At 72.9% G+C, this 57,671-nt stretch carries 45 protein-coding genes and 2 tRNA genes (1 of these 47 only partly in view); 31 read left to right on the top strand and 16 right to left on the bottom strand.

The features are described 5' to 3' along the window. A protein-coding gene (locus HUT19_RS13860) for a DEAD/DEAH box helicase (RefSeq protein ID WP_254885563.1) crosses the window boundary here: on the bottom strand, positions 1–1,733 show its 5' portion. It extends 253 nt beyond the left edge of the window; the window shows 1,733 of its 1,986 coding nt (coding positions 1–1,733); its start codon is at positions 1,731–1,733; its stop codon lies beyond the left edge, outside the window. A 453-nt stretch (positions 1,734–2,186) separates the two neighbouring features. Between HUT19_RS13860 and HUT19_RS13855 the strand changes: the two genes are divergently transcribed. Continuing rightward, positions 2,187–3,002, top strand: coding sequence for a ferritin-like fold-containing protein (locus HUT19_RS13855; protein WP_176186852.1), 816 nt, complete (start codon positions 2,187–2,189; stop codon positions 3,000–3,002). 65 nt (positions 3,003–3,067) lie between these two features. Here the strand turns inward: HUT19_RS13855 and HUT19_RS13850 are convergent, their stop codons facing one another. The 4 genes from HUT19_RS13850 to HUT19_RS13835 all read right to left on the bottom strand — a co-directional run bounded on the left by HUT19_RS13850 (position 3,068) and on the right by HUT19_RS13835 (position 5,018). Continuing rightward, the gene (locus tag HUT19_RS13850; protein ID WP_176180775.1) at positions 3,068–3,343 is read right to left on the bottom strand and encodes a hypothetical protein; all 276 of its coding nucleotides are present in this window, start codon (positions 3,341–3,343) and stop codon (positions 3,068–3,070) included. A 279-nt stretch (positions 3,344–3,622) separates the two neighbouring features. Further along, positions 3,623–3,850: a DUF3107 domain-containing protein gene (locus HUT19_RS13845; RefSeq protein ID WP_176180774.1), complete on the bottom strand. Its 228-nt coding sequence runs from the start codon at positions 3,848–3,850 to the stop codon at positions 3,623–3,625. 158 nt (positions 3,851–4,008) lie between these two features. Continuing rightward, positions 4,009–4,653, bottom strand: coding sequence for a TetR/AcrR family transcriptional regulator (locus HUT19_RS13840; protein ID WP_176180773.1), 645 nt, complete (start codon positions 4,651–4,653; stop codon positions 4,009–4,011). Between the two features lie 137 nt (positions 4,654–4,790). After that, positions 4,791–5,018 (bottom strand): hypothetical protein, encoded by a 228-nt coding sequence (locus tag HUT19_RS13835; protein ID WP_176180772.1) that lies wholly within the window; start codon positions 5,016–5,018, stop codon positions 4,791–4,793. A gap of 132 nt (positions 5,019–5,150) precedes the next feature. Between HUT19_RS13835 and HUT19_RS13830 the strand changes: the two genes are divergently transcribed. The 7 genes from HUT19_RS13830 to moeZ all read left to right on the top strand — a co-directional run bounded on the left by HUT19_RS13830 (position 5,151) and on the right by moeZ (position 14,366). Next, on the top strand, positions 5,151–6,191 hold the full coding sequence (locus HUT19_RS13830; protein ID WP_176180771.1) for an alpha/beta fold hydrolase: 1,041 nt from the start codon (positions 5,151–5,153) through the stop codon (positions 6,189–6,191). A 169-nt stretch (positions 6,192–6,360) separates the two neighbouring features. Continuing rightward, positions 6,361–7,620 carry a DUF3152 domain-containing protein gene (locus HUT19_RS13825; RefSeq protein WP_254885562.1) on the top strand — a complete coding sequence of 420 codons (1,260 nt, stop codon included), beginning with the start codon at positions 6,361–6,363 and terminating at the stop codon, positions 7,618–7,620. 261 nt (positions 7,621–7,881) lie between these two features. Then, positions 7,882–9,717: a DUF3492 domain-containing protein gene (locus HUT19_RS13820; RefSeq protein ID WP_176180769.1), complete on the top strand. Its 1,836-nt coding sequence runs from the start codon at positions 7,882–7,884 to the stop codon at positions 9,715–9,717. Continuing rightward, complete coding sequence (locus HUT19_RS13815; RefSeq protein ID WP_254885561.1) at positions 9,714–11,192, top strand: hypothetical protein; 1,479 nt, start codon at positions 9,714–9,716, stop codon at positions 11,190–11,192. The genes HUT19_RS13820 and HUT19_RS13815 overlap by 4 nt, the downstream gene beginning before the upstream one ends. A gap of 106 nt (positions 11,193–11,298) precedes the next feature. Continuing rightward, positions 11,299–12,345: an NAD-dependent epimerase/dehydratase family protein gene (locus tag HUT19_RS13810; protein WP_176180768.1), complete on the top strand. Its 1,047-nt coding sequence runs from the start codon at positions 11,299–11,301 to the stop codon at positions 12,343–12,345. Next, complete coding sequence (locus HUT19_RS13805; protein WP_176180767.1) at positions 12,333–13,100, top strand: spherulation-specific family 4 protein; 768 nt, start codon at positions 12,333–12,335, stop codon at positions 13,098–13,100. The genes HUT19_RS13810 and HUT19_RS13805 overlap by 13 nt, the downstream gene beginning before the upstream one ends. Before the next feature lie 87 nt (positions 13,101–13,187). Further along, complete coding sequence (moeZ, locus tag HUT19_RS13800; protein ID WP_176180766.1) at positions 13,188–14,366, top strand: adenylyltransferase/sulfurtransferase MoeZ; 1,179 nt, start codon at positions 13,188–13,190, stop codon at positions 14,364–14,366. A gap of 97 nt (positions 14,367–14,463) precedes the next feature. Here moeZ and HUT19_RS13795 read toward each other — a convergent pair whose 3' ends face one another. The 3 genes from HUT19_RS13795 to HUT19_RS13785 form a co-directional block, all read right to left on the bottom strand. Beyond that, the gene (locus tag HUT19_RS13795; protein ID WP_176180765.1) at positions 14,464–16,068 is read right to left on the bottom strand and encodes an alpha/beta hydrolase; all 1,605 of its coding nucleotides are present in this window, start codon (positions 16,066–16,068) and stop codon (positions 14,464–14,466) included. Positions 16,069–16,162: 94 nt separating this feature from the next. Continuing rightward, positions 16,163–17,686, bottom strand: coding sequence for an alpha/beta hydrolase (locus HUT19_RS13790; RefSeq protein WP_176180764.1), 1,524 nt, complete (start codon positions 17,684–17,686; stop codon positions 16,163–16,165). A 394-nt stretch (positions 17,687–18,080) separates the two neighbouring features. Then, positions 18,081–20,855 (bottom strand): flippase-like domain-containing protein, encoded by a 2,775-nt coding sequence (locus tag HUT19_RS13785; RefSeq protein ID WP_176180763.1) that lies wholly within the window; start codon positions 20,853–20,855, stop codon positions 18,081–18,083. Between the two features lie 203 nt (positions 20,856–21,058). Here HUT19_RS13785 and HUT19_RS13780 point away from each other — a divergent pair, with 203 nt between their 5' ends. The 5 genes from HUT19_RS13780 to nudC all read left to right on the top strand — a co-directional run bounded on the left by HUT19_RS13780 (position 21,059) and on the right by nudC (position 31,821). Beyond that, positions 21,059–21,448, top strand: coding sequence for an MGMT family protein (locus HUT19_RS13780; RefSeq protein WP_303331875.1), 390 nt, complete (start codon positions 21,059–21,061; stop codon positions 21,446–21,448). 840 nt (positions 21,449–22,288) lie between these two features. Then, on the top strand, positions 22,289–25,576 hold the full coding sequence (locus HUT19_RS13775) for an ATP-dependent DNA helicase (RefSeq protein WP_254886161.1): 3,288 nt from the start codon (positions 22,289–22,291) through the stop codon (positions 25,574–25,576). 167 nt (positions 25,577–25,743) lie between these two features. Next, positions 25,744–29,367 carry an ATP-dependent DNA helicase gene (locus HUT19_RS13770; RefSeq protein WP_176180760.1) on the top strand — a complete coding sequence of 1,208 codons (3,624 nt, stop codon included), beginning with the start codon at positions 25,744–25,746 and terminating at the stop codon, positions 29,365–29,367. Positions 29,368–29,421: 54 nt separating this feature from the next. Next, positions 29,422–30,825, top strand: a complete 1,404-nt coding sequence (locus tag HUT19_RS13765; RefSeq protein WP_176180759.1) for a M20/M25/M40 family metallo-hydrolase — start codon at positions 29,422–29,424, stop codon at positions 30,823–30,825. A 51-nt stretch (positions 30,826–30,876) separates the two neighbouring features. Continuing rightward, positions 30,877–31,821, top strand: coding sequence for an NAD(+) diphosphatase (nudC, locus tag HUT19_RS13760; RefSeq protein WP_176180758.1), 945 nt, complete (start codon positions 30,877–30,879; stop codon positions 31,819–31,821). Positions 31,822–31,890: 69 nt separating this feature from the next. Here the strand turns inward: nudC and HUT19_RS13755 are convergent, their stop codons facing one another. Then, a complete protein-coding gene (locus HUT19_RS13755; protein WP_176180757.1) occupies positions 31,891–32,133 on the bottom strand; it encodes a mycoredoxin in 243 nt (80 codons plus the stop codon). A 219-nt stretch (positions 32,134–32,352) separates the two neighbouring features. Between HUT19_RS13755 and HUT19_RS13750 the strand changes: the two genes are divergently transcribed. The 5 genes from HUT19_RS13750 (at position 32,353) to HUT19_RS13730 (ending at position 36,172) form a co-directional block, all read left to right on the top strand. Continuing rightward, entirely contained in the window at positions 32,353–34,647 is a 2,295-nt protein-coding gene (locus tag HUT19_RS13750) for an ATP-dependent DNA helicase UvrD2 (RefSeq protein ID WP_303331874.1), read from the top strand. A 143-nt stretch (positions 34,648–34,790) separates the two neighbouring features. Then, entirely contained in the window at positions 34,791–35,069 is a 279-nt protein-coding gene (locus tag HUT19_RS13745) for a hypothetical protein (RefSeq protein ID WP_176180756.1), read from the top strand. 115 nt (positions 35,070–35,184) lie between these two features. Further along, positions 35,185–35,547 (top strand): WhiB family transcriptional regulator, encoded by a 363-nt coding sequence (locus tag HUT19_RS13740; RefSeq protein ID WP_176180755.1) that lies wholly within the window; start codon positions 35,185–35,187, stop codon positions 35,545–35,547. After that, entirely contained in the window at positions 35,544–35,855 is a 312-nt protein-coding gene (locus tag HUT19_RS13735; protein WP_176180754.1) for a hypothetical protein, read from the top strand. Before HUT19_RS13740 ends, HUT19_RS13735 begins: the two co-directional genes overlap by 4 nt. A gap of 119 nt (positions 35,856–35,974) precedes the next feature. After that, entirely contained in the window at positions 35,975–36,172 is a 198-nt protein-coding gene (locus HUT19_RS13730; RefSeq protein WP_176180753.1) for a hypothetical protein, read from the top strand. Positions 36,173–36,191: 19 nt separating this feature from the next. On the opposite strand, the gene HUT19_RS13725 is transcribed toward HUT19_RS13730, so the two are convergent. Beyond that, positions 36,192–37,580 carry an AarF/ABC1/UbiB kinase family protein gene (locus tag HUT19_RS13725; RefSeq protein WP_176180752.1) on the bottom strand — a complete coding sequence of 463 codons (1,389 nt, stop codon included), beginning with the start codon at positions 37,578–37,580 and terminating at the stop codon, positions 36,192–36,194. Between the two features lie 74 nt (positions 37,581–37,654). Then, the gene (locus tag HUT19_RS13720; RefSeq protein ID WP_254885559.1) at positions 37,655–38,785 is read right to left on the bottom strand and encodes a ThiF family adenylyltransferase; all 1,131 of its coding nucleotides are present in this window, start codon (positions 38,783–38,785) and stop codon (positions 37,655–37,657) included. A 286-nt stretch (positions 38,786–39,071) separates the two neighbouring features. Here HUT19_RS13720 and HUT19_RS13715 point away from each other — a divergent pair, with 286 nt between their 5' ends. The 4 genes from HUT19_RS13715 (at position 39,072) to HUT19_RS13700 (ending at position 43,104) form a co-directional block, all read left to right on the top strand. After that, positions 39,072–39,701: a M48 family metallopeptidase gene (locus HUT19_RS13715; RefSeq protein ID WP_176180751.1), complete on the top strand. Its 630-nt coding sequence runs from the start codon at positions 39,072–39,074 to the stop codon at positions 39,699–39,701. Between the two features lie 190 nt (positions 39,702–39,891). Continuing rightward, on the top strand, positions 39,892–41,637 hold the full coding sequence (locus HUT19_RS13710) for a TerD family protein (protein ID WP_176180750.1): 1,746 nt from the start codon (positions 39,892–39,894) through the stop codon (positions 41,635–41,637). Between the two features lie 11 nt (positions 41,638–41,648). Continuing rightward, positions 41,649–42,332 carry an AIM24 family protein gene (locus HUT19_RS13705; protein WP_176180749.1) on the top strand — a complete coding sequence of 228 codons (684 nt, stop codon included), beginning with the start codon at positions 41,649–41,651 and terminating at the stop codon, positions 42,330–42,332. A 16-nt stretch (positions 42,333–42,348) separates the two neighbouring features. Further along, positions 42,349–43,104, top strand: coding sequence for an AIM24 family protein (locus HUT19_RS13700; RefSeq protein ID WP_176180748.1), 756 nt, complete (start codon positions 42,349–42,351; stop codon positions 43,102–43,104). A 123-nt stretch (positions 43,105–43,227) separates the two neighbouring features. Here HUT19_RS13700 and HUT19_RS13695 read toward each other — a convergent pair whose 3' ends face one another. Together HUT19_RS13695 and HUT19_RS13690 are read right to left on the bottom strand one after the other, a co-directional pair. After that, entirely contained in the window at positions 43,228–43,755 is a 528-nt protein-coding gene (locus HUT19_RS13695; protein ID WP_176180747.1) for an NUDIX hydrolase, read from the bottom strand. After that, positions 43,752–45,209 carry a zinc-dependent metalloprotease gene (locus HUT19_RS13690; protein WP_176180746.1) on the bottom strand — a complete coding sequence of 486 codons (1,458 nt, stop codon included), beginning with the start codon at positions 45,207–45,209 and terminating at the stop codon, positions 43,752–43,754. Before HUT19_RS13690 ends, HUT19_RS13695 begins: the two co-directional genes overlap by 4 nt. A 191-nt stretch (positions 45,210–45,400) precedes the next feature. On the opposite strand from HUT19_RS13690, the gene HUT19_RS13685 reads away from it, so the two are divergent. From HUT19_RS13685 to HUT19_RS13670, 4 genes are all read left to right on the top strand, one after another. After that, complete coding sequence (locus HUT19_RS13685; protein ID WP_176180745.1) at positions 45,401–46,510, top strand: NAD-dependent epimerase/dehydratase family protein; 1,110 nt, start codon at positions 45,401–45,403, stop codon at positions 46,508–46,510. A 100-nt stretch (positions 46,511–46,610) separates the two neighbouring features. Then, positions 46,611–47,081: a molybdenum cofactor biosynthesis protein MoaE gene (locus tag HUT19_RS13680; protein ID WP_176180744.1), complete on the top strand. Its 471-nt coding sequence runs from the start codon at positions 46,611–46,613 to the stop codon at positions 47,079–47,081. A gap of 218 nt (positions 47,082–47,299) precedes the next feature. After that, complete coding sequence (locus HUT19_RS13675) at positions 47,300–47,479, top strand: hypothetical protein (RefSeq protein WP_176180743.1); 180 nt, start codon at positions 47,300–47,302, stop codon at positions 47,477–47,479. 62 nt (positions 47,480–47,541) lie between these two features. Further along, on the top strand, positions 47,542–48,630 hold the full coding sequence (locus tag HUT19_RS13670) for a PDZ domain-containing protein (RefSeq protein WP_176180742.1): 1,089 nt from the start codon (positions 47,542–47,544) through the stop codon (positions 48,628–48,630). Positions 48,631–48,722: 92 nt separating this feature from the next. Here HUT19_RS13670 and HUT19_RS13665 read toward each other — a convergent pair whose 3' ends face one another. Continuing rightward, entirely contained in the window at positions 48,723–49,289 is a 567-nt protein-coding gene (locus tag HUT19_RS13665) for a PPA1309 family protein (protein ID WP_176180741.1), read from the bottom strand. 137 nt (positions 49,290–49,426) lie between these two features. Between HUT19_RS13665 and HUT19_RS13660 the strand changes: the two genes are divergently transcribed. The 4 genes from HUT19_RS13660 (at position 49,427) to HUT19_RS13645 (ending at position 54,949) form a co-directional block, all read left to right on the top strand. Next, on the top strand, positions 49,427–52,381 hold the full coding sequence (locus tag HUT19_RS13660; protein WP_176186844.1) for a UPF0182 family protein: 2,955 nt from the start codon (positions 49,427–49,429) through the stop codon (positions 52,379–52,381). A 69-nt stretch (positions 52,382–52,450) separates the two neighbouring features. After that, positions 52,451–52,524 (top strand) — tRNA-Met (locus tag HUT19_RS13655). A 182-nt stretch (positions 52,525–52,706) separates the two neighbouring features. After that, positions 52,707–54,551, top strand: a complete 1,845-nt coding sequence (locus tag HUT19_RS13650) for a tetratricopeptide repeat protein (RefSeq protein ID WP_176180740.1) — start codon at positions 52,707–52,709, stop codon at positions 54,549–54,551. Positions 54,552–54,875: 324 nt separating this feature from the next. Further along, positions 54,876–54,949 (top strand) — tRNA-Met (locus HUT19_RS13645). A 111-nt stretch (positions 54,950–55,060) separates the two neighbouring features. Here HUT19_RS13645 and HUT19_RS13640 read toward each other — a convergent pair. Continuing rightward, positions 55,061–55,477 carry a Fur family transcriptional regulator gene (locus HUT19_RS13640; RefSeq protein WP_176180739.1) on the bottom strand — a complete coding sequence of 139 codons (417 nt, stop codon included), beginning with the start codon at positions 55,475–55,477 and terminating at the stop codon, positions 55,061–55,063. A gap of 162 nt (positions 55,478–55,639) precedes the next feature. On the opposite strand from HUT19_RS13640, the gene HUT19_RS13635 reads away from it, so the two are divergent. Then, entirely contained in the window at positions 55,640–57,106 is a 1,467-nt protein-coding gene (locus tag HUT19_RS13635; protein ID WP_176180738.1) for a catalase, read from the top strand. Positions 57,107–57,255: 149 nt separating this feature from the next. Here the strand turns inward: HUT19_RS13635 and HUT19_RS13630 are convergent, their stop codons facing one another. Beyond that, positions 57,256–57,648, bottom strand: coding sequence for a cyclic nucleotide-binding/CBS domain-containing protein (locus HUT19_RS13630; protein ID WP_176186842.1), 393 nt, complete (start codon positions 57,646–57,648; stop codon positions 57,256–57,258). Between the last annotated feature and the right edge of the window lie 23 nt (positions 57,649–57,671).

Here is a 57,671-nt window from a genome sequence, read left to right as displayed (position 1 = left end):
GCCACGGTCTCCTCACCGTCGGCGGTCTGCTCCACGCTCGCGGTGGCCTCCGCGGTCTCAACCGCCTCGGCGGCCTTGGTGCGGGTGCGGCGGCGGACCGGCCTGGCTTCCGCCGTGTCGGTGCCCTCGGCGGTCGCGACGGCCGTCTCGGCGGCGGGCTCGGCCTTGGCGGCGGCCCGGGTGCGGCGGCGGCGCGGCTTGGCCACGGTCTCCTCGGCCGGGGCCTGAGCCGGTGCCGGGACGGTCTCGGCGGTCTCGACCGTCTCGACCGCGGCGCCGGTCGCCTCCACCGCGACGCCGGTCGCCTCGCCTGCGGTCGCCGCACCACCGCGGGTACGGCGGCGGCGACGGGGCTGACGCGGCTCGCCGGCGCCCTCGGCGGTGTCGGCGGCGGCCTCGGCGGCCGACGACCCCTCCGGCGCGTTCGCACCGTCCAGGGTCACACCGCCACGGGTGCGGCGCCGGACCCGCTGGGTCCGGGTGCGCGCCGGGCGCTCCTGCGGGGCAGCGGCGGGCTTGCGGCCACGGCCGCCCCGGCCCCCGGTCTCCCCGAGGTCCTCGATCTCCTCGGCGGCCAGCCCGGCCCGGGTGCGCTCGGCGCGCGGCAGGACACCGGTGGTGCCCTCCGGGATGCTCAGCAGCTCGTAGAGGTGCCCGGAGGTGGAGTACGTCTCCTCCGGGTCGTTGAACGGCAGGTCCAGCGCCTTGTTGATCAGCTGCCAGCGCGGGATGTCGTCCCAGTCGACGAGGGTGACGGCGGTACCCGACGCACCCGCGCGGCCGGTACGGCCGATGCGGTGCAGATAGGTCTTCTCGTCCTCCGGCGACTGGTAATTGATCACATGGGTGACGCCCTCGACATCGATACCGCGGGCGGCGACGTCGGTGCAGACCAGCACATCGACCTTGCCGTTGCGGAAGGCGCGCAGCGCCTGCTCGCGCGCTCCCTGGCCGAGGTCGCCGTGGACCGCGCCGGACGCGAAACCGCGCCGGGAGAGCTGGTCGGCGATGTCGGCCGCGGTCCGCTTGGTGCGGCAGAAGATCATCGCGAGTCCGCGGCCCTCGGCCTGGAGCACGCGCGACACGACCTCCGGCTTGTCCAGCGAGTGGGCGCGGAAGACATGCTGTGTGATGTTGGCCACGGTCGCGCCCTCGTCATCCGGCGCGGTGGCGCGGATGTGGGTGGGCTGCGACATGTAGCGGCGGGCCAGCGAGATGACCTGCCCCGGCATGGTCGCCGAGAACAGCATGGTCTGGCGCTTGGCGGGCAGCAGCTGGATGATCTTCTCGACGTCGGGCAGGAAGCCCAGGTCGAGCATCTCGTCGGCCTCGTCGAGGACGAGCGCCTTGACGGCGGAGAGCCGCAGCTTCTTCTGGCCCGCCAGGTCCAGCAGCCGGCCGGGGGTGCCGACGACCACGTCGACGCCCTTCTTCAACGCCTCGACCTGCGGCTCGTAGGCGCGGCCGCCGTAGATCGACACAACGCGGACGTCGCGGACCTTGCCGGCGGTGAGGAGATCGTTGGTGACCTGCTGGCAGAGCTCACGGGTGGGGACGACCACGAGCGCCTGCGGGGCTTCGGTGAGCTGCTCGGGCTTGGCCCGGCCGGCCTCGACGTCCGCGGGGACGACGACGCGCTCCAGCAGCGGGAGGCCGAAGCCCAGCGTCTTGCCGGTGCCGGTCTTGGCCTGGCCGATGACGTCGGTGCCCGAGAGGGCGACCGGAAGCGTCATCTCCTGGATGGGGAACGGGGACGTGATGCCGACGGCTTCCAGGGCCTCGGCCGTCTCGGGGAGGATCCCGAGTTCTCGGAAGGTGGTCAGGATGTTTGCCTCTTCTGTGAGACGCGGCGGGAGGCGGCGAAGGGGGGTCGCACGGCGCCCGGGTGCACCGGCCTTGGGGTGGCCGATTCGGCGCGGGACCACTGCCCTCGCTCGAGCGCTCACGCCGCGAGCGGGTCCCTCCTGCCGTGCGCATGAGCGATGCGCGCCGCGCGGAGGGCGGTCGGTTTGGAGCCGATCGGGCCACCGACCGGGCATCCGCATTCGTGGAACGACCCGCCGGTATGCGACGGGTGCAAATACCACTGTACCCCGGAAGCGCGCATCTGTGACCGGGAAACCGGATGCGCGGCGCCGCAGGTCATGGCTGACCAGGGCCTTCCCCGCGGCGCTGAGCGGGCTATTGTGCGCTTCATGGAGACGCCTGACACGCCTGAGAACGCCGCGGAGAACGCCGCGGCCACCGCCGAGGACCACCCCGGGAGGAGCACGGCGGACCACTCCGGAGAGCCCGGCGCCGAGGCCACCGGGATCGCCGCCCAGGACTGGGACACGGCCGCCGCGGATCCGCAGTACCGGGCCGCCGTGGTGGATCTGCTCGGCGCCCTCGCCTACGGCGAGCTGGCCGCCTTCGAGCGGCTGGCCGAGGACGCCAAGCTGGCGCCCACGCTGGAGGAGAAGGCCGAGCTGGCGAAGATGGCGTCCGCCGAATTCCACCACTTCGAGCGGCTGCGGGACCGGCTGGCGGCGGTCGGCGAGCAACCGACGGAGGCGATGGAGCCGTTCGCCGCGGCACTGGACGGCTTCCACCGCCAGACCGCGCCCTCGGACTGGCTGGAGGGCCTGGTCAAGGCGTACGTGGGCGATTCGATCGCCAGTGACTTCTACCGAGAGGTCGCCGTCCGGCTCGACGCGGACACCCGCGGTCTGGTGCTCCAGGTGCTCGACGACACCGGCCACGCCAGTTTCGCGGTGGAGAAGGTGCGTGCCGCCATCGAGGCCGATCCGCGGGTCGGCGGGCGGCTGGCGCTGTGGGCGCGGCGGCTGATGGGCGAGGCGCTGTCGCAGGCGCAGCGGGTGGTCGCGGACCGCGACGCGCTCTCCACGATGCTGGTGGGCGGTATGGCCGACGGCTTCGACCTGGCGGAGGTGGGCCGGATGTTCTCCCGGATCACCGAGGCGCACACCAAGCGGATGGCCGCGCTGGGCCTGGCGGCGTAGGTGCGGTGTCCGGGAGCGGCCGGGCCCGCGATCGGCCGCCGCTCCCGGGCCGGTCATCAGCCGCCTCAGGCGGTGACCGAGCGCCTGCGGCGGGTGCGCCCCGCCGGGCGGACGAGCAGGGACAGCAGCGCGGCCGCGAATCCGAGCGCGACGGTCAGCACCGCCGCGGAGTGGCCCGAACCGAGCACCGTATGGGCGAGCAGCGCGCCGAAGAGCGCGGCGCCGGGGCCGGTGGACAGAACCAGGTGACGTGCGGGCAGCCGTCGGGGGCGCCAGCGGCTCGCCCCGTACGCGACGGCGAGACCGATCAGTACCGAGCCGAGCGCTTCCCAGAGGATCATGGCGCGTCCTTCCCGTGAGCGGACCGGGACCGACACGCGATCACGTGTCGGTCGTGCCCGTCCTACCCGTGGCCGGGAGCGGGCAACCCCCCGACACGGGGGAGCCGGAAAGCCGGAAGAGGACAGAAGGAGACGGCGGAGTGCGCGCGGTGAGGGCGCATACGGCGCACGGGGTGAGGACCCACCGGCGCGCACCACCAGCCGTATCAGCGCGCACAACGGCGGCGGGGCCCGGTGGAAGGATCTCCACCGGGCCCCGCCGCCGTTGCGTGCGACCGCTCAGAGCGCGCCGAATCCGACCTTGCGGGCGGTCGGCTCACCGATCTCGACATACGCGAGCCGGTCGGCCGGGACCAGGACCTTGCGGCCATGGTCGTCCACCAGGGTCAGCAGCTGAGACTTGCCACCGAGCGCGTCGGCCACCACGCGCTCGACCTCTTCGGCGGTCTGCCCGCTCTCCAAGGTGATCTCGCGGGGCGCGTGCTGCACGCCGATCTTGACCTCCACGGCTTTGTCCCTCCGACGGTCAGTTGGGGTGCGCGGCCGTCCGCGCCGTACGCAGCACACACTAGCCGGGGACGGAGACCTGCCGGGCGGCCCGGGCGCACGCCGGCAGCGAACACGCCCGCCCACCCGGCCGCGCGCCCCGCGGATCCCGGAGTGGCTCAGTGCTGCCCGGCGTCGGCCCCGTGCAGGGGGAACCCCGCGATGCCCCGCCAGGCGAGCGAGGTGAGCAACTGCACCGCGGTGTCCCGCGGCACCCCGCTTCCGCTGGAGAGCCAGTAGCGTGCGACGACCTGCGAGACGCCCCCGAGGCCGACGGCCAGGAGCATCGACTCGTCCTTGGACAGGCCGGTGTCCTCGGCGATCACCTCACTGATCGCCTCGGCGCACTGGAGCGAGACCCGGTCCACGCGCTCGCGCACGGCCGGTTCGTTGGTCAGGTCGGACTCGAAGACGAGACGGAAGGCGCCGCCCTCCTCCTCGACGTACGCGAAGTACGCGTCCATGGTCGCGGCGACGCGCTGCTTGTTCTCGGTCGTCGAGGCGAGCGCGGTGCGCACCGCCTGGAGCAATGCCTCGCAGTGCTGGTCGAGCAGGGCGAGATAGAGCTCCAGCTTGCCCGGGAAGTGCTGGTAGAGCACGGGCTTGCTGACTCCCGCGCGCTCGGCGATGTCATCCATCGCCGCCGCGTGGTAGCCCTGCGCGACGAAGACCTCCTGGGCGGCCCCCAGGAGCTGATTGCGTCGGGCTCGGCGCGGCAGGCGCGTACCCCGCGGGCGCGCCTCGGTCTGCTCGATGGCTGTCACGCCGCCTCCCATTTGAATGTTCTGTGCACGATGTCCACCCGCGCCCGCCATCGTACTTTTGGGTAACCGGGCCGCGCGCGGTTCGTGCGGAGAATTTCACGGACCGGACTCTATGAAAAGCCCACCATCGGCCCTGGTCATCGGTAGTCCTCCTCGCTCACTTCGACGACCCGGGCCTGCTCCGCCCGGTCGGCCTCGTTCGCTTCGAGGAGTTCTCCGGAGGACGGCTGGTCGTCGTGGTGCGGGACCAGGTCGTGGTGCTGTTCGGCGGCGTCCGCCTCGGGAGCCTCGACGTCGAACTCGACGGAGTTGTTGTTGTTCTCGAGGGTCTCGAAGGTCTCGGGGTCACTCGGGTCGATTGACATGTACTCCCCTTCCCGGAGGCGGCAGAGCGCCTCCGTGCAGTAACGAGCCTAGGAGAGGTCACTTTCGGACGCTACGTCGTCTGTGAGGGCGAACACGCGGTCAGGTGCGTGATCGTCTCGTAACATTGCCGCATGTCTGCGACCGAGCCGCCGGAAGCCCGTGTCATCGCGGTGGTCCCGCCCGCGCGGTCCGTGCGGGTCGGCACCGGGGAGGAACTGCGCACCGCCCGGCTGCCCGGACTCACGCTGACCGTGCGCTCCCGTCCTCCGGCCGCCTCCGGTCTGCCGCCCGCACTCTTCATCCACGGCCTCGGCGGTTCGTCGCTGAACTGGTCCGCACTGATGGAGGGCCTCGCCGACCGGGTGGACGGCGAGGCGATCGACCTCCCGGGCTTCGGGGATTCCCCGCCGCCGGACGACGGCGACTACTCGATCACCGGCCATGCCCGCACCGTGATCCGCCATCTCGACGCCGGTGGCCGCGGCCCGGTCCATCTGGTGGGCAACTCGATGGGCGGCGCGATCACCACCCGCGTCGCGGCGGTGCGGCCGGATCTGGTGCGCACCCTCACCCTCGTCTCGCCCGCGCTGCCCGAGTTGCGGCCGCAGCGCAGCGCGATGCCCACCGGACTGCTCGCGATACCCGGAGTGACCCGGCTCTTCACCCGGATGACCCGGGACTGGGACGCCGAGCGGCGCACCCGCGAAGTGATGATGCTCACCTACGGCGATCCGGGGCGGGTCGGCCCGGAGGACTTCGCGCTGGCGGTGGAGGAGTTCCAGCGCCGCCTCGACCTCCCGTACTTCTGGGACGCGCTCGCGCGTTCGGCGCGCGGTGTTGTCGACTCCTACACCCTGGGCGGCCAGCACTCCCTGTGGCGTCAGGCCGAGCGGGTACTCGCGCCCACGCTCCTCGTCTACGGTATGCGCGACCGACTGGTGTCCATCCGGATGGCACGGCGGGCGAACGCCACCTTCCGTGACTCCCGTCTGTTGACACTGTTGGACGCCGGACACGTCGCGATGATGGAGTATCCGGAAGCAGTGGCCCGCGCCATGCGCGAGCTGCTCGATGACGTTGACGGACGAGAAGGCCGGGAGAGCGGCCGGGTGCCGGTACGGGGCGCCGTGCCGGGACCCGGCGTGGACGGGAGCGGTGCGGCGCGTGGGTAAACACAGCGCACGTGGCAGCCAGGACGACCGGGGTCACCGGCCCTCCGCTGCGGGCTCCGGTTCCGGCCCCGGGACCGCCGGGCCCACGCCCCCCGGCCCGGCCGGACCCGGGGGAGCCCCGGGCACCGGGCGCCGGCGGCGCGTCGCACCGGGCGCGGCCGACCCGGGGGTGACACCCCCTCAGGGCGTACCGCGGGCGGCGTACGGACCTCAGTCCCCGCCGCCGCGCGCCCGGGGCGGCCATCCGGAACACCATGAGCCCGGCGGCGGCTGGGGCGCCCTCGGCGGCCCGCGCGCCTCCGCGGGTACCACGACCATGAACCCGCCGTCGCGCCCCACGGTGTCCGGTGCGGGCGGGCTGATGCCCGGCCCGCGCAAGGAGTACCTCGCCGCGTTCGACGCCCCGGGCGCGACGGACGACGGCGACGACGTCTTCGCCGCCGGGGCGCCGGGAGTGGTCCCGGCGCCGCGCCGCGGGCCGGAGCCGGCCGGTGCCGGCGCGGACGGCGGCCGGGGCGAGGAGCACTACACCGCCGACGACGACGCCGACGCCGACGACGCCGACGGATCCGGGGACGACGATCCGGCGGGCGGCGCCCGGGGCGTCACCAAGGGTGGCAAGAGCCGGACCTTCACCGGTGTCGCCGCGGCCGCCGTGACCACCGTGCTGGCGGTCGTGGTGGCCGGGCAGGTGGCGAGCGGCCCGCCGCAGGACAACAAGGCGCGCGCCAAGGGCGGCACGGAGCGCGGCGGCTCCGACACCGTCTCCCGCGACGACGACCGGGGCCGGGGTGCCCCGGCACGGTCCGCCGGTGCCAAGGCCCCCGAGTCGTACGCCGAGAAGATGGCGGCCGTCTTTCCGCTCGACCCCGAGCTGCGCGGCTCCGGCGCCTTCGCGACCGTCGGCGGGCACGACAGGGCGCCCGGCCGGGGGGAGGTGCTGCGCTACCGCGTGGACGTGGAGAAGGGGCTGCCGCTCGACGGCGAGCTGTTCGCCGAGGCCGTCCACAAGACGCTGAACGACGAGCGGAGCTGGGGCCACGGCGGCACCCGCACCTTCGAGCGGGTCTCCTCCGGGCGGGCCGACTTCGTGATCACCCTCGCGAGCCCCGGGACCACCGCGGCCTGGTGCGCCAAGTCCGGGCTCGACACCGCCGAGGACAACGTCTCCTGCGACTCGGCGTCGACCCAGCGCGTCATGATCAACGCCTATCGGTGGGCGCAGGGCGCCAAGACCTTCGGCGACGACAAGGTGCACAGCTACCGGCAGATGCTCATCAACCACGAGGTCGGCCACCGGCTCGGCCACAACCACGAGGTCTGCGGGCGGCAGGGCGCGCTCGCCCCGGTGATGATGCAGCAGACGAAGTTCCTGTCGACCGACGGCGCCACCTGCCGCCCCAACGCCTGGCCGTTCCCCAGGCGATAGCCCAACCGTTCCTGCGGCCGCGGCAGGCCGCGCCGGTGACCCGGCACGGGCCCGGGAATGCCCGGCAGGGCCCGGGAACGACGCGATTCCGGCCCCATAGCGCCCAACAACGCCTGAGCGCAGGGAAGGTCACGGGCGTTCACCCCTTTTGGTGGCGCCACGGACAACCGTCCGTCGCGCTGCCGTCATGCGCGCATAACGTGCTCACGCCGCACGACGACGGCATCACAGCTTGCCCACAGGAAGATCGGGGGTGCGCTCATGCGCGTGGCTCTGCTTATGGAAGGTGGTTATCCGTATGCGAACGGTGAGGCGCGGGTGTGGTGCGACCGGCTCGTCCGGGGCCTGGACCAGCACGAGTTCGAGGTCTACGCGCTGAGCCGCAGCGCCCGCCAGGACGCCGGGGGCTGGGCCGAACTCCCCGCCCAGGTACGGCGGGTGCGCACCGCCCCGCTGTGGGGCGCCCCGCCCGCGCGGCGCGCGGGCCGCAGACAGCGGCGGCGGTTCGCCGAGCACTTCGGCGAACTGGCCGCCGCCATTGCCGCTCCAGGCGCCCCGGAGCCGGGCACCGGACATCAGGCGGACCGTTTCACCACCGGTCTGCACGGCCTCGCCGAACTCGCCCTCGACCACGGTGGGCTCCCGGCCGCGCTCCGCTCCGAGGACGCCGTCCGCCTGCTGGAGCGCGCCTGCCACCTCCCCGGGGCCGCGCGCGGCGCCCAGCAGGCGCGGGTCGCCGATCTGCTGACGGTCACCGAGGCACTGGAGCGCGCGCTGCGTCCCCTGTCGCTGGACTGGTACGGCCCCGGCGGCCTCGCCGGGGCCGACCTGTGCCACGCCACCTCCGGCGGTGCGGCCGCGCTCCCGGGGCTGCTGGCCAAGCGTCTCTTCGGTACGCCGCTGCTGGTCACCGAGTACGGCGTACGGCTGCGCGAGCACTATCTCGAGGGCTGCCCGGCCGGTCCGGCGGAGTCGCTACGGCCCGCCGCCGTCCGCCCCGCGCCCGTCCGCACCCTGCTCACCGCGTTCCAGGGCCGCCTGGCCGCCGAGGTGTACGCCCGGGCCGCGCTGATCACCCCCGGCAACACCCACGCCCGCCGCTGGCAGGAGCGGTGCGGCGCCGACCCGGAGCGGCTGCGCACCGTCTATCCCGGTATGGACGCCGCCCGCTTCGCGGAGGTCGGCGAGAGCGGCGACGGCGATGGCGGCGCGGTGTCCCGTGACGACGGCCGGACGCTGGTGTGGGTGGGCCGTATCGAGCCGGCCAAGGACGTCGTCGCCCTGCTGCACGCGTTCGCGGAGGTGCGCCGCCGACAGCCGGACGCGCGGCTGCGCCTCATCGAGACCCGGCGCGCGGACGCCTCCGCGGAACCGGCGGGGAGCGGTGCGGCGCATGCGCCGGGGGAGGACTACCCGGCCCGCTGCCGGGCCCTCGCCGCGCATCTCTTCCCCGACGAGGCCGCGGACGCCCACACGGTCGGTGACAACCCGGTCTCCTTCGAACGGCTCGGCGAGCCCGGGGTGCCGTCCCTGCCGGAGGCGTACGCGGCGGGCGCCGTTGTGGTGCTCTCCAGCGTGGTCGAGGGCTTTCCGGTGGGGCTGGTCGAGGCGATGCTCTGCGGCCGGGCCACGGTGTCCACGGACGTGGGCGCGGTGTGCGAGGCCATCGGCGGCACCGGTCTGGTGGTGCCCCCGCGCAACCCCCGGGCGCTCGCCGACGCCTGTCTCGCGCTGCTGCGCGACCCCGCCCGCCGCGCGCGCCTGGGCGCCGCGGCACGCGCCCGTGCGCTGGAGCTGTTCACCATCGAGCAGAACGTGGCGGCCTTCCGCGGTATCTACCTGGAGCTGATGTCGCACTGTCCGGTGCGGCGCGAGGAGGTCGGCGAGGGCGGTGCGCCACTGCCGTTCGCCCTTCCGGCGGAGGCCCACATCCCGGGCCGCTGGACCGCGGGCCGCGACGGCGACCGCTTCGGCCACTGGTGCGCGGCGCCCGTGCCGTCCCGCGCCCCGCAGGACCACACCCCCGCCTGGGCCGCACCGCCGCGCGAACCCCTGGGCGTGGGCCCGCAGGGCGGCACGGCCGAGGAGGGCGCATGACCACACCCCACGACCCCGTCCCGGACGCCCCCACGACCCCCACCTCGCCCGGCGGCTGGAATTCCCCCTCCCGCGCCCTGATCGCCCCTGACACGGACGCCGAGGAGCGGGCGGGCTCCGGCGCGGGCCGGGCGCCGTACGCCGTGGCGGGGGAGTCGGGGGCGGGCGATGAAGCGGAGGGGTGGCCGGAGGCGGCGCGCAACGCGCGCGGCCACCCCGTCCCGGAGTCCGGGGCGGGTGGCACCGCGTCCGGGGACGACGGCGGGGCGCGGCCGGTCGGCGCGGGGGCGGGGCGGCGGGGGCCGGCCGATCCGGTGCGCGAGCTGATGCACCGGCATCACGATCTCTGCGCGCGCGCCGTCGATCCGCTGGAGATCGCCGCCGGGCTGGAGGCCCATGGGGTGACGGACCGTACCGCCGCGCGCTTCCGGCATCGCGATGTCTTCGGCCTCGCCGAGGAGCTGTACGCCCGGGTGCCCCGGGCCCAGGAGCCCGCCGAGCCCCCCGCCCCCCGCCCCCGGCGCGGCCCCTGGGCGCCGTGGCCGCTGCCCGGGGCGCTGGGCGCGGTGACCGCCTGGGCCGTGCTCAGACCGGACCTCGCGCCGCCCGTCACCCGGGCCGCCCTCGGTGCGGTCGGCGCCGTCCTGGTGGCCGCCGCGCTGTGGCTGTGTCTGAGCCGGGGCCCGCTACGGATCGCCGCACGCGGGCGCGGCGGGCGGCTCGCGGACCTCGCGGGGCCGCTCTGCGTCGGCTGGCTGCTCGGCTATGCCGCCTGCGGGGACTGGCTGCTCACCGGGCTGGTGACCGGTGAGCGCGGCGCGTACGACACGGCCCGTGCCGCCGAGACCGCCGTTGTCCTCGCCCTGGCCGTCGCGCCCGCCGCCGGGTGCGCCCGCTGGTTCGCGGTGCGCGCGCGCCGGAGGCTGACCGGCAGCCGCGGACTCGAGGAGTTCGCGGCCGGAGTGCGGCCGCTGTTCGCGCTCACCGCCCTCGGCTTCCTGGCCGCGCTGGCGCCCCTGGTGCTCGCGGCCCGGCTCGTCCTCCCCGTACCTCCCTCCGGGCCCGGCCCCGCCTCCGTCACCACGGCCGAGGCGTCAGCCGCCGCGCTGGCCGCGCTGCTGTTCCTGGCCCGGCTGCTCGCCGTCCACGGCTTCCGCCGGGCGGCGGTCAGCGGGCTGGCCGCGGCCTGTGCGGCCGAGGCGGCGGTGGAGGTCATCGCGTCGGCCGCCCGGCTGCCCGGCGGAGCCCCGCTCGGCGAGCCCGTGACGCGGCTCCTCGCCGCCCACGGCGTCGCCGTCCTGCCCGTGGCCGCCTGCGCCGCCGCGGCGCTCGGACTGCTGGGGTACGCCTGCGCCGTCCTGGCCCGCGCCTCGGCCCACGGCGGCGCCGCGAGCGCCGCCGACGGCCGCTTCACCCGCCGCCGCCCCCATCGCGCCGACGGCAGCCGTCCCGCGCCCTGCGAGGCGCCCCGATGAACCCGTCACCCCCCGCACGACCGCAGCACCCTCCCACCTCTTCGAGGAGCACCCACATGAGCGACGCCCTGTCCCGTCCACGCGCCTGTGCGGGGAGGCGTGACCGATGAGAGTCCTGCTGCTCGGTTCCGGGGGATATCTCGGCCGGTATGTCGCGGAGCATCTGCTCGCCGACCCCGCCGTCCAGCTCACCGCGCTCGGCCGCGGCGACGACGCCGATGTGCGTTTCGACCTCTCCAGCGGCAGCCCCGGCGCGCTCACCCGCTTCCTCAACGCCGTCCACCCCGGTGTGGTGATCAACTGCGCGGGTGCGACACGCGGCGGGGCCCGGGAGCTCACCCGGCACAACACGGTGGCCGTGGCGACGGTCTGCGAGTCGCTGCGGCGCAGCGGCTGCGGCGCCCGGCTGGTGCAGATCGGCTGCTCCTCCGAGTACGGACCCTCGCAGCCCGGTTCGTCGACCGCCGAGGACGCCGTACCGCGCCCCGGTGGCCCGTACGGCGTCAGCAAGCTGGCCGCCACCGAGCTGGTGCTCGGCTCGGGCCTGGACGCGGTGGTGCTGCGGGTGTTCTCCCCCGTCGGGCCCGGCACCCCGGCCGGGTCGCCGCTGGGCAGGCTCGCCGAGGCGATGCGGCGGGCGATGCAGGCGGGGGAGAGCGAGCTGAAGCTGAGCGGGCTCGGCGTCCAGCGGGACTTCGTGGACGTCCGGGACGTGGCGCGGGCGGTGCACGCCGCCTCGCTGTCGGCCGCGCAGGGCGTGGTCAACATCGGCACCGGCCGCGCGGTGCGGCTGCGCGAGGCCGCCTCCGTACTCGCCCGGGTGGCGGGTTTCGGCGGCTCCCTGCATGAGATCGACGCCCCGCCGGGGCGCGGGCTGGTGCACCACGGACCCGGCGCCGGGGCCCATGTCCCGGCCCCCGCCCACGGCCCGGGGCACGGCCACGGCCCGGGGCACGGCCCCGGCCACCACCCCCACCCGGCGCCGGAAGGGCCCCCCGCCGGCGGCGCGGCCACCTTCCCCTACCCGGACGGCTGCGGCAGCTGGCAGCAGGCGGATGTGCGCACCGCCCGGGACCGGCTCGGCTGGCGCTCCAGGATCCCCCTGGAGGAGTCGCTCGCCGACATCTGGATGGAGGCGGCATGTCGCATCTGACCTCCCCGGGTCCGCTGCGCGACATCCCCTCCGCCGACCATGCGCTCGGCCTGGGCGTGCCGGGCTATGCGCATCCGCTGGTGGCGCCCGCCGAGTGGGCGGAGCTCACCCGGCCGGGGACTCCGGTGGACTGGACGGTGCTCTCGGTGGCGCGCGGCCCCGGCTCACGCCGGGATCCGCACTGCCTCACCGCGGTGGCCCGGCTGCGCGCCGCGGGCGTGCGGGTGCTGGGCCTGCTGGACGCGCGCTGGGGCACCCGCCCGTTCGGGGAGCTGGTCTCCGACGCCGACCACTTCCTGGACTGGTACCGGGTCGACGGCTTCCTGCTGGACCGCTGCCCCGCGGACCGCCCCGGTCTGGCGGAGGTCCGCCGTACGGTCGTCACGCTGCGCGCGCTGCTCGGCGGGGGGCATGTGGTGCTGGGCCAGGGCACCCACCCGTACCAGGCGTATATGGAGATCGCCGAGCAGCTGGTGACCTTCCGCGGCGCGTGGGCGGACTACCGTTGGTCCCAGGTCGCGGAGTGGACGGCGGGATATCCCCCCGAACGGTTCTGTCATCTGGTGCACGGCGTCCCCCGGCCGCATCTGGAGGAGGCGCTGCGGATCGCCCGCTGGCAGGGCGCGGGGACGATCTATTTCACCGACCGTACGCACCATCCGGGGCAGCGGGCCTCCGCCACCGCCCCCTGGGAAGCCCTGCCCGGCTACTGGGACGACATCGTCTCGCGCATCGGACCGCGTGTCATGGAATGAGATGGGGCGTGGCAGTGTTACGAGAAGAAAACCTCCCCGCTCACGCGGGGGTGCATTCCGTCTGCTTCCTTCCCTTACGGAGTCCCCGTGTCGCTGCCACCCCTGGTCGAGCCGGCTGCCGAGCTCACCGTCGACGAGGTCCGCAGGTACTCGCGCCATCTGATCATCCCCGATGTCGGGATGGACGGGCAGAAGCGGCTGAAGAACGCCAAGGTCCTCTGTGTGGGCGCCGGCGGTCTCGGCTCGCCGGCCCTGATGTACCTCGCCGCGGCCGGTGTCGGCACCCTCGGCATCGTGGAGTTCGACGAGGTCGACGAGTCCAACCTCCAGCGCCAGATCATCCACAGCCAGGCGGACATCGGCCGCTCCAAGGCCGAGTCGGCGCGTGACTCGGTACTCGGCATCAACCCGTATGTGAAGGTCGTCCTCCACCAGGAGCGCCTCGAGGCCGAGAACGTCATGGAGATGTTCTCCCAGTACGACCTGATCGTGGACGGCACGGACAACTTCGCCACCCGCTATCTGGTCAATGACGCGTGCGTGCTGCTGAACAAGCCGTACGTATGGGGTTCGATCTACCGCTTCGACGGCCAGGCGTCGGTCTTCTGGTCCGAGCACGGCCCCTGCTACCGCTGCCTGTACCCGGAGCCCCCGCCGCCCGGCATGGTCCCGTCCTGCGCCGAGGGCGGTGTGCTGGGTGTGCTGTGCGCCTCGATCGGCTCGATCCAGGTCACCGAGGCGATCAAGGTCCTCACCGGCACCGGCGACCCGCTGGTCGGCCGGCTGATGATCTACGACGCCCTGGAGATGACCTACCGCCAGGTGAAGGTCCGCAAGGACCCGGACTGCGCGGTCTGCGGTCCGAACGCGACGGTCACCGAGCTGATCGACTACGAGGCGTTCTGCGGCGTTGTCTCGGAGGAGGCCCAGGAGGCCGCCGCCGGCTCCACCATCACGCCCAAGCAGCTCAAGGAGTGGATCGACGACGGCGAGAACATCGACATCATCGATGTCCGGGAGCCGAACGAGTACGAGATCGTCTCGATCCCCGGCGCCCGTCTGATCCCGAAGAACGAGTTCCTGATGGGCGGCGCCCTCCAGGAGCTTCCGCAGGACAAGAAGATCGTCTTGCATTGCAAGACGGGTGTCCGGTCCGCGGAGGTCCTGGCCGTGCTGAAGTCCGCGGGCTTCGCGGACGCCGTGCACGTGGGCGGCGGTGTGATCGGCTGGGTCAACCAGATCGAGCCCGAGAAGCCCGTCTACTGACGGCGCGCACCCGCAACGCGCACCCGCGGGGGCGCGGAAGCTGCGGCGGGGCCCGGACCGGTGACGGTCCGGGCCCCGCGCCATGTCCGGACAGGGCCTAGGAGCAGGTGGTGCCGCCCGACGGCACCTTCCCATCCAGCAGATAGGAGTTCACGGTCTTGGTCATACAGGCGTTGCCACTGTTGTACGCGCCGTGGCCCTGGCCCTTGTAGGTGACCTCGATCCCCACGCCCGGGCCCAGTTCCCTGGCCATCTTGCGCGCCCCGGCGTACGGGGTGGCCGGGTCACCGGTGTTGCCGACCACGAGGACCGGAGCCGAGCCCTTGGCGCTCACATCCGGGCCGTCCGTCGTGCCGTCCACCGGCCAGTCGGTGCAGCCGAGCATGCCCCAGGCCAGGAATTCCCCGAAGACCGGCGACGCCTTGCGGAACCGGGGCAGCTGGGCCTTCACCTCGTCGACGGTGTAGCGCTGTTTGTCGTCCACGCAGTTGATGGCCATATTGGCGGCGTTGATATTGCTGTAGCGACCCTTTTCGTCACGGCCGGACATGGAATCCGACATCGCCAGCAGCATGTTGCCCTTGCCGAGGTGCAGCGCTTCCTGAAGCCCGAGCGTCAGGTATTTCCAGCTCTCCGGGTCGTACAGGGCAGCGGCGATTCCGCCCAGCGCGCCGCCCTGGGTGAGCTTGCGGCCACTCTCGGTGGACAGGGGCTTTTTGTCCAGCTTCTTCAGAAACGCCGCGATCTTGGCATTGCCCGCCTCGGCATCGCCACCGGTCGGACAGGCGAAACCCTTCTTGGCGCAGTCCTTCAGATAGTTGTCGAGGGCCAGCTGGAATCCCTTGGCCTGGCCGTAGGAGCCCTGCTCGGGATCCTCGGTCGGGTCGACGACGGCGTCGAGCACCGCGCGCCCCACGTGCTGGGGGAAGAGATGGGCGTAGACGCCGCCGAGTTCGGTGCCGTACGAGATGCCGAAGTACGAGAGTTTCTTGTCACCGAGCACCTGCCGCATGAGATCCATGTCCCGGGCGGCGCTGACGGTGTCCACATGAGGGAGAACCCGGCCGGACTTCTTCTTGCAGGCGGCGGCGAATTCCCTGGAGTCCGCCGTCGCGGCCTTGATCTCGTCCTCGTCGTCGGGGGTTCCGTCGACGGCGTCGGCCGCGTCCATCTCCTTGTCGCTCAGGCACTTCACGCCCGCGCTCTCGCCGACCCCGCGCGGATCGAAGCTCACCAGGTCATAGCGGGTGCGCAGCTTCGCGTAGTCGTCGGCGAAGCTGGGCAGCGAGGAGACTCCGGAGCCGCCGGGGCCGCCGAAATTGAACACCAGCGAGCCGATCCGCCGGTCCTTGTCGGTGGCCTTGGCGCGGATCATGGCGAGATCTATCGTTTCGCCGTCCGGCTTTCCGTAGTCCAGTGGCACCTTGACGGTGGCGCATTCCCACTCGCTCCCGGGGGCGGCGCCGGTGCCCTGTATCGGTGACGGCGCGGGGCAGGAATCCCAATTCGGCTTCTGGCCGGTGAGCGAACCCGGCAGGGCGATGTCCGACGGCTCGGCCGGCGCCTGGGCCGACGGGGTGGACCGCCCCTTGCCCCGGTCGTTTCCGCGGTCGTCATTGCAGCCGGCGACGGCGGTGAGAGCGACCACCACGGTCGCGGAGACCAGCGCCCTGGTCCGTATGGTGCGTGGGGAACTCGACATGACCGGTGATCCTAGAAGGGTGGTACGAGCGGGAGTGTCGGCGCTTCTTCTCAATACCGTCACGGTTGGTGCCGCGGCTGTTGTTGTCGATTCCCTATGTGCAGACCTTGCCCTTTTCCGGCACTTTGCCCTGGAGGAGATAGGCGTTGGCGATCCGGCGGACGCAGCCGCTGCCGCTGTCGTACGCGCCGTGGCCCTGTCCCTTGTAGGTGAGTTCGACGCCGACGCCGGGGCCGAGTTCCTGTGCCATCTTCCGCGCCCCGGAGTAGGGCGTGGCCGGGTCGCCGGTGTTCCCGACGACCAGGATGGGGGCCGAGCCGGGCGCGCTGACGTCGGGTGTTGTCCAGGTGCCGGGCACCGGCCAGCCGGTGCACTGGGTGAGGCTCCAGGCCATCAGGTCGCCGAAGACCGGGGACGCCTTGCGGAAGGTGGGCAGTTTCCGCCCGATGTCGCCGACCGTGTAGCGCTGTTTGAAATCGGCGCAGGTGATGGCGGTCAGGGACGCCTGGAGGGTGCTGTAGTCGCCGTCCTGGTCCCGCCCGTTCATGGCGTCGCCCAGGGCCAGCAGGATCCTGCCGTCGCCCTGCCGGGCGGCGGCGAGCCCCTGGGTGAGGTACTGCCAGAACTGCTCCGAGTACAGGGACTGCGCGATACCGCCCGCCGCCAGCGACTCGGTCAGCTTCCGGTCCTGACCGCCCGGCAGCGGACGGCTGTCCAGCCGTTTCAGGAAGGCGCGGATCCGCGCCGCGGTGGGGCAGCTCATGACGCCGCTCATGCCACCGCTCTTGTCGCAGTCCTTCACGTAGTTGTTCAGCGCGAGCTGGAATCCCTTGGCCTGGCCGAGCGCCCCCTGCTCCGGCGTCTGCGCCGGGTCCACGACCCCGTCGAACAGCGCGCGGCCCACCGTGCGCGGGTAGAGATGGGCATAGACGCCGCCGAGTTCGGTGCCGTACGAGATGCCGAAGTAGTGCAGCTTGCCGTCGCCGAGGACGCGGCGCATCAGGTCCATGTCGCGGGCGGCGTTGGTGGTGCCGACGTAGGGCAGCACCTTCCCGGAGTTCTTCTCGCACCCGGCCGCGTAGCGCTTGACCCGGCGGACCAGCCCCTTCACCTCGGCCGGGGTGTCCGGGGTGGCGTCGGCGGCGTAGTAGGCGTCGAGCTGTTCGTCGTCGAGGCAGCGCACCCCGCTGCTGCGGCCGGCCCCGCGCGGGTCGAAGCTCACCAGGTCGTAGCGGGTGCGCAGTTGGCGGTAGCTCTCGGCGAGCGCCGGGAGGGTGGCGACGCCGGAGCCGCCGGGGCCGCCGAAGTTGAAGATGAGCGAGCCGATCCGGTGGCGGCGGTCGGTGGCCCTGGCGCGGATCATGGCGATGCCGATGGTGTCGCCGTCCGGCTTCCGGTAGTCCAGCGGGACGTGGAGCGTCGCGCACTCCCACTCCTTGCCCGGGGCCTTGGTGGCGCCGCCGTCCTGGCTGTCCGAGGGAGCCGGGCAGGGCGCCCAGTCCAGCTTCTGTCCGGCGGAGGTGTCCGGCCGCCCGCCGTTGCCGCCGCATCCGGCCGCGAGGGCGGCCAGCAGCAGGACGGCGACGGACAGCGCACCGGTGCGCAGGGGTCGGGACACGGCGGCTCTCCCGGGGGTGGGCGGCGTACCGCCATCCTCGGGTGCCCGGCGCGGGACCGCGCGCACAGCGCGGACGTACGGGTGAGACGGCCCCCACGGCCGCCGGTGGGGGCCGTACGGCGGCGTTCCGCGGCACGGCCCCGGGCGGCGGTGGTACGGGCCGAACGGCTCCGCGGGGTATGCGCCGAATGGCACCCGGGGGTATGGGCCGGGCGGCCTCCGGGGGTGTGGGCCGGGCGGCTCCCGGGGGTGTGGGCCGGGCGGTCTCTGGGGGTGTGGGCCGGGCGGTCTCTGGGGGTGTGGGCCGGGCGGCTCCCGGGGGTGTGGATCGGGCGGCTCCCGGGGGTGTGGGCCGGACGGACCCTGGGGGGCGCCCCGGCGTGGCCCAGCGCCCCTACAGCGCCTCTTTGCGGGTGAGGTGGGTGAAGGCCAGCCAGCCGGGCAGCACCGGCAGCCAGAAGACCATCAGCCGGAAGAGCAGCACCGCGGGCGCGGCGGTCTCGTACGGCAGCCCGGCGAAGGTGAGACCGGCGATCAGCGCGGCCTCGACCGCGCCGACACCGCCCGGGGTGGGGGCCGCCGACCCCAGGGCGTTGCCCGCGAGGAAGACGACCGCGATGCTCGCGTAGCTCAGTTCGCCGCCGAACGCCCGGATCGACGAGTCGAGGCACAGCACGTTCGCGACGGTCAGCAGCAGCATCCCGCCGATGCCCGCGAGCAGCTTCTTGGGCCGCTGGAGTACGTCCAGCATGCGCGGGACGACACCCGCGAACAGCGACCGCACCCGGGTGGAAACGAACTTCCGCAGAACGGGAATCGCGGTCACCACCAGGACCAGCACCGCGGCCGTCAGCAACCCGGCGATCACGGTCCGGGACGGCGAGAGGGTCGGGGTGCGCTCGGTCCCGGTGATGTAGCCGAAGGTCAGCAGCAGCACGATATGGCTGGCGAGGCCGAACAGCTGGGAGGCCCCGACACTGGCCACCGCGAGCCCCGGCCGGACCCCCGCGCGCTGGAGGAAGCGGGTGTTGAGGGCGACGCCGCCGACCGCGGCGGGTGCCACCAGCTTCACGAACGAGGCGGCCACCTGCGCCAGTACCGTCCGTCCGAACGGCACCTTCTCCGGGACGAAGCCCAGCAGGCTCAGGGCCGCGGCCACATAGGTCAGCGCGGAGAAGACGACCGCGAAGACCACCCAGATCCAGTTGGCCTCGCCGACCACGGCGCCCAGCTTGATGTGGGTGAACTGGGAGAGCAGGAAGTACGCGGCGAAGGCACCCGCGCAGAAGCTGACCAGGGTGCGCGGTTTGATGCGCTCCAGCCGGACCGGCTCTATCGGCGCCTGCGGCCGCACCAGCAGTACCTGCTGCCGGATCTGGGCGAGCAGATCCTCCTCGCGCGCCCCCTCCAGGGCCTCTTCGATCGCCCGCTTCTCCGCCTGCTTCTCGGCCTTCTGGGCCTTGCGGTCGCTGGTGGCGGTCTCGTCCTCGTGGGCTCCCCGCGCCTCCTTGGCCTCCTTGGCCGTACGCGACGCCTCCAGCACCGCGTCCCGCTGCCGCTGAGCCCGCTCCCGCGCGAGCTGGCGCAGGGTCGCCCGGGTGCCGCGGCCGAGCGCCAGGGGCTGGAGCAGCGGAAGGCTGTCGGCGACCGCGTCCGGTCCGATGACCTCGACCGCCGCGGCCACCGAGCGCTCGGCGCCGACCCGCAGTCCGAGGGTGGTGAGCAGCTGGGCGATGTCCATCCGCAGCACCAGATCACCGGCCGCGATCTCGCCGCCGCGCAGATCGGTGAGGACCACCCTGCCGTCGCGGTCGACGAGGAGGGCGTCGCTGTCCAGCCGCCGGTGGGCGATCCGCCGCGACTGGAGCGCCTGGACCTGGTGCCAGGCCCCGGCCAGCAGCTCGTCGGTGATCGCCTCGTCCGGCAGGGCGTGCAGCGGACGGCCGCCGACGTGCTCGTAGACCAGCATCACCGCGTCCGGGCCGAGTTCGGAGGTGGCGATCAGCTTGGGCGCGTTGGCACCGGCGGCGATGGCCGCGTACGCGAGCAGCGCCTCCTGCTCGAGCGCCTGGCGCAGCGACTGGAGGCTGCGGGGCGGGGTGATGGTGCGCAGCGTCAGCCGCTGCCAGACGCTGTAGAAGAACCCCTGGGCCTGCTGTTCGCGGTCGACGACGGTGACGTCCAGGGGCGGGCCGTCCTCCAGGGCGACCAGATAGCGGCGGCCCCGCTCCCCGTGGTTGCCCTGGTCGCCCTCGGCGGGCTCCTCGGCGCGCATCGCGCTGACCGGGTGGAAGCCGACGCGGCGCAGCCCGGCGAGCAGGTTCTGCCCGGTGGGGCGGACGTTGGGGGAGCCGACGGCGTAGAGGGTGCCGTAGGCGACCGTCCAGCCGATCAGCACGGTCACGATGATCGAGAAGGGGGTGGTGTAGCCGCCCACGAGCACCGCGAAGGCGTCGAGCAGCAGAACGCACCACATCGCCACCCGCCAGCGCGGGCGGCGGGCCATACCGACGGCCGTCATATAGGCGATGACGGGGGCGAGATAGCCGTGGACGGGGTCGCTGAAGGTGCCGCCGGGGGCGGGCTGGGTGAGCGCCTCGCGGATCGACGCCGGGGCGCCGTCCGCGACCCACAGGTCGGTGGTGAGGGACACCCCGTGGGCGAGCACCGCCGCCAGGACGCCGTCGGCGATCCGCAGTCCGTCCCGTTTGATCAGCCGCTCGATGGCGAACGCCACCGGGAGGACGAGGACGGCGACGCTGGCCGTCAGCCCGGCGAAGTCGATCAGCAGCGGGGGCGCCTGGTTGGCGCCGTGGCCGATGTCCTTCTCCAGGCCGGCGGTGGTGCCGTGCGCGAAGGCCGCGATGGCCAGCACGATGGCCATGCCCAGCACCCCGAGCAGCAGCCGCATGAGATCGGAGGGGCGGTGGACACGGGCGGGCAGCAGCGGCTCGTCCCCGGAGACCCGGTCGACATGCGGCTGGGCGCAGTCACCGTCGCCGTCGGCGTGGCCGTCGCTCCGAGGGTCGTCGGGGTCGGGGCGGCGGCCGTCATGACTCTCGGGAGTGCCGGGCCGCGGATCGGGACGCGACAACGCCTCAGGGGTGCGGGCCTCCTCCTCCGGAGGCTGCGCACCCTGCTTCGCCGTCTCTTCTTGATCTCGTATCACCAGTCACCGCCCGGAAGATGGTGGCATGCCCGGGAGGCGGATGAGGGCATCAGGGTGCATTTCGGGGGCGTGAACCTCGGATCGTACGCCGTGTAAAGGATTCCCGCACACTGAGTGATCACACCGAGGCATGGGTGATACGGCCGGAATTGCCGGTGCGCGCGCCCGGGGGACTGTCGTTGGTGTGCGGCAGGATGGGCCCGATGAGCCGGGAGAACGAGGAACCGGGGGCCGCCGACGAGCTGCCCGAGTACGCGGAACGAGTGCTGGATGTCGCCGAGCTGATCCCGCCGGGCCGGGTGATGACCTACGGGGACGTCGCCGAATGGCTCGGGGAGGGCGGGCCCCGCCAGGTCGGCCGGGTGATGGCGCTCTACGGGGGCGCCGTGCCGTGGTGGCGCGTGGTCCGCGCGGACGGCGCGCTGCTGCCCGGCCATGAGCTGCGCGCGCTCGACCACTACCGCGAGGAGGGCACCCCGCTGCGCCAGGCCCCGCGCTCGGCGGAGGGCCATCTGCCCCGCCTCGACATGGCCAGGGCCCGCTGGGACGGCGGCGAATCCGCCAACGGAAGTGGATCGCCGCGCTCCGCGTAGCGCGGATCGTGTGGGCGGGATCGCGGGCAGCCGGACCCGGCCGGGCCCGAGCTGTACGGCTCCGGTGGGCGGGGTGGCGGGCTGCGCGGGACGGTCCGGCGTGACCTCGGCGCGTCCACGGCCGGGCCGTGCGAGTCCGCTTCGCGCGCGGCCGGATCCGCCGGATCCGGTGCGCGGCGATGCCGCCGCGCCCCCGGCCCGCGCACGTCCGCCCGTGCCGCCCCCGGCCGTACCGGACCGCCGCGCCGCGGGCCCGGTACGTACGCAGCCGCGTACCGCGGGCCCGGTCCGTGCGCACGCCTGCGGCGCGGGCCAGGAATATTCGCAGCCTCGTCGCGCGGGCCCGGTCCGTGCGCGTTCCCGTGCCGCGGGCCCGGCCCGTAGACGCCCCCGCGGCGCCGGGACAGGACCGTATGCGCGTTTGCGGCGCTGACCCGGTTCCCACGCACGCCTGCGGCGTGGGCCCACTTCGTACATCCCCCCGCGGCGCGAGCCCAGTCCCTGCGCATCCCTGCGGCGCTGACCCGGCCCGTACGCACCCTGCGGCGTGAGCCCGGCCCGTACGTATTCCCGCGGCGCGGGCCCGCTCCCCGCGCGTCCCCGCGGCGCGGGCCCGCTCCCCGGGTGCCGCCGCTCCGCGGGCATCGGCGGGGGCGCGGCGGGGGCGTGGAGATATCCACAGGTCTCCCGGTGACGTTCCGCATCACATGAGAGGCTGTCCCGCACCCAGCCAACCCACCAGGACCGGCGATCCACGTGAGCTCCTCCTCCTCGTCCCTCCCGCGGCAGCGGCAGGCACGGCAGCCTTCCCCACGGCCGCCGTCCCCGAGCAGGTACCGCCTGGTCCGTCACCGGCCGGAGCCCGCTGCCCCGCCTGTCCTGGACGCACGGCAGCGCGCTGTGGTTGAGCATCCGGGCGGACCGCTGCTCGTCCTTGCCGGGCCGGGCACCGGCAAGACCACGACGCTCGTGGAGGCGGTGGCCCGCCGGACGCGGGACGGCGCGGACCCGGAACGGATCCTGGTCCTCACCTTCAGCCGCAAGGCCGCCGTCGAACTGCGCGACCGGATGGCCGCGCGGATGGGCGGCGCCACCGCTCCGCAGGCCACCACCTTCCACTCCTTCTGCTACGCCCTGGTCCGCGCCCATCAGGACGCCGATCTGTTTGCCGACCCGCTGCGGCTGCTCTCCGGACCCGAACAGGACGTCGCCGTACGCGAGCTGCTCGCGGGCCAGGCCGAGCTGGAGCGCGAGGGGCGGGCGTTCGCCCGCTGGCCCGACGAACTGCGCGCCTGCCTGACCACCCGCGGTTTCGCCGACGAGGTGCGCGCCGTGCTCGCCCGCAGCCGGGAGCTGGGCCTGGGGCCGCGCGCCCTGGGGGACTTCGCGGCGCGCACCGGCCGCCCCGACTGGTCCGCCGCGGCGGACTTCCTCGCCGAGTACCTGGACGTCCTGGACGCCCAGGGGGTGCTGGACTACGCGGAGCTGGTGCACCGCGCGGTGCTGCTGGCCGAGCGGCCGGGCGTGGCGGCCGAGCTGGCCGCGCGCTACGACGCGGTGTTCGTCGACGAGTACCAGGACACGGACGCCGCCCAGGGGCGGCTGCTGCGCGCGCTCGCGGGTGTCCACGGTGGCGGGCGGACCGCGTCGGCCCGGGGCGGGCACGGGATGGCGGTCGGGCGCCGGATGCCAAAGGGGCGCACCCTCGTCGCCTTCGGCGACCCCGACCAGTCCATCTACGCGTTCCGCGGCGCAGACGTCGGCGGTATCCTCGGCTTCCCGGACGCCTTTCCGCGGCCGGACGGCAGACCCGCGGACGTGGCGGTGCTCACCACCTCCCGCCGCTCCGGCGCCGTCCTGCTCGAAGCCACCCGGCTGATCACCCGCCGGATGCCGCTGACCCGGCTGCCCGCCGAGGCGGTGCGCGCCCACCGGGAGCTGGCCGCCGCCCGTGACGGCGGCCACGTCGAGGCGTACACGTACCCCACCGCGGGCGCCGAGCTCGACAACGTGGCCGACATCCTGCGCCGCGCCCATCTCGAGGACGGGGTGCCCTGGAGCGAGATGGCCGTCCTGGTGCGCGCCGGGGGGCGCTCGATCCCGGGGGTGCGCCGCGCGCTCACCTCCGCCGGGGTCCCGGTCGAGGTGGACGGCGACGACATGGCGCTGCGCCACGAACCCGCCGTGGCCCCGCTGCTGACGGCGCTGCGGGCCGCCGCCACGGCCGCGCTGCCGGACGCGGGCGGGCTCACCGCCGCCCTCGACGTCGAGACCGCGCTCACCCTGCTCGCCTCGCCGCTCGGCGGGATGGACGCGGCCGACCTCCGCCGTCTGGGCCGGGCGCTGCGCGAGGAGGAGCGGGCCGCGGGCAAGGCCGTGCCCCGCCCCTCGGACACCCTGCTGGCCGAGGCGCTCGCCGAGCCCGAGCGGCTGGCCGTCCACGACCCGGCGTACGCGCGCGGCGCCCAGCAGCTCGGGCGGCTGCTGCACACCGCGCGGGAGACGCTGGCCCGGGGCGGCACCGCCGAAGAGGCGCTGTGGCTGCTGTGGGACGGCACCTCCTGGCCCGGACGGCTCGAGCGCGCCGCCCAGCGCGGCGGGGCCGCCGGGCGGAACGCGGACCGCGATCTGGACGCGGTGTGCGCGCTGTTCGAGACCGCCGCCCGCGCGGAGGAGCGCACCGGCGGCCGCGGCGCGCTCAACTTCCTCGAGGAGATCGACGCCCAGGACATCGCCGCCGATACCCTCTCGCGCCGGATGGCCCGCCCCGACGCCGTACGGCTGATGACCGCCCACCGCTCCAAGGGCCTGGAATGGCGGCTGGTGGTCGTGGCGGGAGTCCAGGAGGGGCTGTGGCCCGATCTGCGGCGCCGCGGTTCGCTCCTGGAGGCGGACCGGATCGGCCGCGACGGACTGGCCGAGCCGCTGCCGCCGGGCGCGCTGCTGGCCGAGGAGCGGCGGCTGTTCTACGTGGCGGCCACCCGCGCCCGCGACCGGCTGGTGGTCACCGCCGTCAAGGCCGCATCCGACGACGGGGACCAGCCCTCGCGCTTCCTGACCGAGCTGGGCGTCACCCCCGTGGACATCACCCAGCGCCCGCGCCGCCCGCTGTCGGTGGCCGCGCTCGTCGCCGAGCTGCGCGCCACCACCGTCGACCCGGACGTCTCCGAGGCGCTGCGGGACGCCGCCGCGCGGCGGCTGGCCCGGCTGGCGGCGCTGCGCGACGAGGAAGGCCAGCCGCTGGTCCCGGCGGCCCACCCCTACCGCTGGTGGGGGCTGTACGAGCCGACGCACAGCGAGGTTCCGCTGCGCGCCCGCGACCGGCCGGTGGCGCTGTCCGGCAGCGCGCTCGACCAGCTCGTCAACACCTGCTCGCTCCAGTGGTTCCTGGGGCGCGAGGTCAAGGCGGACGCCCCCTCGACCGCCGCCCAGGGCTTCGGGAACGTCGTCCACGTCCTGGCCGACGAGGTCGCCTCCGGCCGTACCCCCGCCGATCTCGCCGTCCTGATGGAGCGGCTGGACTCGGTGTGGGACGCGCTGTCCTTCGACGCGCCCTGGAAGTCACGGCAGGAGAAGGAGAACGCGCGGGCCGCGCTGGAGCGCTTCCTGCGCTGGCACGTGATGGAGCGCGGCGGCCGGGCGCCGGTCGCATCGGAGCACGGCTTCGACGTCACCCTGGAGGCGGACGCGTACCAGGTGCGCATCCGCGGCAGCATGGACCGCGTCGAGGCGGACGACGAGGGCCGCGCGTACGTCGTCGACTTCAAGACCGGCAAACAGGCCGTGACGCGCGGCGCGGTCGAACGCCACCCTCAGCTGGCGGTCTATCAGCTCGCGGTGCGTGAGGGCGCCGTCGACGGCCTCTTCGACGGCGACCGTCCGGAGCCGGGCGGCGCGGAGCTGGTCCAGCTCCGCCAGGGCGCGGCCAAGAAGGACGGCGGCGAGGGCGTCCCCAAGGTGCAGGCCCAGGAGCCCCTGGACGGGGAGTGGGTGGGCGAGCTGCTCGCCACGGCGGCTGGGCGGGTCCTGGACGAACGGTTCGCCCCGAGCGCGGGGGAGCACTGCAACCGCTGTGCCTTCCGCGCCTCGTGCAGCGCCCGCGCGGAGGGCCGCCACGTGGTGGACTGAGCGCCCTCCTCGCCCCCCCGGGGCGGCCCGTCCGCGGTGTCGGTGCTTGGGAGCTTCCATGGAGGACGCTCCGCTCCCGTCCCGTCATGTCCGTTTACGTCCCTGCTTGTTCATGGCTGTCCCAGGGTGGCGCCGGACTGTCGGAGGGGACCGATAGCCTCACTGGAGTGTCAGCCCGCATCACCGATCCCGAGGAGCTCAAGGAGCTGCTCGGGATCCCGTTCACCCCGGAGCAGACGGCCTGCATCACCGCGCCGCCCGCTCCGCAGGTGATCGTCGCCGGAGCGGGCTCCGGCAAGACCACGGTGATGGCCGCGCGGGTGGTCTGGCTGGTGGGCACCGGCCAGGTCGCGCCCGATCAGGTGCTCGGCCTCACCTTCACCAACAAGGCCGCGGGCGAGCTGGCCGAGCGCGTGCGCACCGCGCTCGTCAAGGCGGGCGTCGTCGACCTCGACCCGGATCCGGCCGCCGCCGAGGAGGCCCCGGGCGAGCCCGCCATCTCCACCTACCACGCCTTCGCCGGACAGCTCCTCAAGGAGCACGGGCTGCGCATCGGCCTGGAGCCGAGCGCCCGGCTGCTCGCCGACGCCACCCGCTTCCAGCTCGCCGCGCGTGTGCTGCGCTCCGCGCCCGGTCCGTATCCGGCGCTCACCCGCCCCTTCACCGACCTGGTCACCGATCTGCTCGCGCTCGACGGCGAGCTGGCCGAACACCTCGTCCCCGCCGAGCGGCTGCGCGGCCACGACACCGAGCTGCTGCGCACCCTGGACGGCGTGCGGCTGACCAACGACGGCCTGCGCAAGGTGCCCGAGACCGCGCGCGCCCGCCTTGAGCTGCTGGGTCTGGTCGAGGCGTACCGCGACGAGAAGCGCCGCCGCGATCTGCTGGACTTCGGCGACCAGATCGCCCACTCGGCCACCCTCGCCCGCACCCGCGCGGAGGTCGGCCGGATCCTGCGCGACCAGTACGCCGTGGTCCTGCTCGACGAGTACCAGGACACCTCCGTCGCCCAGCGGCTGCTGCTCTCCGGGCTCTTCGGCGGCGGCACCGGCCATCCGGTCACCGCCGTCGGCGACCCCTGCCAGGCCATCTACGGCTGGCGCGGCGCCTCCGTGGCCAACCTCGACGACTTCCCCCGGCACTTCCCGCACGCCGACGGCCAACCGGCCCGCCGCTTCGCGCTCAGCGAGAACCGGCGCAGCGGCGGCCGTCTGCTGGACCTGGCCAACGGGCTCGCCGCCCCGCTGCGCACGCTGCACGAGGGCGTGGATGCGCTGCGGCCCGCCCCCGGGGCCGAGCGGGACGGCGTGGTGCGCTGCGCCCTGCTGCCCACCCACGCCGAGGAGCTGCGCTGGCTCGCCGACTCGCTGGCCCATCTGGTGCGCACCGGCACCCCGCCCGGTGAGATCGCGGTGCTCTGCCGTACGGCGGGGGACTTCGCCGAGATCCAGGGCGCGTTGGTGGAGCGGGACATCCCGGTGGAGGTCGTCGGGCTGTCCGGGCTGCTGCACCTGCCGGAGATCGCCGACCTGGTGGCCGTCTGCGAGGTCCTCCAGGACCCGGCGGCCAATGCCGCGCTGGTCCGGCTGCTCACCGGCCCGCGCTGGCGGATCGGCCCCCGCGATCTGGCGCTGCTGGGGCGGCGGGCGCGGGCGCTGGTCGCCTACGGCGCCCCTGGCGGCGCGGCGGACGACCCGGACCGCAGGCTGGCCGAGGCCGTCGAAGGCGTCGACCCCGCCGAGGTGATCTCGCTCGCCGACGCGCTCGACACCTTCCTGGAGCCCGGCCTCCCGGAGTCCGGCGGCGGCGAGGGGGACGGACCGGACGGCGGGCTGCCCTTCTCGGCCGAGGCCCGCGTCCGCTTCGCCCGCCTCGCCGCCGAACTCCGCGATCTGCGCCGCTCGCTGGGCGATCCGCTGATGGACGTCCTCCACCGGGTGCTGACCGTCACCGGTCTGGAGGTCGAACTGTCCGCCTCGCCGCACGCCCTGGCCGCCCGCCGCCGCGAGACGCTGAGCAACTTCCTGGACATCGCCGCCTCCTTCGCCGGACGCCAGGGCGAGACCCCGGTGGAGGGCGAGGCCACCCTCCAGGGCTTCCTGGCCTTCCTGCGGACGGCCGCCCAGTACGAGAAGGGGCTCGACAACTCCCTGCCCGGCGGCGAGAACACCGTCAAGGTGCTCACCGCCCACAAGTCCAAGGGGCTGGAGTGGGACGTGGTGGCCGTGCCGGGCCTGGTCGCCAAGCAGTTCCCCAGCGAGCAGGCGCGCGAGTCCTGGACGTCCGCCGCCAAGGTCCTGCCGCACGAGCTGCGCGGGGACGCGGCCACCCTGCCGGACGTCACGGACTGGGACAGCAAGGGGCTGGCCGCCTTCAAGGAGGCCATGAGGGAGCACCAGCGGACCGAGGAACTGCGGCTGGGCTATGTGACCTTCACCCGCCCGCGTTCGCTGCTGCTCGGCTCGGGCCACTGGTGGGGCCCGAACCAGAAGCGGCCCCGCGGCCCGTCCGCCTTCCTGGACGAGCTGCGCGAGCACTGCGAGTCCGGCCACGGAGAGGTGGAGGCGTGGGCCCCGGAACCGGAGGAGGGTGAGGAGAACCCGGCCCTGAAGGAGGCCGCGGCCGACCGCGCGTGGCCGCTTCCGCTCGACCCCGTCGCCCTGGTCCGCCGCCGCCGCGCGGCCGACGTCGTCCTCGGCCATCTGACGCGGATGGAGGCGAAGCGGGCGCCGGAGGGGGGTGCCGGGGCGGAGGACCCGGCGGAATGGCCCGAGCCGCCGGAGGACCCGTACGAGCGGGAGGCGTACGGCGACCCGTACGAGGACCCGTACGACGGTGCGAGCCCGCCCCCCGCGTCCGCCCCGGAGCCGCAGGTCCCGGCCCTGCCCCCCGAGGTCCCGGCCCTGCCCTCCGAGGACCCGGCCCTGCCCTCCGAGGACCCGGCCCTGCCCCCCGAGGACGCCGCCCTGCCCCCCGAGGACGCCGCCCTGCCCCCCGAGGAAGAGCGGCTGATCGCCTCCTGGGACCGCGATCTCGACGCGCTCGCCGGAGAGCTGCGCCGGGCCCGTACGACCGTGCGCGAGGTGCCCGTACCGCTGTCGCTGAGCGCGTCCCAACTGCTGCGGCTGGCCGCGGACCCGGACGGCTTCGCGCGGGAGCTGGCCCGCCCCATGCCGCGGCCGCCCCAGCCCGCCGCGCGCCGCGGCACCCGCTTCCACGCCTGGGTCGAGTCGCGCTTCGAGGAGCTTCCGCTGCCCTTCCTCGGCCCGGACGAGCTGCCGGGATCCGAAGACGGCGCGGACGGCCGCGACGACGGGGCCGGGATCGTGGACGAACGGGACCTGGCCGAGCTCAAGGAGGCGTTCGCGCGCACGCCGTACGCCCGGCGCACCCCGCACCGCGTCGAGGCGCCGTTCCAGCTGACCCTGGCCGGCCGGACCATCCGCGGCCGGATCGACGCGGTGTACCGCGAGCCCGCCCGGGGCGGCGGATACGAGATCGTCGACTGGAAGACCGGCCGCTCCCGGGACGCCGATCCGCTCCAGCTCGCGGTCTACCGGCTGGCCTGGGCCGAGCAGCACGGACTGCCGCTGTCGGCGGTCTCCGCGGCGTTCCTGTACGTCCGCAGCGGCGAGGTGGTGCGCCCGGCCGCCCTGCCCGGCCGCGCGGAGCTGGAACGGATCCTGCTGGGCGGGAACGACGGCACGGCCGGGAACGACGGCACGGCCGAGGGCGTGATCGGAAACGACAACGCCGGCGCCCGTTCCGTAACTGAGAGCGAGCACACATGAGCGGCCCGGAGGCCGCGCCGCTTTCGTCCCGATGGGGCCTATAGGCTCATGGCCATGAGCCACACTCCGGACACGGACAACGCGGTCCGCGCCTTTGTGGACGGTCATGGCCCAGCCTTCCTCGACGAGCTCTCCGAGTGGCTGCGCATACCGTCCGTCTCGGCCGATCCCGCACGCGCGGACGACGTCCGCCGCAGCGCCCAGTGGCTCGCGGCGCACCTGACCGCGACGGGCTTCCCGGTGGCCGAGATCTGGGAGACCCCCGGTGCCCCCGCCGTGTTCGCCGAGTGGCCGTCCGGCGATCCGACCGCGCCCACGGTGCTCGTCTACGGGCACCACGATGTGCAGCCCGCGGCCCGCGAGGACGGCTGGCGCACCGACCCCTTCGACCCCGTCGTCTCCGGCGGCAGGCTCCACGCCCGGGGCGCCGCCGACGACAAGGGGCAGGTCCTCTTCCACACCCTGGGGGTCCGCGCCCATCTGGCGGCGACCGGCCGCGGCGCACCCGCCGTCAACCTCAAGCTGCTGATCGAGGGCGAGGAGGAGTCCGGCTCCCCGCACTTCCCCGAGCTGATCCGGGACCGCGCCGACCGGCTCGTCTGCGACACCGTGATCGTTTCCGACACCGGGATGTGGTCCGAGGACACCCCGACCGTCTGCACCGGTATGCGGGGGCTCACCGACTGCCAGATCGATCTCTACGGCCCCGATCAGGACATCCACTCCGGGTCCTTCGGCGGCGCGGTGCCCAACCCGGCCACCGAGGCCGCCCGGCTGGCCGCCGCCCTGCACGACGCCGACCGTCGGGTGGCCGTCCCCGGCTTCTACGACGGTGTCGTGGAGCTGACCGACCGCGAGCGCGATCTCTTCGCCGAGCTGCCCTTCGACGAGGCCGCCTGGCTGCGCACGGCGCATTCGCACGGCGCGCTGGGCGAGGCCGGGTACTCCACCCTGGAGCGGATCTGGGCCCGCCCGACCGCTGAGGTCAACGGGATCGCCGGGGGCTACCAGGGGCCCGGCGGCAAGACGATCGTGCCGTCCACCGCGCAGCTGAAACTGTCGTTCCGGCTGGTCGCCGGACAGGACGGGGAGAAGATCCAGGCGGCCGTGCGGGACTGGGTCGCGGGCCGGCTCCCGGCCGGGATCCGCCATGAGATCACCTTCTGGGGAGCGACCCGCCCCTGTCTGACCCCGCTGGACCACCCCGCCCTCCAGTCGGTCGTCCGGGCCATGGGGCGGGCCTTCGGCCAGAAGGTCCGCTTCACCCGCGAGGGCGGCTCCGGCCCCGCCGCCGACCTCCAGGACGCCCTGGGGGCACCGGTGCTCTTCCTGGGCATCTCGGTGCCGTCCGACGGCTGGCACGCGCCGAATGAGAAGGTCGAGCTGGACCTGCTGATGAAGGGCGCCGAAACCGCCGCGTACCTCTGGGGCGATCTCGCCGAGAATGGACGGGCGTAACTCACCGATGATTGGAAACCACCCGTTGCGCAGGGGGAGTTGGAAGCAGCCGTGACCACCTGGACCGACCACACCGCCATCCGGCCGATCACGCTCAGCGCCGCGAGCGGTATCGACCGTGCGGCGCATCACCGCCTGGACGAGGCGTGGCTGGCCGCGGCGTGGAGCCACCCGACGACGCGGGTGTTCGTGGTCTCCGGCGGCCAGGCCCTGGTCGACGACACCCCGGACGGTCGCACCGAGCTGGTCATGACGCCGTCCTTCGAGGCCCCGCTGACCGAGACGCACCGCTACTTCCTGGGGACGGACGAGGACGGGGTGCGCTATTTCGCGCTCCAGAAGGACTCGCTGCCGGGGCGGATGGACCAGTCGGCACGGCCCGCGGGGCTGCGCGAGGCGGGCGCGCTGCTGTCCGAGCGGGACGCGGGACTGCTGGTGCACGCCGTGGCGCTGGAGAACTGGCAGCGGCTGCACCGCTTCTGCTCACGCTGCGGTGAGCGCACGGTGATCGCGGCGGCGGGCCACATCCGCCGCTGCCCGGCGTGCGGCGCCGAGCACTACCCGCGCACCGACCCGGCCGTGATCATGCTGGTGACGGACGAGCTGGACCGGGCGCTGCTGGGCCGCCAGGTGCACTGGCCCGAGGGGCGCTTCTCGACGCTGGCCGGGTTCGTGGAGCCGGGCGAGTCGATCGAGCAGGCGGTGGTCCGCGAGGTCGCGGAGGAGGTGGGCGTCCGGGTCGGCGAGGCGGAGTACGTGGCCAGCCAGCCGTGGCCGTTCCCCTCCAGCCTGATGCTGGGCTTCAAGGCGCGGGCGACGTCCTCCCGGATCCAGGTGGACGGGGAGGAGATCCACGAGGCGCGCTGGTTCTCCCGGGACGATCTGCGGGCCGCGATCGAGAGCGGGGAGGTGCTGCCTCCGTCCGGCATCTCGATCGCGGCCCGGCTGATCGAGCTCTGGTACGGCGAGCCGCTGCCGCGGGGTCCGCGGGGCTGAGCCCGGCGACCTTGGCTGTTTCCGGTCAGGGGCCGTTTCCGGCCCGGGACCGGGGCGCCGGGCCCGGCGTCAGGCCCCGACCTTCGCCTTGACCTGGGCCAGCGAGGGGTTGGTCAGCGTCGAGCCGTCCGGGAAGAGGACGGTGGGCACCGTCTGGTTGCCCCCGTTCGCCTTCTCGACGAAGGCCGCCGACTCCGGGTCCTGCTCGATGTTGATCTCGGTGTACGTGATGCCCTCGCGGTCCATCTGGCCCTTCAGGCGGCGGCAGTAGCCGCACCAGGTGGTGCTGTACATCGTCACAGTGCCGGACATCGGTTTCGTTCTCCTCGACGGTCGGTGGGTGGGCAGTGGAAGAACGTTCGACATCCTCGGGCCATTCCCGGGGATTCCTGGGATTCCGCGGGACGTCCCCGTGGACCGCCGCCGGATTCCCGGCGGATGCCCAGCAGAATCCCGGGATAAGTACGACCGCACCCCCACAGCTGTGGACAACCGGCCCGGGGGTCTCAGGGGAACTGGCAGCATGGCGGGGTGACAGCAGCAACGTCCTCCACTCTCTTCCCGCAGGGCCCCACGCCGAGTGCCTACGGGGCCACCCCGCGTGATGCCGACGCGGTGCTCGAGGGGCTCGATCCCGAGCAGCGCGAGGTGGCGACGGCCCTGCACGGCGCGGTGTGCGTGCTGGCCGGTGCCGGCACCGGCAAGACCCGGGCGATCACCCACCGGATCGCCTACGGGGTCCGGGCGGGCATCCTCCAGCCCGCCAGTGTGCTCGCCGTCACCTTCACCAACCGGGCGGCGGGGGAGATGCGCGGCCGGCTGCGCCAGCTCGGCGCGGGTGGGGTGCAGGCGCGCACCTTCCACTCGGCGGCGCTGCGCCAGCTCCAGTACTTCTGGCCCAAGGCGGTCGGCGGTGAGGTGCCGCGGCTGCTCGAGCGCAAGGTGCAGCTGGTCGCCGAGGCCGCCGCGCGCTGCCGGGTCCGGCTGGACCGCAATGAGCTGCGGGATGTGACCGGCGAGATCGAATGGTCCAAGGTCACCCAGACCGTGCCCGAGGACTATCCGGCCGCGGCCGCCAAGTCCGGCCGGGAGGCCCCGCGCGACCCCGCCGAGATCGCCCGGATCTACGCCGCCTACGAGCAGTTGAAGCGCGACCGCAGCGTGATCGACTTCGAGGATGTACTGCTGCTGACGGTCGGAGTGCTCCAGGAGCGGCCGGACATCGCCGATCAGGTGCGCCGTCAGTACCAGCATTTCGTGGTCGACGAGTACCAGGATGTCAGCCCCTTGCAGCAGCGGCTGCTGGAGCTGTGGCTCGGCGACCGCCAGAGCCTGTGCGTGGTCGGCGACGCCAGCCAGACCATCTACTCCTTCACCGGCGCCACCCCCGACCATCTGCTGAACTTCCGCAGCCGCCACCCCGGTGCCACCGTGGTCAAGCTGGTCCGTGACTACCGCTCCACCCCGCAGGTGGTCCACCTGGCCAACGGGCTGCTCGCCCAGGCCCGCGGCCGGGCCGCCGAGCACCGGCTGGAGCTGATCTCCCAGCGCGACCCGGGCCCCGACCCGGTCTACGCCGCCCATGCGGACGAGCCCGCCGAGGCCGAGGCCACCGCCCGCCGGATCCGTGAGCTGATCACGCCGGTGGAGGAGGGCGGCGGCGGAGTCCCGGCGAGCCAGATCGCGGTGCTCTACCGGGTCAACGCACAGTCCGAGCTGTATGAGCAGGCGCTGGCCGATGCCCAGGTGCCCTACCAGATGCGGGGCGCCGAGCGGTTCTTCGAGCGGCCCGAGGTGCGTGAGGCCGGGCTGCTGCTGCGCGGCGCGGCCCGTGCCGGGAGCGCCGACCCGGCCCTCATCGATGAGGACGTCCCGTCCCAGGTGCGCGCGGTGCTGGGCACCCGCGGCTGGAGGCCGGAGCCCCCGGCGGGCTCCGGCGCGGTGCGCGACCGCTGGGAGTCGCTGGCCGCCCTGGTCCGGCTCGCCGAGGAGTTCGTCCGGGCCAGGCCCGGGGCCACGCTGGCCGATCTGGTGGCGGAGCTGGACGAGCGGGCCGCTGCCCAGCACGCGCCCACGGTCGAGGGTGTGACTCTTGCCTCACTCCACGCCGCCAAGGGCCTGGAATGGGACGCCGTGTTCCTGGTCGGTCTCACCGAGGGCATGATGCCGATCACTTACGCCAGGACCGATGAGCAGATCGAGGAGGAGCGCCGGCTCCTCTATGTCGGGGTCACCCGGGCCCGCCGTCATCTGAGTCTGTCGTGGGCGCTGTCGCGCACTCCGGGAGGCCGCGCCTCCCGTCGCCCCACCCGCTTTCTGAACGGGCTGCGGCCGGGCTCCGGGGCCGCCGCCGGGCGGCTGCCGGGCGGCGGCCCCGGCGTCGAGCGCGGCGCGGGTGGTGCGGTCGGCGGTGGTGCGGTGCGCCGTCGTCGTGGCCCGGTGCACTGCCGGGTCTGCGGCCGCACCCTGACCGACGCGGGCGAGATGAAGCTGATGCGCTGCGAGGGCTGCCCGTCCGAGCTGGACGAGGCGCTCTACGAGCGGTTGCGCGACTGGCGCGCGGAGCAGGCCGGGCTGCTGGCGCAGCCGGCCTATTGCGTCTTCACCGACAAGACGCTGCTGGCGATTGCCGAGGCCGTTCCGGGAACCGAATCGGAGCTCTCCCGCATCTCTGGTGTCGGAAGACGGAAACTCGACAGGTTCGGCGCCGATGTTCTCGCGCTGTGTGCGGGTCAGGAACTCCCTTTGGCACGCGACGGCGAGGGGGACGACGGGGCCGTGGGAACCCAACCGGGTGACCCGCGGCGGAACTCGACGGAAAAATAGTTTGCGCGCGCGGAGCAGGTACCCATAGCCTTCCGAGCACGGAGAACGACGGCCCTTCCGGGAACCGGGGAATCCGTGTTGTACTGAAGAAGCCCGGACTGGTCCAGACCGGTCCCTGAGACGCCGAGAGGAGGCGGAGACCAATGATCAGCTTCATGAAGACCATCAAAATGACCGATCGCTCGGTCGTCGCCACCTGCCTGCTCGGCTCCGCTCGCCCTGGCACCGGTCTGTCCGGCGCCCAGGCAGCGCGTCTCAGTGAGCGACCGATCGAGGCACCTGCGGTAGCGGCAGCGGCGGCGGCGAATGCCTATGCCTTTGCGGCCGAAGCGGCCAATGGTGCCGGATCCCGGACGAAGCAGCAGCACCAGCACAAGAAGTGGGCCCTCCGCAGGCTCGAACCCTGGAGTTATCCAGCCTGATCCAGAATCAGGTCGGCACCTTCCAGGGCCGCGGAACCCACACCGGGATCCGCGGCCCTTTTGATTTGCCAGAGCCCGGCCACCAGCCGGACCAAGAGACGAGGAACACACCACCGTGCAACTCAATGCGCACGCCCCGTCCGTAGCCACCGACCTGAACCGCCCGCCTGACTCCTCGGAGGACTCCTTGACCCCGCTCACCGCCCTCACCGAACTCGATGAGGCCATCGAGAACCTGGGTGTCGCCGTACCGTGCCGCTCCTACGACCCGGAGGTCTTCTTCGCCGAGTCCCCGGCCGACGTCGAGTACGCGAAGTCCCTGTGCCAGACCTGTCCGCTGCGTGAGGCCTGCCTCGCCGGGGCGAAAGACCGCCGTGAGCCCTGGGGCGTCTGGGGCGGCGAGCTCTTCGTCCAGGGCGTAGTGGTGGCCCGCAAGCGGCCGCGTGGCCGTCCGCGCAAGAACCCGGTCACGGCATGAGCACCCTCGGCACCATCGATCGCCCAGCGACGCACGACCCCATGAATCAGGTCCCGACGATGACCCCACCGGTCTCCGAAACCCCCGCACCCCGTACATCAGGCGCGCCCGAGTCGCGTCAGAACAGGAACCGAGAGATGCAACTCATCCCAGAAGCCCTGGCTCGTGCCCATATGCATGAGCGGCTGCGCGAGGCCGAGTCCGAACGCAGGGCCCTCCGGCTCGCCGCCGCCCGCCGGATGCAGCGCAAGGCCGAGCGTGCCTCGCTCCGTGCCCGCCGCGCTCTGGCCATGGCGGTCATGCACTGAGAAATGAAACAGAACACCAGGGGCCGGTCCGATCGGACCGGCCCTTCGGCTTCCCCCCGGACGGGGGTGAGAGGGCGCGTTTGCCCGCTGGGCCCTGTCGGCGGAGTTATCGTCACCGGGTGGACCAGAAGACATCGGAACCGGTGCAATCGGACACCCTGACCCTCGTCTGCGCCCGCTGCGGTGCTCATGCCGATGGTGCGCCGTTGACGTGGACCTGCTCCCTCGAGAACGGCGCCCGCCGCTACTTCTGCGACGACTGTGCCCGTGCCGACCTCAGAGAGATCGAAGGGCGGCTCGACTTCCCCTGGTGGTGAGGGCCCGGGCCCGGCCGTCTCAGGCCGAGGTCTCCGCCGCCTTCGCCTCCTCCTCCGGGTCGTCCCCCACGTCGGCGGCGAAGCCGGGCACCCATGCCTCCAGTTCGTCCCGCAGCCGCACCGTGGCGCCCAGCTGGCACAGCACTCCGATCGTGCTCAGCGTGACCCGGTGGATGAGCAGGTACGAAGGCGGCAGATTGAGCTGATTGCCCAGCTCGTAGACGGGCGAACGGCGGTCGGCCACCCGCGCCGCCTGGCCGCGTATCCACTTCCGGTCGAAGAGGAAGGTGTCGGCCTGCGCCGGTTCGAGCATCGGAAGCAGGAAGTCCAGCAGAGCGTCCGGGTCGACATCGATCGAGGGCTTGAAGAACCCCTCCTCGCGCATCAGCGCATAGACCCCCTTGGCGTCGCCCTCCAGCGCCATCCGCAGCGCGACACCGATGGGAGCGGGCAGCCCCTCGGGCAGCCGGTTCACCGAGCCGAAGTCCAGCACCCCCAGCCTCCACTGCTCCGGCGGCCCGTCCGGGGCGTCACCCGTCAGCAGCCGGAAGTTGCCCGGATGCGGATCGGCGTGCAGCAGCCCGGTACGGGACGCCCCCGAGAACAGAAAGCGCGCCAGCAGCTGCCCGGCCCGGTCCCGCTGCTCGGGCCCGCCCTCGGCTATCACCTCGGAGAGCGGTATGCCCTCCATCCACTCGGTGATCAGCACCTGGTCGCACTGGTGCACCACCTCGGGCACCACGATCTCCGAGTCCTCCGCGTACTCGGCGGCATGGGCCCGCTGGGACTCGGCCTCCAGCTCGTAGTCCAGCTCCTCGGCCACCCGGTCCCGCAACTCCGCGATCAGCGGCTTGAGGTCGAGCCCCGGGACCAGAGGGCCCAGCACCCGAGCGAATCGGCTCAGTTGGTTGAGGTCCGACAGCAGCGCCTCACCCGCCCCCGGGTACTGCACCTTGACCGCCACCGCACGCCCGTCGTGCCAGACCGCGCGGTGCACCTGGCCGATCGAGGCCGCCGCCGAGGGCTTGTCCTCGAACTCCTGGAACAGCTCCCGCCAGTCTTCCCCCAGCCGCTCCGCCAGCTGGGCGTGGACCGTGCGGGTGGGCATGGGCGGCGCCGCCTCCTGGAGCTTGGTCAGTGCCGCCCGGTACGGCCTGGCGATCTCCTCGGGAAGCGCCGATTCGAAGACCGACATCGCCTGCCCCAGCTTCATGGCCCCGCCCTTGAGCTCGCCGAGCACCTTGAACATCTGCTCGGCGGTGCGCTGCTGGACCTCACGCGCGACCATCTCCGCCGGTCGCCCCCCTATCCGCTTCCCGAGCCCCCATGTGGCGCGCCCCGCGAATCCCAAAGGCAGCGCCGCGAGTTTGGCGGTTCGGGTGATCGCCTTGCGCGGCAGATCGGACATGCGCCCCTCCAACTACAGCTGAGCCATTCCAGGGGAGGCCCCCCGGACCCCCGTCGCCCACTCGTGGACGTCGGTCACCCGGACATTGTCGCGTGCGGTGCCTCCTTGGCCGAGGCATATACCGCATCCTGCCGTCCGGCCGCTCCGCACTCGCACCCGGGATGCGCTTCGACCGCCCGTACCTCCCCGGTGAGCGCGGGCAGCGCCAACTCCCAGCGGGCGCCCGCGACCGGGGAGGCCCGCCCGTCGAGGAACGCCAGGGCCTGCCCGGCCGTGACCCCGGCGACCATCACGGCCAGCGCGTTGTCACAGGCCGGCGCGCACCGGCGGCGGCCGGACCGCCACTGCGCGAGCATCCGGGGCCAGGCGGGCTCCCGCGCCGCACGGCCCGCAGTGAGACATCCCGCACACGGGGTGGAGCCCGGTACCACCAGGGGCCCCACCAGCCCGGTGGCCTCCAGCACACCCGCGTAGAGATGGGGGATCCCCGCCGCCAACAGCGGCTCGGCCGGTGCGGGATCCGGAGCGTAGGCCGCGAGGCCGTCCCGCGGGGCGATCACCACCAGCGCCAGCCCCGGTTCATTCGACGGAACCGACTCCCGCGCCGGACGCCGCGGCCGGGGCTCCGGCGCACAGCGCCGCACCAGTCGCCGCGCGGCCGCCTCCCGCCGCTCCCCGATCTGCTCGGCCGACAGCCCGCCGGGTGCCACGTCCCAGGGCTCGACACAGCCACCGTCCACCACATCGACCAGCCCGACGCCCGAGGCCGACAGCGCGGCCGCGACGGCCGCACCGACCCGCCCCGCGCCCCTCACCTGCACCCGGGTGGCCCGCCGTGCCGCGAGCAGCCGGGCCGCCGCCCCCGGCTGCCGGTGCAGCACCGACAGCGCCGCCGCGTCCGGCCGCAGCCGGTCCAGGGCCGCGGCTGACTCCCCGCCGTCCCTCGGTTCCTCCAGCAGCCCGGCCGCCGCCAGCCGCTCTACCAGTACCTCGGCCCGCCCCTCCGGCAGCCCGAGGGCCTGGGCCTCCTGCCGCAGCAGGGGCAGCCCCCGGGTGCCGTCGAGCAGGTCCAGAAAGCTGCCCGTCGCCGTGTCCAGCGGGCCCAGCACCACCGCATGTGCCTGCGCCACCCCGAACTGCACCGTGTCCCGGCTTCGCCAGCCGCGCCGCAGCGCGGGCTTGAGCATCGGATGTGTGGAATGCATGGTCGTCCCCCCGTCGGTCCGTGGTCCCGCGGTCCGTGGTCCCGCGGTCCGTGGTCCCGCGGTCCGTGGTCCCGTGGCCCGTGGATCGCGTCGTTCCCTCGCCGGGGCCGCACCGGTGCGCGGCCCTCGGACTTCCCCCAGCATGCGGCCGGCACCACCACCCACGCCGAGCGTTGTCCACAGGCGGCGGCAATAGTCGTACAAGCCGTGCACACGCTGGAGTGGTTCGTTCCGCCACCGGGTGAGGGGTGGCACTTCCCCGCCCGCCAGCGGGTAACGTCGGGGCGTGCCCGCCGACCCTGCCCCTCGCTTCGCTGGGGAGCCCCCCGCGCACAGCGCCGCCGGAACTCCGCGCACCGCCCCGAGCCCGCAGGACCGCGGCTCGGGAGCCAGCGCGGTCGAGGTCCGCCGGAGCACCCGGCGGCGCAGGACGGTCTCCGCGTACCGCGAGGGCGACCGCACCGTCGTTCTCATCCCGGCCCGGATGTCGGAGGCGGAGGAGCGGCGTTGGGTGACCGTGATGCTCGACAAGCTGGCGGCGCAGGAGAGCAAACGCATGCTGGGCGACGCCGAGCTGGCCGCCCGCGCCGAATGGCTGTCCGAGCAGTATCTCGACGGCAGGGCCCGGCCCGCCACCGTTCGCTGGGTCACCAACCAGAACACCCGGTGGGGTTCGTGCACCCCGGCCGAGGGCAGCATCCGGCTCTCCCACCGGCTCCAGGGCATGCCCGAGTACGTCGTGGACTACGTCCTCCTCCACGAGCTGGCCCATCTGCTGGTGCCCGGTCACGGTCCGCGTTTCTGGCGGCTGCTGGAGGCGTATCCGCGGACCGAGCGGGCGCGCGGCTATCTCGAGGGCGTGGTGGCCGCCGGACGGCTGCCGCATCTGTCCGGATCGGGCAACGAGGGTTCCTGAGCCCGCGAACCAGCGGTCCTGAATCCGGGAACGAGCACAACAAAACCGGTAACAAGCGGACCCGCATGCGGGAACCACCGCCACCTCGGAACCGGTTCTCACCTCCCCGGCGTCGCTCATAGTCGGCGGCAGCGGCTAGCCTGGCGCGCATTGCACTCACCGGTTTCGGGATGGGGGACGGTCGTTACGTATGGCCAGGGAATTCCAGCGCGGCCACAAGGCCAAGATCAGTGATCTGACGGCCGGGAGGGATCTGTACGTCGGTGTGCAGATCTCCGGCCCCGGCCTGACGTTCGACATCAGTTGCTTCGGTCTCGACGCGGACGAGCGGCTGTCGGACGACCGCTACTTCATCTTCTTCAATCAGCCGAAATCTCCCGAAGAAGCGATCCAGCAGCTCGGGAACCAGGCTGGTGACACCGAGTCGTTCCGCGTCACCCTCGACTCCATCCCGTCCTCCATCCACAAGCTCTCCTTCACCGCGACCATCGACGGTGCGGGCCAGATGTCGCAGATCGGTTCCGGTTACATCCGGATCGTCGCGGGCGGCGAGGAGGTGGCCCGGTACTCCTTCTCCGGCGCGGAGTTCAGCACCGAGCGCGCGGTGATGCTGGGTGACTTCTATCTGAAGGACGTCTGGCGGTTCGCCGCCGTCGGCCAGGGCTTCGACGGTGGACTCGACGCGCTGCTCAAGAACTTCGGCGGGGAGGTCGCCGAGGAGGAGCCCGCGCCCGCGGCGCCCGCCCAGGGCGGTACGCCCGGTTTCGCGCCTCCCGGCCAGGCGGCCGCGGCCCCGGGCTTCGCGCCCCCCGCCGGTGGCCCGCCCGCCCAGCAGCAACAGCAGCAACAGCCGCAGCAGCCGCAGCCCGCGCCCGCCTTCGGCGCACCCCAGGGCACGCCTCCCCAGGGCACGCCTCCCCAGGCGCCGCCCCCGCAGGCAACGCCCCCGGCGCCGCAGCCCGCCCCCGCGGCACAGCACACGCCGCCGCAGCCCGCGCCCGGTTCGCCGCAGATGCACGGGGCGCCCACCATCGCCGCGCCGCTCGCGCCTCCCGGCCAGGTGCCCCCGCCCGGTCCACCGGGACAGCTCCCCGGCCAGCAGCAGTTCGGCGGCCAGGCACCGGGCCAGGCACCGCCCGCCCCGTACGGCCAGCCTCCGGCGCAGCCGTACCCCGGCCAGCCGGGTCCGGGCCAGCCCGCCCCCTACGGTCAGCCGCAGGGTGCCCCCCAGGGCGTTCCGCAGGGCCAGGGCCAGGGCCAGGGCCAGGGCGGCGCCGCCGGCGTACAGGCCGCGCTCGCCCAGTACCGCGAGGCGCCCACCGGGCAGCGCTGGACCCCGCAGAACCCGCGTCTGATGCGGGTCGACCTCGGCGTCGGCGGTCAGCCGGTGCTGGCCCGCCAGGGCGCCATGGTGCTCTACCAGGGCAAGGTCGACTTCAGCTACAAGGGCGCCGGTTTCCGCGGCCGGATCGTCGGCAACGCGACCGGCCAGGAGATGCAGCTGATGCGCTGCAGCGGCCAGGGGCAGGTCTTCCTCGCCGAGAACGCGGCCGAGCTCCACCCGATCGAGCTCCAGGGCGACGCGATCTGTGTCTCCGCCGAGAGCGTGCTCGCCTTCGACGAGTCGCTCCAGCACGAGGTCCGCCGGATCGAGGGCCACGGCATCCCGGGCGGCGCGCTGTTCACCATGCAGTTCCAGGGCACCGGCACCGTCATCGTGAAGACCGAGGGCACCCCGGTCGTCCTCCCGGTCACCCCGACGACCTTCGCCGACAGCAACGCCATCGTGGCGTGGTCCGCCGGTTCGCAGGTGATCATCTCCAGCCAGGTGCGGCTGCGTCGGGCCGCCTACCCCGGCCACAGCGGGGAGACCGTGAACCTCCAGTTCCGCGGTGCGCCCGGCAATTTCATCGTCGTCCAGCCCTACGAGGTCTGAAGGCAACCGACATGGACCAGCAACTGATCACGGGCTTCGCCCCCGCGCCGGTCGCCGCCCGTATGGAGAACCACGGCGCCAGCATGCTCAAGGTCGCCATGCAGAGCGGCCAGGACCTGTTCGCCCGCACCGGCTCGATGGTGGCGTACGAGGGCTTCGTCCAGTACGAGCCGAATCCGCCCGCGGTGCGCCAGATGGCCTCCCAGTGGCTGACCGGCGAGGGCGCCCCGCTCATGCGGTGCAGCGGCGACGGACTGCTCTACCTGGCCGACTACGGGGCCAACGTCGTCTGCATCAACCTGGGCGGCGACTCGCTGTCGGTCAACGGCACCAATCTGCTCGCCTTCGACGCCCATCTCCAGTGGGGTGTCGAACGCGTCAAGGGCATCGCCAAGTTCGCCGGGCAGGGTCTGTTCAACGTGGGCGTCTCCGGCACCGGCTGGGTCGCCCTGACCTCCCGGGGCACGCCCATCGTCGTCGACTGCGGACGCGGCGACGACGAGACCTATGTGGACCCGGACGCGCTCGTCGCCTGGTCCACCGGGCTCAAGGTCAAGGGGAAGCGCAGCTTCAAGGCGTCCTCCCTGATCGGCCGGGGCAGCGGCGAGGCGTACCAGCTCGGCTTCTCCGGGCAGGGCTTCGTCGTCGTACAGCCCAGTGAGGACAGCACCGACCGGCTCCGGGCACGGGGCTGAGGGGGAGAGAGACACCATGCAGAGCCCGCTCTTCGCCTTCACCGAGGCCCAGACCCAGGACCGCTACGCGCTCCAGAACCCGCATATGCTGCGGGTCGCCCTGACCGGTCATGAGGATGTGCTCGCCCGTAAGGGCAGCATGGTCGCCTACCAGGGGCTGATCGAGTTCGACGGCGAGTACCAGACGCCGGGGCAGCGCCGCTCCCGCGCCGTCGGCGAGGGCCTGGACCTGATGCGCTGCTCCGGGCAGGGCACGGTCTACCTCGCCAACCTCGCCCAGTACGTCCATGTGGTGGACGTGGAGGGCGAGGGGCTGACCGTCGACAGCGCCTATGTCCTCGCGCTGGACTCCACCCTGCACTGGGAGACGATCGCGGTCGACAGCCAGTACGGGATCTCCGGCTCCGGCAAGTACAACCTGAACATCTCGGGGCGGGGCAAGGTCGCGCTGATGACCTCCGGCCAGCCGCTGATGCTCCAGGTCACGCCGGACAAGTACGTCAATGTCGACGCGGACGCCATCGTCGCCTGGTCCAGCTCGCTGCGCGTCCAGATGCAGGCGCAGACGCACTCCTCGGGTGTGTGGCGGCGGCGCGGCAACACGGGGGAGGGCTGGGAGCTCAGCTTCCTCGGCCAGGGTTACGCCCTCGTCCAGCCCAGCGAGCTGCTGCCGCCGCAGAACGCGGTGATCGGCGGGGGTATGGCGGCCCAGTTCGGGATGGGCCAGCAGGGCGCCCGGGGACAGAACCAGGGCAACATCTTCGGCAACTGACGGCACTCAACGGCAGCCGACGGCAGTCACCGACGAGCGGCGCGGCCGCGGGACCCTCGGGTCCGCGGCCGCTTCGTCTGCCTCGCCCCGTCTCCCGGCCGCCGGTTGCTGTGCGTCCGGTGGTCAGACCAGGGCGCGGGTACGGTCCACCAGCCGGCGCACGGACTCGTCGGCCACGCCCGCCACCTCGTCGTATCCGAACCAGCGCAGATCCAGTGACTCATCGCTGATCGCCGCCGTCGCGTCCCGCGGGGCCAGCGCCGCGTACTGCACGTCCAGGTGCCAGGCGCACGGGGTGTGATGCCGGTCCAGCCGCACCGGCCCGTCCGGCAGCAGCGTCAGCCCCGCGATCCCGGACTCCTCCGATGCCTCGCGCAGCGCCGCGTCCGCCAGGGTGGCGTCGTCCGGTTCGCAGTGGCCGCCCATTTGCAGCCACATCCGCAACTTCCGGTGCAGGGTGAGCAGTACGCGCTCCCGGGACGGGTCGATCACCAGCGTGCTCGCCGTGATGTGCCCGTCCCGGCACGCCTTCCACATCCCGTCCGGATGGGCGGCCAGATGGTCGCCATAGGCCAGCCGCAGCCGCTCCTGGGCGGCGTCCGGCGCGGACCAGGCTTCCAGGACCCGCGCCGCGTCCTTGTGCAGACTCACCTGTCGCCGTCGTCCCGCCGCTCGTCCGGGCAGTTCTCCGGGCCCTCGTCCGGGCCCCGGTCGCCGCTCGCGCCGCCGGGCCGCTCACCGCCGCCCGCCGCCTCGCCGAGCATCTTGTCCAGCTCGGAGAAGTCCAGCTGCTCGCGGTGGACGAAGCCGTCCGGGTCGTCGAGGTCCTGGGCGGTCGGCAGCATGTCGGGGTGCTCCCACAGCCCGTCGCGCCCCTCCATACCGCGCGCGTCGGTGAGCGAGGCCCACAGCCGGGAGGCATCCCGCAGCCTGCGCGGGCGCAGCTCCAGGCCGATCAGGGTGGCGAAGGTCTGCTCGGCGGGCCCGCCGCTCGCCCGGCGCCTGCGCAGCGTCTCGCGCAGCGCGTCGGCCGACGGCAGATGGGGCGCGGCGGCGGCGTGGACCACCGCGTCCACCCAGCCCTCGACGAGCGCCAGCGCCGTCTCCAGACGGGCCAGGGCGGCCTTCTGCTCGGGGGTGTCCTCCGGCTGGAACATGCCCTGCTGGAGCGCCTCCTGGAGCTGCTCGGGGTGGGTCGGGTCGAGCTGGCCGACCGCGTCCTCCAGCTTGGCGGTGTCGACCTTGATACCGCGGGCGTAGCCCTCCACGGCACCGAACAGATGCGAGCGCAGCCACGGCACATGCGAGAACAGCCGCTGATGGGCGGCCTCGCGCAGCGCCAGGTAGAGCCGCACCTCCTCCTTGGGGACGCCGAGGCCGGAGCCGAGCGCCGCGATGTTCACCGGGAGCAGCGCCGCCTTGCCCGCCGGGCCGAGCGGCAGCCCGATGTCGGTCGAGCCGACCACCTCACCGGCCAGCACCCCGAGTGCCTGGCCGATCTGGGTGCCGAACATGGCGCCGCCCATGGAGCGCATCATCCCCAGCAGCGGACCGGCCATGGCCTGCATCTCCTCGGGGAGCACATCGCCCATGGCGACGCCGACGCGCTCGGCGACCGGATCGACCAGATCGCGCCATACCGGAAGGGTCGCCTCGACCCATTCCGCGCGGCTCCAGGCCACGGCGGTACCGGAGCCCGAGGGCAGCGAGGTGGCGCCGTCCAGCCACAGGTCGGCGAGCCGCACCGCCTCCTGGACCGCGTCGCGGTCGGCCGGGCCCACGCTCTCGTCCTTGGTGCCGTCGGCGGTGCCGCGGGCGACCGTCTGCCGTGCGATGTCCTTGGCCATGTCCCAGTTCACCGGGCCGCCCTCGTACGAGAGCATCTGCCCGAGCTGCTGGAAGGCGGCGCCCAGATCATTGGGGTTCAGCGACCCGAACATCGCGGCGAACGGATTCTCCGCGCCGCCCGCTCCGCCCGTGCCACCGCCGAACCCGAAGGGATTCGCGGGGCCCTGATCGCCGCCCTGGCCGCCCTTCCTCTTGCCGTCGTCGCCGTCCTCCGGCTCCTCCGGCGGAAGGCCGAATCCGAATGGGGTGTCACTCACGGGTTTCCTCGGCTCGTTGGGCCACCGGCCCCGGGCCGGCGGCGGATGCCCGACATCACCACCCAGCCTAGACACCTCGCCGGTTTACGGTCTCGGTGCTTCGCTGATCGCCGCCCTGCGGCAGGATGGACGTCACCTGGTACGTACGCGTGCACGCGCTGCGTACTGAAGACAACCGCTGGAGACGCCCGGTGAGTTCCCCAGACCGAGAAGTTCGCGCTGCGCGAAACGATACGGCCCGTACCGCACGACGCCCCGTCGTGGCGGTCACCGGAGCCGCGTCGGGACCGGGCGCCCTGCTCACGCAGCGGCTCACGGAGTCCGACGAGATCAAGCAGGTGCTCGCCATCGACGAGCGCAGGGGAGAGGTGAGCGAGGCGCAGTGGCATCTGCTGGACGTCCGCGATCCGGTCATCGCCGACAAGCTGCGCGGCGCGGATGTCGTGGTCCACCTCGCCGTCGACCTCGACCTGGGCACCGACCCCGCCGCCCGGACCGCGTACAACGTGCGGGGCACCCAGACCGTACTGACGGCCGCCGCGGCCGCCGGGGTGCGCCGGGTGGTGCTGTGCACCTCCGCGATGGTCTACGGGGCACTGCCCGAGAACGACGTGCCGCTCGCCGAGGACGCGGAGCTGCGTGCCACCGCCGAGGCCACCGGCGTCGGTGACCTGCTGGAGATCGAGCGGCTCGGGGAGCGCGCGCCCCGGGCGCATCCGGGGCTGAATGTCACCGTGGTGCGTCCCGCGATCCTGGTCGGCGGCACGGACACCGCCCTCACCCGCTACTTCGAGTCGCCGCGGCTGCTGGTCGTCGCGGGGTCCCGTCCGACCTGGCAGTTCTGTCATGTGGAGGACCTGGTCAGCGCACTGGAGTACGCCGCCCTGGAGAAGGTCGAGGGCGAGCTCGCGGTCGGCTGCGACGGCTGGCTGGAGCAGGAGGAGGTCGAGGAGCTGTCCGGTATCCGGCGCATGGAGCTGCCGTCGGCGGTCGCCCTGGGTGCCGCCTCCCGGCTGCACCGGCTGGGACTGACCCCGTCCCCGGCCGGTGATCTCGCCTACACCATGCACCCCTGGGCGGTCAGCGGCAGCAGACTGCACGCGGCGGGCTGGCGGCCCCAGTGGACCAACGAGGAGGTCCTCGCCGAGCTGCTGGAGGAGGTCGCCGGGCGCCATACGGTCGCCGGACGGCGGCTGGGCCGCAAGGACGCCACGACGCTCGGCGCCGCGGGCGCGACCGTGGCTCTGGTGGGCACCGCCGCGATCGTGCGCCGCGCCCGCAAGGCACGCCGCCGGGCCTGACGAAGGGCGAGCCCTGGGGACGGGCCGGCGCACCCATAGGTCGGCTTCGGAAATCGCTTTCCGCAATCCGGGATTCCATGACGAGGGACGGTACGGCACGATGGACCGTATGGCACGTACGTACGATCACCCCGGCGAACTCGCGGCCGCCGACCCCATCCGCCTGCTCGCCGTCCGTGACGAGCCGCTCTCGGTGGACGAGGTGTTCGGGGCCGTCGGCGATGCCGCGGCGGGCGGCACGGCCCTCTTCGTGGGCACCGTGCGCAATCATGACGGGGGTGCGGAGGTCGGCGCCCTGGGCTACTCCGCCCATCCGACCGCCGAGGCCGAGCTGCGCCGCGTGGCCGAGAAGGTCGCGGCCGACTTCCCGGTGCGCGCGCTGGCCGCCGTGCACCGGGTCGGCGATCTCGTGATCGGTGATCTCGCCGTGGTCGTGGCCGTCTCCTGCCCGCACCGCGCGGAGGCGTTCGCCGCCTGCCGCCGTCTGATCGACGACCTCAAGCGCGAGGTGCCGATCTGGAAGCACCAGACCTTCGCGGACGGCACCGAGGAGTGGGTCGGGGCGCAGTGACCCGGGGGCGCGAAGTCCGGTGAAGCGGGGGCGCTCCGGCGGGGCATGAGGGGCGCACGAGCGGGCACACGAGCCTCTGGCGCGCGATGGACACGGAGGGGTGTACTCCACTTGCGTAACCCCCACCCCGCCGTGAGCGTTGACGGTGCGGAGGATTAATCTGCTCATCTGTCAGTCGCGCGTCTGGTCGCGGTTCTACAAGGGGACGGGAGGCCGCTGTGGGCGCACTGCTCTGGTTGCTCATTCCAGTGCTCGCGGCGATAGCCGCGGCGATATACGCCGGCATAGCCGCCCGCGCCGGCAAACGGACCAGCGGGGGAGACGTCGAAGAACTGGCCGGGTACGCGAGGTTCCGCGAAGCCATGGAGCGGCAGCGTTCCCATTCGGACGCCGCCTGAGGCCGCACTCGTACGGACGGCCCCGGGGGTGGACTGACGGACGCGTCCCGTACTGTCGTTCCATGCCACGCCGCACCGCGACGATGCTCGCCTCCCTCCTGATGCTGATCGCGCTGCTGTGCGCCGGGGTGTTGATCCCGGTGCCGTACGCGGAGATGTCGCCAGGACCCACGTACAACACCCTGGGCGAGCACAACGGCGAGTGCGTGTTGCAGATCTCGGGCCACAAGGGCTGTGAGACCACCGGCGGCCACCTCAACATGACCACCGTCCGCGTCACCGGCTCCGAGTACCGGATGAACCTCGTGGAGGCCGTGTACGGCTGGCTGGCCCACGACGACGTGGTGGTCCCGCACGACACCCTCTACCCGGACGACAAGACGCCGGACGAGGTGAACCAGCAGAACGCCGAGGAGTTCACCCAGTCCCAGGAGAGCGCCAAGGTCGCCGCCCTCAGGGCGCTGAAGAAGCCCGTCTCCTCCCAGGTGATCGTCGGCGTCGTCCGCAAGGGGAGCCCGTCCCAGGACAGGCTGCACGCGGGCGATGTGATCAAGTCGGTGGACGGCACCCCGGTGCACGGCCCCGAGGACATCTCCAAGCTGGTCACCAAGCACAAGCCCGGTGAGAAGGTCGTCTTCTCGGTGATTCCGGCCAAGGCGGTCGCCGCGGCGGAGAAGCGCGGCAAGAAGCCCTCCGGCCAGAAGCGCGTCACGGTGACCAGCACGACGGCGAAGGACGGCCGGACCATCGTGGGCATCACGCCCGGGCTCGACTACACCTTCCCGTTCCGGATCGACATCAAGCTGGCCGACGTGGGCGGGCCCAGCGCGGGCCTGATGTTCGCGCTGGGGATCGTGGACCGGCTCTCGCCCGGCGATCTGACCGACGGGAAGTTCATCGCGGGCACCGGCACCATCAACGAGAAGGGCGTGGTCGGTCCCATCGGCGGGATCGAGATGAAGACGATCGGCGCCCGCGAGGCCGGAGCGCGCTACTTCCTCACGCCCAAGGAGAACTGCGCGGCCGCGGCCAAGGACGTCCCCGGCGGTCTGCGGCTGGTGAAGGTGCACACCATAGACGACGCGCTGAAGGCCCTGAAAAAGATCCGTCAGGGCGACACCGACGGACTGCCGGCGTGTACGACGAGCTGACCGGCGGCAGAGCCGGAACGGGCTGAGACGGGCCGGGGCGGCGCCCTGAGGGTGCCGCCCCGGCGCGCTCTCCCGGCGGGGAGGCGGGCCCGTCAGTCGGTGGCGAAGGTGGCGCTGAGCGCGTCCGCGAGCCCCGGCACCAGACCGGCCCCGGTCAGCACCTCGGTGGGGGAGTCCTTCTCGCGCAGCCGTACGGCCGACTCGCGCTTCCCGTCCCGCAGCACCGCGACCGTCATCCGGACCTCCTGGCGGCCCGGGTGCTCGGCGACCCAGGAGGCCAGCTGGGCCTCGTCCATGTCCTCCGGTACGGCGTTCTCGGCGGACGGCGGCAGCATCAGCCGCTCCACGGTCATGGCGCAGCCGATCACCGCGTCGGGCCAGGCGATGGTGGCGAGGAACTCGTCGAGCGGGGTCCGCGGGGGCAGCTCGTCCTGCTCGATGGGGGTGAGTGGGGCTGCGGCCTCCCCGCCCTGCTCGTCAAGGCCGAGCTGGGTCGCCAGATCGGGCTCCTGGGCGCGCAGCCGGGCGGTGTCGACGAGGGCGAAGAGCCGGGCGGGCTGGTCCCAGCCGAGCCCGGAAGCGTATTCGTCGATCTCGAGGACGGCTCGGGTCAGCGGATTGGCGGCCATCGGGGCGCTGCCGGGGGTTGCGTTGGACATGGTGCATATCGTGCCCTGATCGAACCCGGAAACGGGAACTGAGTAAAGCCTGAGTAAGTTGCATCAGGTGGGCCCTCCTGTGTCCGGGCCCGTACACACCGACAGCGAACTTCGAGGTGCGCACCTTGGCTTTCCAGATGCCGGACCGCGGCGGGGGCCCGACGGGACCGCGGATCAGAGTCGGCCGGCCGTCCCGGCGTGTCCGGACCCTGCTCATGACCCTGGGTGTGCTGGCCGTGCTGGCCATGCTCTTTGTCATGTTTGCCGGGTTTTGGACGGATTGGCTCTGGTATCGCTCGCTTCATTACTCCTCCGTCTTCAGCACCACCCTGAAGACAAAGATCGGGCTGTTCGCCGTCTTCGGCGCGCTGATGGCCACGGCCGTGGGGCTCAACATCTGGCTGGCGCACCGGCTGCGGCCGCCGCTCAGCGCGATGTCCCTGGAGCAGCAGAGCCTCGACCGCTACCGGATGGGCATCGCCCCGTTCAAGAAGTGGGTGCTGCTCGCGGTCACCGCGCTGGTCGGGCTGATCGCGGGCGCCTCGGCGGCCGGTCAGTGGCGGATCTGGCTGCTGTGGGTCAACGGGGTGCCGTTCGGCCAGAAGGACCCGCAGTTCCACAAGGACGTCGCGTTCTACGCGTTCGATCTGCCCTGGTACCGCTTTCTGCTGAGCTTCGGCTTCGCGGCCACGGTGCTCTCCCTGATCGCCGCCGCCGTGGTGCACTACCTCTACGGGGGCCTGCGGATCACCAGCCCGGGCGCCCGCGCGACCGGCGCGGCCACCGGCCATCTGTCGGTGCTGCTGGGGGTGTTCGTCGCCCTCAAGGCCGTCGCGTACTGGCTGGACCGGTACGCCCTGGCGGTGAAGTCCAGCGACTTCAAGGCGACGGACAACTGGACCGGGCTGCGCTATGTCGACGCCCAGGCGTATCTGCCCGCCAAGACCATCCTGTTCTGCATCGCGGTCATCTGCGCGGTGCTCTTCTTCGCCACCCTGTGGCGGCGCACCTGGCAGCTGCCGGTGATCGGCTTCGGGCTGATGGTGCTCTCGGCGGTCCTGATCGGCGGGCTCTACCCGGCGATCGTGCAGAAGTTCCAGGTCCAGCCGAACGAGCAGGCAAAGGAGGCGCCGTACATCAAGAAGAACATCGACGCCACGCGCCAGGCGTACGGCATCGATGGCTCCCAGGTGGCGGACTACTCGGGCCGGACCGACGACAAGGGCGGCGCGAAGGGCGCCAAGCTGCGCCAGGTCGCCGACTCCACCGCCAGCTACCGGCTGATCGACCCGAGCGTCGTCTCGCCGACGTTCCAGCAGCTGGAGCAGAAGCGCAAGTACTACCAGTTCCCCTCGACCCTGGACGTCGACCGCTACAAGGGCCCCGGAGGCAAGGACCAGGACACCGTCGTCGGTGTGCGCGAGCTCAACCTCGACGGCGTCCCCAAGCGGAACTGGATCAACGACCACTTCACCTACACCCATGGCTACGGTGTGGTGGCGGCCAAGGGCACCAACCCCGACCCCCAGGCGGACCAGGAGGGAGCCCCGGCGTTCACCGAGGCCGGACTGCCCACCAAGGGCGGGATGGAGACCTATCGCCAGCAGGTCTACTACGGCGAGAAGACCGACCAGTACTCGATCGTCGGCGGGCCCCAGAAGGAGCTCGACTACGAGGACGACGGCGAGAAGACCACCAGCTACCGCGGCAAGAGCGGGGTCAGCCTCTCCAACCCGGTCAACCGCGCGGCCTACGCGGTGGCGTTCGGCGAGCCGCAGATCCTGTACTCCGGAGCCATCGGCGAGGGCTCGCGGATCCTGTACAACCGCACGCCCAAGGAGCGTGTGGAGAAGGTCGCGCCCTGGCTCACCATCGACGGTGACGCCTATCCGGCGGTGGTCGACGGCCGGATCAAGTGGATAGTGGACGCCTACACCACGACCAACGGCTATCCGTACGCCTCGCGTACGACCCTGGGCGACAGCACGGCCGACTCGCTGAGCGACGGCGACCGTTCGGTGGTCGCCCAGCAGAACAAGGTCAACTACATCCGGAACTCGGTGAAGGCGACCGTCGACGCCTACGACGGCTCGGTCGACCTCTACGAGTGGGACACCAAGGACCCGGTGCTCAAGACCTGGGAGAAGGCGTTCCCGGGCACGGTCAAGCCGAAGAGCGAGATCAGCGACAAGCTGATGGAGCATCTGCGGTATCCGCAGGACCTGTTCAAGGTCCAGCGCGAGCTGCTGACCCGCTACCACGTCACCGACCCCAAGCAGTTCTACAGCGGCAGTGACGCCTGGCAGGTGCCGGACGACCCGACCCAGCGCGAGGAGGGCAACGCGGTCCCGCCGTACTACCTGAGCATGAAGATGCCCGGTCAGCAGAACCAGACGTTCTCGCTGACCACCACCTTCACGCCCAACGGCCGGCCCAACCTCGGTGCCTTCATGGCGATCGACGCCGATGCCAACAGCAAGGACTACGGCACGATAAGAATGCTGAAGGTCACCAGCGATGTGCCAGGACCACAGCAGGTGCAGTCCAAGCTCAACGGCCGGGCGGAAGTCGCCGAGTTCGTCCGGAACCTGAGAGGCACCGACTCCGACATCGAGTACGGCAATCTGCTCACGGTCCCGCTCAACGGCGGCTTCCTGTATATCGAGCCGGTGTACGCCCGGGGCGGCAGCGCCAACTACCCGCTGCTGAAGAAGGTGGGCGTCTCGTACAACGGCAAGGAACCCGTCTTCAAGGACAGTCTGGGCGAGGCGCTGGACACCGTGTTCGGGGAGTCGTCCGGCGACGGCGGGGAGAAGCCACCGTCCGGCGGCGACGGCGGGGAGAAGCCGCCGAGCTCCAACCCGACGCTCCAGCAGGCCCTGAAGGACGCCCAGGAGGCGTGGGACGACGGTCAGAAGGCGCTCCAGGAGAAGCCGCAGGACTGGGACGCCTACGGCAGGGCCCAGGACGACCTGAAGGACGCCCTGGACCGGGCCGCCAAGGCCCAGGAGAAGGCCGGGAAGACCCAGAAGCCGGACGACGGGAAGCAGAACGAGCCGAAGAGCCAGAGCGCCGGCAACAAGGGCGGTTGACCCGCTTCCGACCTGGGATAACGGGTGAGCGGCCGAGCCCCGCGCCGTGATACGGTGGTCGTACAACGGCGCGGGGTGGAGCAGCTCGGTAGCTCGCTGGGCTCATAACCCAGAGGTCGCAGGTTCAAATCCTGTCCCCGCTACTGACACAACGAGGCCCGGATCCGCAAGGATCCGGGCCTCGTTGTTTGTTCTGTGAGTGTCTACTCGGGGAACTCGGATACAAGCGTTTGGGTTGTCTCTCTGTGGGCAAGTCGACAAAACGCTGAAGTGACCTCCTCGGCTGCGGTATACCAGGTGTACGCCGGATACGAGTGATGTCACGATGGGATATATGGGGGACAGGGTCAGTCTGTTGGAGACAGGGCGTTTTGCGCAGACGCATGACGATGCCGAGGAAGAGACCCGGCACCGCCGGGCCGCCGAAGCGGGCGACACCGCCGCGATGAGCGCGCTGGGCGCGCTGCTGCTGCGCCGGGGCGATCTCGACGGCGCCGAGCCGTATCTGCGGGGCGCCACCGCCGAGGGCGACCGCGCCGCCGCCAACAACCTCGGAGTCCTGCTCCACCAGCGCGGCTACGCGGACGAGGCGGCCGGCTGGTGGCGGATCGCCGCCGTCGCGGGATCCGCCGCGGCCGCCCACGCCCTGGGCCGCCACCACCGCGAGCGGGGCGACGAGCCCGCCGCCGAGTACTGGCTGCGCCAGTCCGCCGAGTCCGGCCACACGCTGGGCGCGTACGCCCTCGCCGATCTGCTCGAGCACCGCAGCGACATCGGCGCCGAGCGCTGGTTCCGCACGGCCGCCGAGCGCGGCCACCGCGAGGCCGCCTACCGGCTCGCCCGTATCCTCGACCGCCATCACGATGAGGCGGCGGCCGGGGCCGAGGGCGAGCCGCGCCGGACCGGCACCGAGGCCGAGCCGCAGGAGGCCGAGCAGTGGTACCGGCAGGCCGCCGCGCGCGGCCACCGGCGCGCCGCCCTGCACTTGGGCACGCTGCTGGAGAAGCGCGGTGAGACCCAGGAGGCCGGGCGCTGGTACCTGACGTCCGCCAAGGACGGCGAGGCCCGCGCCGCCTGCGCGCTCGCCTTCCTGCTGCGCGACGCGGGCGACAGCGACAGCGCCGCCGTCTGGTGGCACCGCGCCGCCCAGGACGGTGACGGCAACGCGGCGAACGCGCTGGGCGCGCTGCACGCGGACCGCGGGGAGACCCAGACCGCCGAGCGCTGGTACCGCGCCGCCCTCGACGCGGGCGACATCAACGGCGCGTACAACCTCGGTCTGCTCTGCGCCGAACAGGGCCGCACCGCCCAGGCCGAGCAGTGGTACCGCCGCGCCGCCTACGCCGGGCACCGCGAGGCCGCCAACGCGGTCGCCGTACTGCTGCTGCAACGGGGCGACGCGGCGGGCGCCGAGCCGTGGTTCTCCAAGGCGGCCGAGGCGGGCAGCGTCGACGCCGCGTTCAACCTGGGGATCCTGCACACCGGCCGGGGCGAGGAGCGCGCGGCCCGGCAGTGGTACGAGCGGGCCGCCGCGGCCGGGCACACCGAGGCGGCGCTCCAGGTCGGCATCGCGCAGCTGCGGGACGGCGACGGCCGGGCCGCCGAGCGCCATCTGCGCTGCGCCGCGGGCGGCGGCAGCGCCGAGGCCGCCTTCCAGCTGGCCGCGCTGCTCGACCGCTCGGCCGTCGACGGCGAGCCCGCGGCCACCGGCACCGGGCTGGGCACCTCGTCCGGGACACGGTTCCCGACCCCGGCGGCCGAGGACGGCGCCGTCCCCGAGTACGAGGAGTGGTACGAGCGGGCGGCGCGTCAGGGCCACCGCCGCGCCCAGGTGCGGGTGGGCATGCTCGCCGCCGCACGGGGCGATGTGGTCGAGGCCGCGCGCTGGTACCGGATGGCCGCCGAGGCGGGCAGCAGCAACGGCGCGTTCAACCTGGGGCTGCTGCTGGCCCGTGAGGGCAGCGAGCCGGAGGCCGCCCTGTGGTGGACGCGTGCGGCCGGGGCCGGGCACGGCCGCGCCGCGCTGCGGCTCGCGCTGCTGGCGGCCCGCCGCGGTGCGCTGACCGAGGGGCAGCGGTGGTGTGCGCGGGCGGTCGAGCTGGGGCCCGCGGAGGTCGCCGAGCGGGCGGCGCGGCTACGGGAAGCGCTCCAGCAGGAGCTCACGGCCTAGTGCCGCGTCAGCCGAGGTGTGACCGGTGGCGAGGCGTCCTGGTGCGTGCGATCGCAAGGCGGCGGGGAAGCCCTCGCAATGGGCCTGCTCGGGCTTTCGGCCAACGCGCCGAGAGGGGGCACCTCCCAGCGGTAGCTGGGGGAGCGTGCCAGGCCGGCGAGCGGGGCGGACCTCGTCTGACGCGGTACTAGATCACGTCGGGGGCGGGGGCGCCGGGCGCCGTCGCACCGGGCGGGTCCGGGGCCATCCCGTGGCGCACGGGTGGCGCGCGGGTAACCGGTTTGCTCCGATCGTCGGCAGCGGGTTAAGGTTGGTCCACACCGACGCGGGGTGGAGCAGCTCGGTAGCTCGCTGGGCTCATAACCCAGAGGTCGCAGGTTCAAATCCTGTCCCCGCTACGAGAACGAAGGGCCCGGATCCTCAGGATCCGGGCCCTTCGTCATGTCGTGATTCGGCCAAGATGAAGCCCGGCTCCGCGAACAGGAGCGGGGCTTCCCAGGACGGGGGCGTCAGGCGGCCGCGCAGTCGGGGCACAGTCCGCGATAGGTCACCTCGACCGCGGAGACCGCGAAGCCGAAGCGCTCCGGCGCCGGGAGGTCGGCCAGCGGGTCACCGGTGGGGTGGACATCGCGGATCGTGCCGCACCGCGCGCACACCAGGTGCTGGTGGGCGTGGTGGGCGTTCGGGTCGTAGCGCTTGGCCCGGCCGTCGGTGCTGACCTCGATCACCTCGCCGAGAGAGACGAGCTCACCGAGGGTGTTGTACACCGTGGCGCGCGAGATCTCGGGCAGGCGGTCGGCCGCCAGCGCGTGAACCTCGTCGGCGGTGTAGTGCACGTGGTCCCCGTCGAGGACCTCGGCGACCACACGCCGCTGCGCGGTCAGTCGCCAGCCCCGTCCCCGGAGCCGTTCCAGCAGGTCACTCATGCCATTCACCTATCAGTCAGATAAGGACAAGGGTAGCAGCGGGCGAGTCCATGGCCAGATCCGGTATCACTCTCCAGGCGTTCTTGACTTAGACAAAGTCTAATGTAGGGTGGTCCTCACCCCGGACCGAGGGGTCAGGACGCGAGTACGCAGGAGGCGCACGTGACGGTCCAGGAGAACATCGCTGGTCCGCTGACCACGGAGTCCGGCGCTCCGGTGGCGGACAACCAGAACAGCGAGACGGCCGGTGCCGGCGGTCCGGGTCTGATCCAGGACCAGCACCTGATCGAGAAACTGGCCCACTTCAACCGCGAGCGGATCCCGGAGCGGATCGTCCACGCGCGCGGCGCCGGTGCGTACGGCACCTTCACGGTGACCGCCGATGTGACGCGTTACACCCGCGCCGCGTTCCTCTCCGAGGTCGGCAAGCAGACCGAGACGTTCCTGCGCTTCTCCACGGTGGCCGGCAACCTCGGCTCGGCGGACGCGGTGCGCGACCCGCGCGGTTTCGCGCTGAAGTTCTACACCGAAGAGGGCAATTACGACCTCGTCGGGAACAACACCCCGGTGTTCTTCATCAAGGACGCCATCAAGTTCCCCGACTTCATCCACACCCAGAAGCGCGACCCGTACACCGGCTCGCAGGAGGCGGACAACGTCTGGGACTTCTGGGGCCTGTCGCCCGAGTCCACCCACCAGGTCACCTGGCTGTTCGGCGACCGCGGCATCCCCGCCTCGTACCGCCACATGGACGGCTTCGGCTCGCACACCTTCCAGTGGAACAACGACGCCGGTGAGGTCTTCTGGGTCAAGTACCACTTCAAGACCGACCAGGGCATCAAGAACCTCACCTCCGAGGAGGCCGAGGTGATCGCGGGCAAGGACCCCGACAGCCACCAGCGCGATCTGCGCGAGGCCATCGAGCGCGGGGACTTCCCGGGCTGGACCGTCCAGGTGCAGATCATGCCCGAGGCGGACGCGGCGACCTACCGCTTCAACCCGTTCGACCTGACCAAGGTCTGGCCGCACGAGGACTACCCCCCGATCGAGATCGGCAAGCTGGAGCTCAACCGCAACCCGCGGAACATCTTCGCCGAGGTCGAGCAGTCGATCTTCTCGCCGGCCCATCTGGTGCCGGGCATCGGCCCGTCCCCGGACAAGATGCTCCAGGGCCGGCTGTTCGCCTACGGCGACGCCCACCGCTACCGCGTCGGCATCAACGCCGACCACCTGCCGGTGAACCGTCCGCACGCCACCGAGGCGCGCACCCACGGCCGGGACGGCCTCCTGTACGACGGCCGTCACGCGGGCGCCAAGAATTACGAGCCGAACAGCTTCGGCGGCCCGGCGCAGACCGGTCGGCCGCTGTGGCAGCCGGTCGCGGTCTCCGGCCGCACCGGTGACCACGAGACTCCCTCACACGCCGAGGACGACGACTTCGTCCAGGCGGGCAACCTCTACCGGCTGATGTCGGACGAGGAGAAGGAGCGCCTGATCGCCAACCTCGCGGGGTTCATCTCGCAGGTGTCGCGCGATGACATCGCGCAGCGGGCGATCGAGAACTTCCGCAAGGCGGACGCCGACTACGGCAAGCGACTGGAGGCCGCGGTCCAGGCCTTGCGCGGCTGACGGGCGCTTGTCGTACAGAACCGGAGAGGCCGGACGCCAGTGGGCTCCGGCCTCTCCGTGTGCCTCGGACGGGGCGCCCCGTACGGCGCGCCCCGGGGCCGGCCGGGCCGCGCCCGATGCTCCGGCCCGGATGCTCCGGCCCGGAGGTCTCAGGCCATCGCGGGCTGCGGGACCGGGGCCCAGCAGCGGATGATGTCGCGCACCGAGACCACCCCGACGGGATCACCCGCGTCGAGCACGACGAGATGGCGGAAACCGCCATGGGCCATCGTGCGCGCCGCCTCGTCCAGCGTCCACCCGGGGGCGGCGAAGACGACGTCGGCGGTGGTGTGGGCGTGTGCGGTCTCGTGGTCCGGATCCTGGCCCGCGCCCAGGGAGTTGAGGATGTCGCGCTCGGTGATGATGCCGAGGCCGCTGGTGTCGGGATCGAGCACGATGGCCGATCCGACCCGGCGGTCCGACATCAGCCGGGCGGCCTGGCGGAGCGTATGCGCGGGGCCGATGGTGAGGACCACCGAGCTCATGGCGTCACGGACGTGCATGGGCATGGATGGAGCCACCTCCT

It is taken from the genome of Streptomyces sp. NA02950 (assembly GCF_013364155.1).
Classification (GTDB): domain Bacteria; phylum Actinomycetota; class Actinomycetes; order Streptomycetales; family Streptomycetaceae; genus Streptomyces.
Note: the sequence above shows the minus strand (reverse complement) of the source record. Positions and strands in the feature narration are given on the sequence as shown.

Coding starts and splice junctions, on each gene's coding strand:
- HUT19_RS13850 (WP_176180775.1), bottom strand. CDS start 3,343: ATGATCCTCTGGGAAGCGCTCGGCTCGGTACTGATCGGTCTCGCCGTC.
- HUT19_RS13835 (WP_176180772.1), bottom strand. CDS start 5,018: ATGTCAATCGACCCGAGTGACCCCGAGACCTTCGAGACCCTCGAGAAC.
- HUT19_RS13830 (WP_176180771.1), top strand. CDS start 5,151: ATGTCTGCGACCGAGCCGCCGGAAGCCCGTGTCATCGCGGTGGTCCCG.
- HUT19_RS13820 (WP_176180769.1), top strand. CDS start 7,882: ATGCGCGTGGCTCTGCTTATGGAAGGTGGTTATCCGTATGCGAACGGT.
- HUT19_RS13815 (WP_254885561.1), top strand. CDS start 9,714: ATGACCACACCCCACGACCCCGTCCCGGACGCCCCCACGACCCCCACC.
- HUT19_RS13810 (WP_176180768.1), top strand. CDS start 11,299: ATGAGAGTCCTGCTGCTCGGTTCCGGGGGATATCTCGGCCGGTATGTC.
- HUT19_RS13805 (WP_176180767.1), top strand. CDS start 12,333: ATGTCGCATCTGACCTCCCCGGGTCCGCTGCGCGACATCCCCTCCGCC.
- HUT19_RS13795 (WP_176180765.1), bottom strand. CDS start 16,068: ATGTCGAGTTCCCCACGCACCATACGGACCAGGGCGCTGGTCTCCGCG.
- HUT19_RS13780 (WP_303331875.1), top strand. CDS start 21,059: ATGAGCCGGGAGAACGAGGAACCGGGGGCCGCCGACGAGCTGCCCGAG.
- HUT19_RS13765 (WP_176180759.1), top strand. CDS start 29,422: ATGAGCCACACTCCGGACACGGACAACGCGGTCCGCGCCTTTGTGGAC.
- HUT19_RS13755 (WP_176180757.1), bottom strand. CDS start 32,133: ATGTCCGGCACTGTGACGATGTACAGCACCACCTGGTGCGGCTACTGC.
- HUT19_RS13745 (WP_176180756.1), top strand. CDS start 34,791: ATGATCAGCTTCATGAAGACCATCAAAATGACCGATCGCTCGGTCGTC.
- HUT19_RS13735 (WP_176180754.1), top strand. CDS start 35,544: ATGAGCACCCTCGGCACCATCGATCGCCCAGCGACGCACGACCCCATG.
- HUT19_RS13725 (WP_176180752.1), bottom strand. CDS start 37,580: ATGTCCGATCTGCCGCGCAAGGCGATCACCCGAACCGCCAAACTCGCG.
- HUT19_RS13720 (WP_254885559.1), bottom strand. CDS start 38,785: ATGCATTCCACACATCCGATGCTCAAGCCCGCGCTGCGGCGCGGCTGG.
- HUT19_RS13710 (WP_176180750.1), top strand. CDS start 39,892: ATGGCCAGGGAATTCCAGCGCGGCCACAAGGCCAAGATCAGTGATCTG.
- HUT19_RS13705 (WP_176180749.1), top strand. CDS start 41,649: ATGGACCAGCAACTGATCACGGGCTTCGCCCCCGCGCCGGTCGCCGCC.
- HUT19_RS13700 (WP_176180748.1), top strand. CDS start 42,349: ATGCAGAGCCCGCTCTTCGCCTTCACCGAGGCCCAGACCCAGGACCGC.
- HUT19_RS13680 (WP_176180744.1), top strand. CDS start 46,611: ATGGACCGTATGGCACGTACGTACGATCACCCCGGCGAACTCGCGGCC.
- HUT19_RS13670 (WP_176180742.1), top strand. CDS start 47,542: ATGCCACGCCGCACCGCGACGATGCTCGCCTCCCTCCTGATGCTGATC.
- HUT19_RS13665 (WP_176180741.1), bottom strand. CDS start 49,289: ATGTCCAACGCAACCCCCGGCAGCGCCCCGATGGCCGCCAATCCGCTG.
- HUT19_RS13660 (WP_176186844.1), top strand. CDS start 49,427: ATGCCGGACCGCGGCGGGGGCCCGACGGGACCGCGGATCAGAGTCGGC.
- HUT19_RS13650 (WP_176180740.1), top strand. CDS start 52,707: ATGGGATATATGGGGGACAGGGTCAGTCTGTTGGAGACAGGGCGTTTT.
- HUT19_RS13640 (WP_176180739.1), bottom strand. CDS start 55,477: ATGAGTGACCTGCTGGAACGGCTCCGGGGACGGGGCTGGCGACTGACC.
- HUT19_RS13630 (WP_176186842.1), bottom strand. CDS start 57,648: ATGCACGTCCGTGACGCCATGAGCTCGGTGGTCCTCACCATCGGCCCC.